Here is a 55,500-nt window from a genome sequence, read left to right as displayed (position 1 = left end):
GGGGCGGCGGCTGGGCTGTTCCAGCTCGGCGACCCGTGGCCGGGTGTCGTCGAGCGCCGCGCGGGCGGCGGCGAAGGCGCGCTGCGACTCGGCCAGCCTGATCTTCTGCCCTTCGAGCGCGGCGCGCGCCTGCCGCAGCTCCCGCTCGGTGAGGTCCTCGATGCGGGCCAGCTCGCCGAGCCGCTCGTCCTCCAGCTCGTGGAAGCGGGGCACGCTGCCGGTCTGCAGGGTGAGCGTGTCGATCTGGCCGTCGGCGGCGTGCCGCCGCCCCAGCTCGCGCTCGGCGTCGCGGCGCGCCGTCCAGTCGGGCAGGTGGTAGAGGTCTCCGTCGTACGCGACCGCGGGCGCCACGCGGATGACCTGCGCGGGCTCGTCGGGCTGCGTGGGACGGCGGCGTGACAGGCGCATCGGGCCTCCAGACGACCCTCCGGACGACACTGTCCCTCGATGCTAACCGCCCCACGCCCTCCCGGACCGTCGCTCCGTGCCGGTCAGCCGCTGGAGCGTGTCACCAGCCTGGCGGGGAGCACCACCGGGGTGGCGTGGCGGCCTTCCAGGCGGGAGAGCATCAGCCGGGCCAGGGCCATGGCCTGGTCGGAGGCGGGCGTCCGTACGGTGGTCAGCGCGGGGGTGGTGTACGCGGCCGCCTCGATGTCGCCGAAGCCCACCACCGCCAGGTCGTCCGGCACCCGCCGCCCGGCCTCGGCCGCGGCCCTGAGCACACCGATCGCCAGGTGGTCGGAGGTCGCGAGGACGGCGTCCAGGCGGCGCTCGTCGGACAGCAGCCGGGTGAGGGCCGCCGCGCCGGACTCGGCCGTGTCGCCGGCCAGCGCGACGTGCGGCAGCCGTCCGGCCCGCTGGAGCGTGTCGCGGTGCCCGGCCATGCGGTCCTGGACGGCGACCAGGTGGGTGGGGCCGCAGACGAGGCCGATGTGCCTGCGCCCCTGCCGCAGCAGGTGCTCGGTGGCCGCGGCGGCGCCCCCCGTGTTGTCGGCGTCCACGTACGGCACGAGCGAGCTGATCGCCGGCCGGCCGAGCAGGACGAGCGGCACGTCGGTGCGGGCGAGCCGCTCGGCGAGCGGGTCGGCCCCGTCCGTCGGGAGCAGCACCACCCCGTCGGACAGCCCGGCCTCGACGTGCCGGACGATGCGCCGGTGGCTCTCGGAGGTGTCGGCGAGCATGAGCGTGATCTGCTTGCCCGCCCCTTCCAGGACGCTGGTCACGTACTGGACGACGGCGGCGGTGAGCGCGTCGTCGGGGCGCGGGATGGACAGGACGAGCGCGACCGTGTCGGTGCGGCGGGTGGCGAGGCTGCGGGCGGCGGCGTTGGGCACGTAGCCCAGCTCCTTGACGGCCCGCAGGACGTTCTCGCGGACCTCGGGGCTGACCGCGGCGTCGCCGTTGACGACGCGGGACACGGTGGCCCTGGAGACCTTGGCCCGGGCGGCGACGGTCTCCAGGGTGGGCCGCTTGGGCCGGCCGTCGCCGAGCCCGTTGCGGCGCACCACGTCGCGGTACCACAGGGCGCTGTCCTTCAGGCGGCGCCGCTGGGTGGCGAAGTCGACGTGCACGATGCCGAACTTGCGCTGGTAGCCGTCGGCCCATTCGAGGCAGTCGAGCAGCGACCACAGCAGGTAGCCGCGGACCTTGGCGCCCTCGTCGAGTGCGGCGAGCAGGGCCCGCAGGTGCTCTTCGACGAAGCTGACGCGGTCGACGTCGTGGATGCCGTCGGCGGTCACGGTGTCGACGAAGTCGGCCCCGTTCTCGGTGATCATCAGCTCCTGGTCGGGGTACTCGCGGGACAGCCGGCGCAGCAGCACGGTGAGCGCGCCGGGCACGATCGGCCAGCCCATCGCGGTCACCGCGGTCGGCACGGTGCAGAACAGGACGCCGTCGCTGCCCGGGTAGACGGGGTCGGCGGGCTCGCCCGGCTGGGCGCGCACCACGCTGGGCGCGTAGTAGTTGACGCCGAGCATGTCGAGCGGCTGGGCGATGACGGCCAGGTCGCCGTCGCGGACGTGGCCGAGCCCGGCGGCGGACTCCACGACGTCCAGCAGCCGCTCGGGGTAGCGTCCGCGCAGCATCGGCTCCAGGAACTGCCCGTGCACCAGCTCGTCGATCCTGGCGACCGCGTCGGCGTCCTCCTCCGACAGCTCCCTGGCCGGGTCGGTGACCTGGCCGGGGGTCATCACGGGCGCGAAGTTGAGCACCGCGCCGACCCTGGCCGCGCCGGCCGAGCGCAGCGCCGAGGCGGCCAGCCCGTGCCCGAGCAGCATGTGGTGGGCGGCGCGGAAGGCGTCGGCGGCCGACTTCCGGCCGGGCGCGTGCACCCCGGCGCCGTAGCCGAGGAACGCGGCCACCCACGGCTCGTTCAGCGTGAACCAGGTGTGCACCCGGTCGCCCAGCCGCTCGTGCACGACCCGGGCGTAGTCGGCGAAGTGGAGCGCGGTGTCGCGCTCCGGCCAGCCGCCCCGGTCCTCCAGCGCCTGCGGCAGGTCCCAGTGGTAGAGGGTCGCGTACGGGGTGACGCCGGCCGAGAGGAGCTCGTCGACCAGCCGCTCGTAGAAGTCGAGCCCGGCCGTGTTCACCCGGCCCGAGCCCTCGGGCAGGACCCGCGGCCAGCTCACCGAGAACCGGTAGGCGGCCACGCCCAGATCCTTCATCAGCCGCACGTCGCCGGGGTAGCGGTGGTAATGGTCGCAGGCGGCCTGCGAGTCGGAGAACGCGTCCCAGATGGAGGGCCCCCGGCCGTCTTCCGCGTTCGCGCCCTCGATCTGGTACGCGGAGGTCGACACGCCCCACACGAAACGATCAGGGAACGTCCCTCTGCTCATCACTTGCCCACTCCCCGTGCCATGCCTCATCGAAGGGGCCAGTTTGCCCCGGTTCGATCGTCGCGCGCCACACGACGTTGGCGATATACAGAGCCCGTGGAACTGGATCGGCTGGACCGTGACATCATCGCCGCGCTCGTCGAGGACGCCCGGCAGACCTACGCCGAGATCGGGCAGGAAGTCGGCCTGAGCGCGTCGGCGGTCAAGCGGCGGGTCGACCGGCTGCGCGAGAGCGGCGCGATCACCGGCTTCAGCGCCATGGTCGCGCCGGCCGCGCTCGGCTGGACCACCGAGGCGTACGTCGAGCTGTTCTGCCAGGGCAAGACGAAACCGTCCGACATCGCGCTGGCCGTGGCCCGCTATCCGGAGGTGGTGGGCGCGGCCACGATCACCGGCGAGGCCGACGCGCTGCTGCACATCAGGGCGACGGACGTGCGCCATGTGGAGCGGGTGATCGAGCGCATCGCCGCGGAGCCGTTCGTGGTGCGGACGAAGAGCGCGATCGTGCTGTCGAGGCTGGTCGACAGCCCTCCCGGCACCACGTTGCCGGACGCGCGCAACGGATCACACGTCCCCGGCTGATACTCGCAACAGAACTTCACACGCGCGCAATCCCGCCCTCTTCCGCCGCGTGAGGGGCGTTCTTAGGCTGTGCTCGACCCCTGACATGGGGAAACGCCCCGACGAAGACGACGGAGTCGTGCATGCCCAGACGCTTTCTCATGTGCCCGCCGGAGCACTTCGCGGTCGAGTACGCGATCAATCCGTGGATGGATCCCGCGGCGGGCGCCGACCGCGCCGTGGCGATCCGGCAGTGGGAGGGCCTCAAAGCCGCGTACGAGAGCCTCGGGCACGAGGTGAGCCTGATCGAGCCGATCGAGGGCCTGCCCGACATGGTGTTCGCGGCCAACGGCGCGCTGGTGGTCGGCGGCCGCGTGTACGGCGCCCGGTTCGCGTTCCCGCAGCGGGCCGCCGAAGGGCCGGCCTACCTGCGCTGGTTCGCCGAGCGCGGCTACCCGACGCTGGAGCCGGAGCACGTGAACGAGGGCGAGGGCGACTTCCTCACCATGGACGAGATCGTCCTGGCCGGCACCGGCTTCCGCACCCGGGTCGCCGCGCACCACGAGGCCCAGGAGTTCCTGGGCCGTCCGGTGATCTCGTTGCGGCTGGTGGACCCGCGTTTCTACCACCTCGACACGGCGCTGTTCCCGCTCGACGGCCGCAACGTCGCCTACTACCCCGGCGCGTTCTCCGAAGGCAGCCGGGAGGTGCTGCGCCGGCTGTTCCCCGACGCGGTGCTCGCCACCGCCGACGACGCCGCCGTGCTCGGGCTCAACGCGGTCAGCGACGGCGTCAACGTGGTGATCAACGCCGAGGCGGGCGATCTCCAGCTAGAGCTGAAGCGACGTGGGTACGAGGTGGTTCCGGTCGATCTGTCGGAGTTGCGCAAGGCGGGTGGCGGCCCCAAGTGCTGCACACTCGAGATCAGGGGGGAGAACTGACATGACCACCAGCGCGGAGCTGATCGAAGTAAGCGAGCGCCGCAGCGCGCACAACTACCATCCGCTGCCCGTGGTCCTCCACGAGGCGCACGGCGCCTGGGTGACCGACGTCGAGGGCAGGCGCTATCTCGACTTCCTGTCCGGCTACTCCTCGCTCAACTTCGGCCACGGCAACGAGAAGATCCTCGCGGCGGCCCAGGAGCAGCTGAGGAACCTGACGCTGACCAGCCGGGCCTTCTACCACGACCAGTTCGCCCGGTTCTGCGCCGGGCTGGCCGACCTCACCGGCAAGGACATGATCCTGCCGATGAACACCGGCGCCGAGGCCGTGGAGACCGCGATCAAGGTCGCCCGCAAGTGGGGCTACCTGGTCAAGGGCGTCGAGCGCGACAAGGCCAACATCGTGGTGATGGAGGACAACTTCCACGGCCGCACCACCACGATCGTCAGCTTCTCCACCGACCCGGACGCCCGCGACGACTTCGGCCCCTACACCCCGGGCTTCACGATCGTGAAGTACGGGTCCGCCGACGCGATCCGCTCGGCCATCGACGACGACACGGTCGCGGTGCTCGTCGAGCCGATCCAGGGCGAGGCCGGGGTGCTGGTGCCGCCCGACGGCTACCTCACCCAGGTGCGGGAGATCTGCACCGAGCAGAACGTGCTCATGATCGCCGACGAGATCCAGTCGGGCCTGGGCCGCACCGGCAGGACCTTCGCCTGCGACCACGAGGGCGTCGTGCCCGACGTCTACGTCCTGGGCAAGGCGCTCGGCGGCGGCGTGGTGCCGGTGTCGGCGATCGCCGCGGACGAGGACGTGCTCGGCGTGATCAAGCCGGGGCAGCACGGGTCCACGTTCGGCGGCAACCCGCTCGCCTGCGCGGTCGGCAGCGCGGTCGTGGAGATCCTCCGCACCGGCGAGTTCCAGGCCAGGGCGGCCGAGCTGGGCGGGATCATGCACGCGCGGCTGCGCGAGCTGGTCGGCCACGGCGTGGTGACGGTGCGCGGGCGCGGCCTGTGGGCGGGCGTCGACATCGACCCGTCGCTCGCCACCGGCCGCCAGGTGTCGGAGGCGCTGATGGCGCGCGGCGTGCTCGCCAAGGACACACACGGGTCGACGATCCGGCTCGCGCCGCCGATCGTCATCTCGGAGGAGGACCTCCTCTGGGCGCTCGACCGGCTCGCCGAGACGGTCGGCTCCCTGCGCTGACCCGCCGAGTCCGCGCGCCCGCGGGCGCGCGGACTCGGCGGCTCACTCCAGCCGTAACGTGGCGATCTTCCGTACGTCGTCGCCCGTGGATTCGTACCAGGTGGCCTCGGGGCCCGGGAAGGTGAGCGTGGCGACCGCGTTCTGGAACCACGGCCCCTTGACGATCCGCCACCGGAAGGGCGGCCGCGGCAGCCGGGCCGAGCGGGCCAGCAGGCCGCCGATCAGCGTGGCGACGCCGAACTGGGTCAGCACGTTGGCCCAGCGCAGCAGGCGGCTGAGCGGGTTGCGGATGGGCGAGCAGACGATCTGGTAGATCGGGCCGGTGCGGGCCTTGGCGACGTAGGAGTAGTGCACGTCGCCGGAGAGGATGAGCACCGGCTTGCCCAGCGCGGCCAGCAGCTTCGACAGGTCCTCGAACGAGCGCCGGAAGGCCGCCCAGTGTTCGAGGTCGACGGCCTGGCGGAAGGACTCGGACACGCGCGCCACCGGCCGGCCCCAGGCGCCGTCGCAGAGCGCTTCGTTCCAGTTCTGCACCCCGTGCACGCCCTCGGGGAGCAGGAACGGGATGGACGAGCCGATGATCAGCCGCTCGGCGGGTTTGGCGAGCTCCTCCTCCAGCCAGGCCCACTCGCTCGGGTCGAGCATGCGGCGGTCGCCCGGGGTGAGCTGCCTGGCGCATCTGGTGTCGATCATGATGAGCCGGGCCTGGCCGAGGTCGCGGGAGTAGCTCCACCGGTTGCTGCTCGGCTCGGCGTCGGCCTGCGAGGCGAACGCGTCCAGCTCGGCCGCCCCGTCGCCGCCGCCGTCGAGCAGCTTGCGCAGCAGCGGGTCGGCGGCCCGCTCCTGCGGGGAGAGGTTGCCGAGGTGCTGGTAGACCCAGTAGGCGCCGAGCCCGGCGACCACCCGGCGGCCCCACCAGCCGGTCTCGGCCATCTGCTCGCGCCAGGTCTGCGAGGTGTTCCAGTCGTCGCGCAGGTCGTGGTCGTCGAAGATCATCGCGCTGGGCACGGTCGACAGCAGCCACCGGATGTCCGGGTCGGTCCACGCCCTGCGGTAGAGCTCCGCGTACTCCTCGAAGTCGGCGATCTCGTTCTTCGGCTCGGTGTCGCGGCGCGCGTGGATGTAGTCGAGCATCTCCGGCGAGGGGTTGTCGGCGTAGACCTGGTCGCCGAGGAGCAAAAGCAGGTCGGGCCACTCCTCGTCACCGGCCTCGGCCAGATGGCAGCCGTAGGAGCGCAGCACGTCGTACCCGTGGGTGAGGAGGTGCGCCGTGTCGTGCGGCGCGGTCGTGCGGCAGGAGCCGAACATCAGCCGCGCGGGCCCGTCGGGCGGGATGAGCCGGATCCGGCTGGGCGGACGGCCTTCCAGCGGCCACACCCGCTCACCGTCGAGAGTGACGGCATAGGAGCCGACATTCTGGGAAAGCTCCGTTATGTCGACGATCGCGTAGTGATGGTCGTGGACGGTGAAGGTTTCCGACTCGTACGAGCCGCCGCCGGCTTCGATGTGGACCGTGCACGGCTCGTCGGTCTCCACGAAAATCGAAGCGCTGGCAGAATCGACGTACCGCAGCATCGGCCCGACCACCAGTTCGGGCATCACACCCTCCACTTCGACAGTTCGGCGCACTCCGGGCCACAAGCCTGCCAGAGTGGCACCTTCCAAGCATCTGGATCAGCGGCTTGGATCGCAAGGAGATCACACATTACATATTCCCCCCGCTCTAGGATGATCCGTACAAGAACGCCCAAATGGGTTATAGGCAACGGCGCCTTACCCGGTAATGGGCGTACATAACAGGAGGAAGCTCTTCCATGAGTGTCATGGTGCCGTCAATGACGCCGGCACAGATCAGCGCGGGCCAGGAGGCCCTCGAATCCGCTCACTTCCAACTCGACAGCGCAGCCGAGCGGCTGGGGCTCGACGACGGGCTCCGCGCGATGCTCGCCACGCCCCGCCGGTCGCTGACCGTCGCGGTGCCGGTCCGGCGCGAAGACGGCAGCATGGACGTCGTCCAAGGCTTCCGGGTCCAGCACAACGTCTCGCGTGGCCCCGCCAAGGGCGGCATCCGCTTCCATCCGGCCACCGACATCCACGAGGTCACCGCGCTCGCCATGTGGATGACGTGGAAGTGCGCGCTGGTCGGCATCCCGTACGGCGGCGCCAAGGGCGGCGTGGCCGTCGACCCCGCCGGATACACCACCCGCGAGCTGGAGCGGCTCACCCGCCGCTACGTCAACGAGATCCTGCCGCTGATCGGCCCGGACAAGGACATCCCGGCCCCTGACGTCGGCACCGACGAGCAGACCATGGCCTGGATCATGGACACCTACAGCGTCAACGCCGGCTACGCGGTGCCCGGCGTCGTCACCGGCAAGCCGATGCCGCTCGGCGGCTCGCTGGGCCGGGCCGGCGCCACCTCGCGCGGCGTGCAGATCGCCGCCCTGTCCGCGCTCGGCCGCTCGCCCGAGGGCGTGACGGTGGCGGTTCAGGGCTTCGGCAAGGTGGGCGCGGGAGCCGCCCAGTACCTCGCCGACGCGGGCTGCAAGGTCGTCGCGGTCTCCGACGTGACCGGGGCGGTGTACGCGCCCGACGGCCTCGACGTCGCCGGGCTGCGAGCCTGGGTCGCCGAGTCCGGGCAGGTGCGCGGCTATCGCGACGCCGACGCGCTCGGCCTGGACGAGCTGCTGGAGCTGGACGTGGACCTGCTGGTCCCGGCCGCGCTGGAGGGCGCCATCACCGAGGCGAACGCGCCCCGGATACGCGCCCGCCTGATCGTGGAGGGCGCCAACGGGCCCACCACGCCGGAGGCCGACCGCGTCCTGGCCGCCAACGGCACCACGATCGTGCCCGACATCCTGGCCAACGCGGGCGGCGTGATCGTGTCGTACCTGGAGTGGGTGCAGAACATCCAGGCCTGCTCCTGGAGCGAGAGCCAGATCGAGCGCAAGCTCCGCGACATGATGGAGAGCGCGTACGGCGAGGTCAAGTCGGTGGCCGCCGAACGCGACCTCACCCTCCGCGAGGCGGCGCACGTCATCGGCGTCGGCCGGGTCGCCGAGGCCCACCGCATGCGCGGCCTCTACCCGTAGAGCCGGTACGCCGGGCAGGCCTGCCCTGGCCGGGTCCACGGGCAGGCCGTACCCCCGCGGGGGTGAGAAGTACCCAGGTTGGGTAAACCTTGATGTCGCTGGTCAGAGCGCTGATCGTTTCCTGCTAGAAGTAGGTGGGTGTTGAGGTTGGTGCTCTGTCTGGCCCTGCTCGATCCCTCCGGCGTCGCCGAGGTCCCGCGGCGTAACATCCCGGCGCGGGAGGTGCTCACGCCCCAAGGCGACCGGCTGGGTTACGCCCCCGTGCCGCGGCCCTATACGGGCACGCGGCGGCTGACCGGCGTCCTGGTCGGCCGCGACCGGGAGACGGGCCGCCACATCACGTGCGGCGGCACCGTGGTGCGCTCCCGCAGCCGGAGCCTGGTGCTGACGGCGGCGCACTGCCTGCGCGACCACGGCCGGGTGCTGGAGCAGCTCGCGTTCCTGCCCGGCTACGACCGGGGCCGGCCGGTCGAGGGCGTGTGGCCGGTGGAGCGCACGTGGGTGCCGTCCCGCTGGCGCGGCCGGGGGTTCGGGCCCGACCTGCTGCCGTACGACGTCGGCCTGGCCGGGGTGTCGGCCAAGCCGCGCGGCCGGCTGGAGGACCTGACCGGGCGGGGGCTGCGCCCGCTGCCGACCCGCAGGGGCACCCCGCTGCGCGGGCTGGAACTGCTCGGCTACCCGGCGGGCAAGCAGTATCCGGGCAACCGCATGTACCGCTGCGTCGGCGACGCGGTGGAGGGCAAGGAACGCGGGCCGGGCGTGCTGGTCACCCGCAACTGCCACGCGGCGGCCGGCGGCAGCGGCGGCCCCGCGCTGTACGAGGGAGGGGTGGCCGGCGTCGTCTCCTCCTCCAGCCCGCTCCGCGACGACAAGGGCTTCACCGTGCTCAGCCGGCTCGGCAGCAGGACGTTCACCCGGATGTACGAGCAGGCCGACCGGATCATGCTCCGATCGAAGTGACGATCTCCTCGCAGAGCGCGTGGGTGACCAGGGCGTCGTCGGCGGTGACCAGGCGGCCCGCGCCGACGGCGGCAAGGAACTCCGCGCAGATCGCCTCGATGCCGCGCTGACGGGCGACCGGCACCCAGTCGGGCCGCCGCCGCAGCGTCTCGCCGCCGGCGTAGTCGACCACGTCGCCGAGGTTGACCACGCGGCGTTTGACGCCGTCGCCCATCACCTCGCAGCTCTCCTCGGAGGCCCCGCTCACCCGGTTCATCACCCCGATGGCGGTGAAGCCGTCGCCGGACAGCTCCAGCACGACGTGCTCCAGCAGCCCGTCGCCGTTCACCCGGGTGCGGAAGCGGGTGCCGGTGACCTCGCCCGGCGCCAGGAACCTGAGCGTGTCGGCGACGTGGATGAAGTCGTCGAAGACCACCTGGCGCGGGGCGCCCGGCAGGCGTTCCCGGTTCTTCTCCATCAGCACCAGGTGCCTGGGCAGCTCCGCCAGGGCGGCGTAGCCCGGCGCGTGCCGGCGGTTGAAGCCCACCATCAGGGACCTGCCCCCGGCCCTGGCCAGCGCGGCCAGCCGCTCACAGTCGCCCAGGTTGTCGGCCAGCGGCTTGTCCACGTACACGTGCACCCCCGCGGACAGCAGCGTCTCCACGATCTCCGGGTGGGCGGGGGTGGCGGCGTGCACGAACGCCACGTCCACCCCGGCCTCGACCACCTCGTCCACCGTGGTGAACCGCCGGTCGACCCGGTAGGCGTCGCCGAGACGACGCAGCCTGGCCCGGTCACGGGTGCACAGGTGGAGGTCGAGCCCGGGATGGGCGGCCAGCACCGGCAAATAGGCCTTCTCCGCGATGTCGCCGAGGCCGATCAGGGCGGTCTTCACGCGTCGAGCGTAGCCTTGAACGCCTCGCCTACGGGGGTGGGAGCGACCCCGAAGGTCCGCTGGAAGGCCGACGAGTCGAGCACGTACGGCGCGACGAACTGGTAACGGACGTGCCGCAGCTCGCCGATCATGGGCTGGAAGAGCCCGGCCGCCCGCACCAGCGGCCACGGGAGCTGGACCATCCTCGGCGCGGGCCGGCCGAGCAGCCGGGCCATCTCCTCCCCCACCTGACGGAACGTCATCGGCTCCGCGGTCGGCACGTGCCAGGGCCGCCCCCACGCCCGCTCGTCGCCCCCGGCGACGATCAGCGCCCTGGCCACGTCGGGCAGGTACGTCCAGCTGTGCGGGACGTCGAGGGGCCAGACCACCTGGACGGTCCTGCCCGCCTTGAGCGCGGGCAGGAACCGGGTGCCCAGGTAGGACTGGTCGGTGGCGCCGGGGCCGAAGTAGTCGGAGCCGCGCACCTCGGTCACCCGGATCCGGCCGGCCCGGTGCGCGGCCAGCGCGTCCTCCCACATGCGGGCCCGTACCCGGAACTTGGGGTTGGCTGAGGCGAGCGGCAGGTCCTCGGTCATCGGGCCGGTGACCGGGCCGTACGGGTAGAGGTTGCCGAGGATCGTCAGCACCGCGCCGCTGGCCTCGGCCGCGGCCAGGAACGACGCGGCCATCGGCGGCCAGTCGGTGAGCCAGCGGTGGTAGCGCGGGTTGACGCAGTTGTAGAGGACGTCCGCGCCCTTCGTGATCTCGATGAGGCGGCGCCGGTCGGCGACGTCGGCCGCCACCTTGACGGCTCCTTCGGGACCGCTTCCCGACCGGGTCACCACGGTGACCTCGTGACCCCGGTCCAGGAGCTCGCGTGCCAGATGCGCACCGACCTGGCCGGAACCCACGACGACGTGCTTGCCCATGATCAGACCTGCTTCCAGACGATGCGGAGGACCGCGTTGACGACGAAGAGGGCGGCGAGCGCCCCGGCGGGAACGGCGGCGCCGGCCGCGTAGAGCGCCAGCGCGCCGCCGCCGAACCAGAGGATCTCCAGCGCGGCGCGCGCCAGGCCGGTGAGCGGGATGACGGCGTTGGCGCCGCCTCCCGCCCCGAACAGGGCCCAGGCGGCGATGAACAGCGCGGGCGCGCCGAGCCCGGCGAGGAGCTTCACGCCCCAGTGCTGGCTCAGCGTGAACCCCCAGTAGCCGGCGGAGGCGAGCACCCCGAGCTCCAGGAAGAACATCAGCGCCAGGTTGGCGCCCTTGGCGATGGGGAGCACGATGACCTCCTGAGTGACTGCCGTTCCCTTACGAGAGCAATGCTCTCTCAAGAGAGCGGCCATCGTCAAGAGCAGTGCTCTCGTTTCCGGCGTGCGCTCTGGTAACGTGCTGGGCATGACAGCGAGCCGTACCGCGCGAGAGCGGGTCAGAGCCGAGCTCACCAGGGAGATCACCGACATCGCCCGCCGCCAACTGGCCACCGAGGGCGCGGGCGGGCTGTCGCTGCGCGCGGTCGCCCGCGAGATGGGCATGGTGTCCTCGGCGATCTACCGCTACTTCCCGAGCCGCGACGACCTGCTCACCACGCTGATCATCGAGGGCTACAACGCGCTCGGCGAGGCCGTGGAGCGGGCCGACGCCGCCTGCCCGCGCGACGACTACCTCGGCCGATGGCTCGCCGCCTGCCACGGCCTGCGCGACTGGGCGCTGGCGCACCCGCACGAGTACGCGCTCCTCTACGGCTCCCCGGTGCCCGGCTACCAGGCGCCGCAGGACACGGTCCCGGCCCGGCTGCGCGACGTGACCGTGCTCGGCGCGACCCTGCGCGAGGCGCACGAGGCGGACGCCGTCGACCCGCCCCCGCTGCGGCCGCTCCCCCCCGACGCGCTCAGGGCGGACGCGGACAACCTGCGCACGATCATGGCGGGCGTCCCGGACGAGCTGATGTTCCGCGCGCTCACGTCCTGGACCGCCCTGTACGGGTGGATCAGCTTCGAGCTGTTCGGCCAGCTGAACAACGCCATCGAGGAAAGGCGCACGGCCTTCGACCACTCGATGCGCACCCTGGCCGCCCTCATGGGCCTGCGCTAGGCGACGGCGTTGTCACCGCCGCCCAGGTAGGCGGCCACCACCCGCGGGTCCTGGGCCAGCTCGCGGGCCGGGCCCGTCACGTGCACGGTGCCCAGCTCCAGCAGGTACGCCCGGTCGGCGAGCCGGAGCGCGGCCTTGGCGTTCTGCTCGACGAGCACCACCGTGCGGCCGTTGTCGCGCAGCCGCCGGATCGTGCGCATGATCAGGCTGACGAACTGCGGCGCCAGGCCGAGGCTCGGCTCGTCCAGCAGCAGGATCGACGGGTCCGACATCAGCGCCCGCCCGATGGCCACCATCTGCTGCTCGCCGCCGGACAGCGTGCCGGCGAGCTGGTCGCGCCGCTCCCTGAGCCGGGGGAACAGCTCGAACACCATCTCCCGCAGACCGTCGGCGTCGACCTCCCGGCGCCGCGCGTACGTGCCGAGCAGCAGGTTGTCGTCGACCGTCATGCTGGAGAACATCTGCCGCCCCTCGGGGACGAGCGAGAGCCCTCGCCGCACGAGCGAGTCCTGGGAGGCACGGGTGACGTCCTCGCCGCGTAGCGCGATGGTGCCGGACCTGGAGCGGTGCGCCCCGCCCAGCACGTTGAGCAGCGTGGTCTTGCCCGCGCCGTTCGGGCCGATGACCGCGACGATCTCGCCCTCGTCCACCCGCAGGTCGATGCCGTGAAGCACCTCGACCGGCCCGTAGGAGAAGCGGAGCCCGCTCACCTCAATGATCGACACGGATGGCTCCTTCCTCGTCCTCGTCCTCGTCGACGCCCAGGTAGGCGCGGATCACCTCGGGATCGGAGCGGACCTCGTCCGGCGTGCCGACCCGCAGCGTCTTGCCGAACTCCAGGACGTGCACCCGGTCGACCAGCTCCATCACCATCTCCATGTCGTGCTCGACCAGCAGCAGCGCGATGCCCTCCGCGCGCAGCTCCCTGAGCAGGGCGGCCATCCGCTGCTTCTCGGCGCGGTTGAGCCCGGCCGCGGGCTCGTCGAGCAGCAGCACGGCCGGCCGGCCCGCCAGGCCGCGGGCGATCTCCAGCACCTTCTGGTGGCCGAGCGAGAGCTGGTCGGCCTCCACGTCGGCCAGGTGGGCCAGCCCGCACCGGGCCAGCGCCGCCTCGGCCGCCTCGCGCAGTTGCCGTTCCTCACGCAGCACGCCGGGGGTGGGGATCACCGAGCGGGCGATCCCCGCGCGGCCGACCGTGTAGGTGCCGACCAGGACGGTCTCCAGCACGCTCATGCCGCCGAACACCACAGGCGTCTGGAAGGTGCGGGCCAGTCCCTTGGCGGCCACCTTGTGGGCGGGCGCCCGGGTGACGTCCTCGCCGTCGAACTCGATGCGCCCCTCGGTGGGGGTGAGCACGCCGGACAGGAGGTTGATCAGCGTGCTCTTGCCGGCGCCGTTCGGGCCGATGACGCCCAGGATCTCCGAGTCGTGCAGCACCAGGTCCACGTCGCCGACGGCGACGACGCCGCCGAACCGCTTGGTCAGGCCGGACACCTGAAGGCGGACCCGTCCGGGACTCCGAGCGGACGACGGGGCGGTGGCCGGGGCCGAGGGCTGGGCCGGGGCCGGGTCGGCGACGGACCTGGCCGGCAGAAGCCTGGCGCGCAGGCGGCCGAGTGCGCCAACGACGCCCTCCGGCATGAGCACGAGCACCAGGACGAGCAGCAGGCCGACGGTGAACTCCTCGCCGGCGCCCACCGCGCCCTCGCCGAGCACCCCGGGGATGACGCTGGTGCTGGCCTCGCGGATCAGTGTCAGCACCGCCGCGCCGACGAGCGGTCCCCACGGCGACAGCACGCCGCCGATGACCGCCACGACGAGGATCTCGACGGAGTGCATGACGCCGAACGGCGCCGGGTTGACGTACATCATGGTGTGCGCGTACAGGCTGCCGGCGACGCTGCCGAAGACGGCGCTCAGCACGAACGCCTTGGTCTTGGCGCGGGCGGCGTCGACGCCGTGGGCGGAGGCGACGGTCTCGTTGATGCGCAGCGCCCGCAGGGCGCGGCCCTCGCGGCTGGACTTCATCCGCACCGCGAACCAGAGCCCCAGCGCCAGCACGACCAGCACCAGGTAGACCTGCGCACGCTGGTCGTCGAAGGAGAGCCCGAACACCGAGAACGGCGGGATGCCGCCGAAGCCCGACGAGCCGCCGAGCTCCTCGGAGTTGGTGAGCAGCAGGTAGAGGATCTCGCCGAGGGCGAGGGTGGCCATCGCCAGGAAGTGCCCGCGCAGCCGCAGGATCGGCCGGCCGATGGCGTACACGAGCAGGGCGGCCACCGCCGCCGCCACCACCATGGACACCAGCGGCGGCCAGCCGAGCCGCACGGTGCCGATGGCCGAGCCGTACGCGCCGATCGCGGCGAAGGCGGCCTGGGCCAGCGAGAACTGCCCGGCGTAGCCGACCAGGAGCACCAGGCCGAGCGCGAGCACGGCGTCGATGCCGAAGTTGACGATCAGGCCCTGGGTGTAGGTGTCGTCGACGGCCAGGGGGCCCAGCGCGATGACGAGGATCGCGGCGGCCACGCCCATGGCCGTGCGGTGCTTACGGAGTGAGTTCACGGCAGATTCCTTGTCATCGCTAGACCCGCGTCGACACCCGGAGCCGGGTCAGTCCCGCCGGCCGGAAGATCAGCAGGGCGAGGAGCAGGGTCAGGCCCGCGAGCGTGGTGTAGAGCGACCCGGCGAAGATGGTCGTCGCGGCCTCGATCAGCCCGAGGATGACGCCGCCGACGACGGTCAGCCCGATGCGGTCCAGGCCGCCGAGGATCGCCGCCACGAAACCCTTGAGGCTGAGCGCGAGCCCGCCGAGCACGGTGATGACCGACAGCGGCGTCTGCGCGATCGCCACGGTGCCCGCGGCCGCGCCGGCGAGACCGAACGACAGCGCGGCCATCAGGGCGACGTTGATGCCGACCACGCCCGCGGCGAACGGGTTGACGGCGCAGGCGGTCACCGCCCGGCCGAGCATGCTCTTGTCGAAGAACACCGTCAGCAGGATGACGATCACCACGGTCAGCGCCACGACCCACAGGGCCTGGCGGGCGATGGTGGCGCCGCCGACGTTGATCGCCGGCCCCGCGGTGAAGGGCGCCAGCTGGTACGCGCCGCTGCCGAAGATGATCTGCAGCAGGGAACGCACCCCGATCGCCACCCCGAGGGTCGCGATGACCTGGACGAGGAGCGCCTTCTTGCGCAGCGGCCGGACCGCCAGCGTGTAGACGACCATCGACGCCGCCGCCGCGACGAGGATGCCGAGGGGGACGGCCAGCCACAGCGGCACGAGCTTGGCCAGCACCACGGCGGCGAAGGCGCCGACCAGGGCCAGGTCGCCCATGGCGAAGTTGATCACGCCGGTGATCCGGTGGATCACCACGAAACCGATCCCGATCGCGCCGTAGATCGACCCGTTGGTGACCCCGGTGAATATCACCTGGAGGAGGTCCTGCGAGTTCATGTTCCTGCCTCTGAGCGGAGGCGGGCGGCCGGGAGGGGGACCGGCCGCCCGGGTTTGTCATTCCTGGTCGAGGACGACCTCGCCGGTCTCGGTCAGGCCTCCCGCGTAGCGGAAGGCGCCGTCCTTGACCTGCAGCAGTGCCAGCCCCTCGCTTCCGAGGCCGGAGTGGTCGGTCGGTGAGTAGCGGTAGATCCCGTTCACGGCGGCGGTGCCGCCGAGCTGGTTCTCCAGCGCGTCGCGGATGGCCGTGCGGGCCGCGTCGAGGTCCGACAGGTCCGGATCCGCCTTCTTGATGGCCTCGGTGAACATCGTGATCGCGTCCCAGCCGTTGCCCGCGAACTGGGTCGGCTCGGCCCCGTACGCCGCGACGAAGTCCTTGACCGCTTGGTACTGCGGGTCGTCCTCGGCGATGCTGTCGGCCACCAGCGCCTTGGTCCCCACCACGTAGCGGCCTTCGACGGCGTCCTGGCCGACCTTGATGAAGTCCGGCGAGGCGGAGCCCGGCTCGTAGATGAACTCGGCGTCGAAGCCGATCTGCTTGGCGTTCTGCCCGATGACCGCGCTGCCGGGGACGACGCCGTAGACGATGACGCTGTCGGGGGCCGCGCCCTTCAGCCTGGTGAGCTGGGGGACGAAGTCGGTGGCGTCAGGGTCGTGCAGCTCGCTGCCCGCGACGGTCAGCCCGTACTCCTTGGCCAGCTCCGGCACGGCCTTGGACTGCTGCTGCCCGTAGGCGTTGTTCGGCGCCAGCACGGAGACGGACTTCGCGCCGAGGCCCTTGGCGAACGACAGCATGGCCCTGGTGGAGCGGGTGATGTCCGGGAAGTTCTTGAACATCCACTTGGCCTCCTCGATCGGCTCGACGATCGCCGTGCCGGAGGCCATGCCGATCGCCGGGATCTTGAGGCTGGCGGTGATCGGCTTGATCGCGATGCTCGCGCTGGTGCCGCTGGGCCCGATGACGGCCAGCGCGCCCTCGCTGTGCAGCTTGCGCACACCGCTCACGGCGTCGGACTCGCTGCTGCGGCCGTCGACCACGGTCAGCTTGAGCTGGCGGCCGTTGATGCCGCCCTCGGCGTTCACCTTCTTGGCGAAGGCCTCGGTCGCCGTCTTCTCGGCCTCGCCCAGCGCCGCGTACGAGCCGGTCAGGTCGACCAGCACGCCCAGATGGTAGGGCTCGGACGCGGCGTCGCCCGAGGACTGTCCATTGCCGCCGCAGGCGGCGAGGAGCAGCGGCACCAGGGCGGCGGCGGCCAGCCGCCACCGCCGGGGGCGCGGCCGGCCCTCAGACGCTGAATCGAACTTCACCAGATTCTCCCTTCCGGGCGGTCGCCAGAGGCGCTCTACACGAACGAACGACCGTTCGCTCAACGTACCATGTGATTTCTGATTGCTTAAAGGCCCTTTTTCGCTGGGCCGGAATCGTTACCGGCGGGAGACCTGCCGGCCGGTCAGGAGTCCGCGACGCACCGGTTCACGCAGGTCCCGAGCCCGTCGACCCGCGTGGTGAGGACCGACCCCGGCACCAGCCGCAGCCCCGACGCCGCCCCCACCCCGCCCGGCGTGCCGGTGAGCAGCACGTCACCGGGCTCCCAGGCGGTGAACCGGCTGACGTAGGCCAGCGCGGCGGCCGCGTCGAAGACCAGGTCGGAGGTGCGGCCGCGCTGGCGGACCACGCCGTCGACCTCGCACGTGACCTCCAGGTCGCGGGCGTGGTCCACCTCGTCCGGCGTCACCAGCTCGGGCCCCAGCGGCGTGCTGGCGTCGAACGCCTTGCCCGGCAGCCACTGGCTGGTCCGCCACTGCCAGTCGCGCATCGAGACGTCGTTGGCGACGGTGTAGCCGGCGATCGCCGCCAGCGCCTCGCCCGGATCGGCCCGCCGCAGCGGGCGGCCGACCACGACCGCCAGTTCCGCCTCCCAGTCGACCTGGTCGCTGTCGGAAGGGATGGCGAGGTCGTCGCGGGCGCCGGTGAGCGTGCTGGCGAACTTGGTGAACAGCGTGGGGTGCTCGGGCGCCTCGCGGCCCATCTCCTCGATGTGCGAGCGGTAGTTCAGCCCCACGCAGACGACTCTGGCCGGGCCTGTCACCAGCGGCGCCCAGTCCGCCTCGCCCACGGGCACCTGGCCCACCTCGGCCGCGCGCGCCGGATCGGGGCGGCGCAGCAGCGCCCCCACGTCCGGCGCGTCCAGCAGGACGTACACGTCACCCTCGCGACGGGCCGCGCGGGTGCCGTCAGGCGTGCGCAGCGTGGCCCAGCGCATCAGAACAGCTCCATCGACCGCAACCGGGTCTTCATGATCTTGCCGCTGTCGTTGACCGGCATGTCACGCGCCGGCACGAAGGCGATCCGCTTGGGGATCTTGTAGCCCGCCAGGCGCGCTCGGCAGTAGTCCCTCAGCTCGTCGGCGCCCAGCTCGGCGCCTTCCTTGAGCGCCACCACGGCGCACACCTCTTCGTCCCACTCCGTGCTCGGCAGGCCGATGACGGCCGCCTCGCTGATCCCCGGATGCGTGTAGAGGACCCGCTCGACCTCGGCCGAGTAGACGTTCTCGCCACCGGTCTTGATCATGTCCTTGGCGCGGTCGTGGTAGTAGAAGTAGCCGTTCTCGTCCTGCGAGGCCAGGTCCCCGGTGCGCAGCCAGCCTTCCGCGTTGAGCACCTGCGCGGTCTCCGCGGGCCTGCCGAAGTAGCCGTCCATGATGTTGGGGGCGCGCACGGTGATCTCGCCGACGGTCCCCGGCGGCACCTCGTCGTCACTGTCCAGGGCACGCAGGCGCACCTCGGTGAGCAGGAACTCGCGGCCGATCGAGCCGTCGACGTCCTCCCTGAACATGTCCTCCGGGCGCAGCCGGGTGACGATCGGCCCGCCCTCGGTCAGGCCGTACTGGTAGTAGACGCGCACGTGCGGCAGCGCGTCGCGGACGGCGGTCTTGTCGGGCATCTTGAAGATCGCGCCGCCCACGTACATGCGCCGGTAGCCGGACCAGTCGTAGTCGGTGAAGACGCCCGCGGCGAGCAGCCTGCGCACCATGTTGGGCACCAGGAAGCCGTTGGTCACGCCCTCGCGCTGCACCACCTCGCCCACCTGGCGCTCGTCGAAACGGCGCATCAGCACCGACGTGGCGCCCAGCATCAGGTGCGGCACGAACCAGCACAGCAGCGACGCGGCGTGGAACATCGGCGCGATGAGGAGCGTGACGTCCGAGTGCTCCATGTCGGTGTCGATGATCTCGTTCAGCCCGTTGCCGACGGCGCTGCGCTCGGACAGCACCACGCCCTTGGGGAAGCCGGTGGTGCCGCCGGTGAACATGATGACGTTGGTGGCGTCCATGTCGCCGGTCAGCTCGGGTTCGACCGGCTCACCCAGGTAGGCCTCGTAGTCGGGGCCCTCCACCACCACGCGGCGCAGGTGACGAGGCTCGCCGGTCTCCTGCGCCGCCTTCACCGAGGCGACCCACTCCTGGTCGACCAGGACCACCTCGGCCCGGGAGTCGTTCAGCCCGAACACCAGCTCAGGCGTGGCCCAGCGCCAGTTGTACATGACCGGCACCGCCCCGGCGCACAGCACGCCCAGGTACGCCTCGACGACGAAGATGGAGTTGCCCGCCAGGATGCCCACGGTGTCGCCGCGCCGGACACCGTCGGCGCGCAGTCCGGCCGCGACCGCGTAGGCCCGGTCGGCCAGCTCGGCGTAGGTGACACGCGAGTTCTCGTCCACCACGGCCGTGCGCTCGGGGTAGCGGCGCCGGTTCAGCCGGAGAAAATCAGCGGTAGTGCGCATGTTCCTGCCTCTCGATCACTCGATGACCACGAGCGTGTCGCCGGGCGAGACGCCGGCTCCCACCGTCACGCGGACCTCGGTGACCCGGCCCGCCTTGCCCGCGGTGACCGGGTTCTCCATCTTCATAGCTTCCAGGACACATACCACGTCCTCCGCGGCCACCTCCGAGCCGACCTGGGCCGACACCGCGGCGATCGTGCCCTGCATGGGAGCGCGGACGACACCGTCCGAGGAACCCGACATCCCGGCGGCGCGGCGCGGACCCGACCCGGACGGCGGGGGCGCGGCCTGCGGCGGGGCGGCGGCCGCCGACGCCTGCTCGGCGACGTAGGGAACCCAGTACTCGCGCCCGGCGACCACGACGACGGACCGGTCGTCCCCCGCCGGCCGAGGCGCGGCCTCGGCGGGCGAGGTCTCCGGGGCCAGGGCCGGCTTCAGCTCGGCGTCGGTCTCCAGCCAGGTGGTGTGGTGGCGGTCCCCGGTGAACACCGGATGCCGCAGGACGGCCTGGTGGGCGGGCTTGGTCGTGGCCACGCCGGAAACGCGCAGCTCCTCCAGCACCCGCTGTGCCCTGGCGATGGCGGCGGGCCTGTCCTGCGCGTGCACGATCAGCTTGCCGAGCAGCCCGTCGTAGTACTCGCTGACCGTGTCGCCGGCCTCGTACCCGCTGTCGAACCTGACGCCGAAGCCGAGCGGCGGGCGCACCTCGGTGAGCGTGCCGGGCGTCGGCCGGAACAGCCCGCCGGCCGGGTCCTCGGCGTTGATCCGCATCTCCAGCGCGTGACCGCGCACGGTCACGTCCTCCTGGCGGACCGAAAGCGGCAGCCCCGCAGCCACCCGCAGCTGCTCGGCGACCAGGTCGACGCCGGTGACCAGCTCGGTGACCGGGTGCTCCACCTGGAGCCTGGTGTTCATCTCCAGGAAGTAGAACGCGTCGTCCTCGACCAGGAACTCGACCGTGCCCGCGCCCACGTAGCCGACGGACGCGGCCAGCGCCACGGCGGCCTCGTCCATCGCCTGCCGGGTGCCGTCGGAGATCACCGTGCAGGGCGCCTCCTCGATCAGCTTCTGGTGCCGGCGCTGCACGGTGCAGTCGCGGTTGCCGAGGGAGACCACGGCGCCGTGGGTGTCGGCGACGATCTGCACCTCGACGTGGCGGGGGCGCTCCAGGTACCGCTCCAGGTAGACCTCCGGCTGCCCGAAGTAGGCCTGGGCCTCGCGCTGGGCCGCCGCGACCGCGTCGTCCGCCTCCGCGCCGTCGCGCACGATGCGCATCCCGCGCCCGCCGCCGCCGTAGGAGGCCTTGACCGTGATCGGGTAGCCGTGGCGCTCGCCGAAGGCCCGCACCTCGGCTCCCGAGGTGACCGGGCCGTCGCTGCCGGGCACCAGCGGCACCCCGGCCCGCTCGGCCGCCTGCCGCGCCGTGACCTTGCTGCCCATGACGGCGATGGCGTCGGCGGGCGGGCCGATGAACGTCTTACCGGCCCTGGTGACCGCCTCGGCGAGCGCCGTGCTCTCCGACAGGAAGCCGTAGCCGGGGTGCACGGCGTCCGCCTGGCTCTCGGCCAGCGCCTTCATGATCATTTCCACGTTCAGGTACGTGTCGGCCGGCGAGGTGCCGGGCAGCGCGTACGCCTCGTCGGCGAGGCGGACGTGCAGCGCGCCCGCGTCCGCGTCCGAGTGCACCGCGACCGAGGCGATGCCGAGGTCACGGCAGGCGCGGACGACCCGGACGGCGATCTCACCCCGGTTGGCGACGAGCACCTTGCGGAAGTGGGAGGGGGAACTCACGTCGTGTACTCCGAAGGGGGAAGGTCGACGTCGTCGAGGTTGACGACGAGGTTGTCGGGAGTGCGTGCGGTCATCCAGACGAGTTCGGCGTCGGCGCTGCGGTTGCACTCGATGTGCGGCATCCACGGCGGCACGTGCACGAAATCGCCTTCCTCCAGGTCGTAGTAGTCGCGGTACCCCTCGCCGAAGTAGATCCGGGCCCTGCCCTTGAACACGTAGCCCGCGGTCTCGGCCTCGGCGTGGTGGTGCGGCACGGACCGGTAGGCGGGCTCGTTGCTGACCTTGCCCAGCCATATCGCCGAAGCCCCCACCCCGCGGTGGACACCCGCCACCCGGATGGCGCCGGCGCTCTGGCCGGTGTCCGCGGTGATCTCGGCGGCGAGGATGCGGGTCGGGCTGAGATCGAAGCGAAGCCGATCCACGGGCATGTCCTCCTTTGACAAACGAGCGATCGTTCGTATTCTTGGCTCATGCGAACTCCCATGTCAAGACACCCCCGGACGGAGCCGCGATGAAGCCCTACAAGTCCCTGCTGTTCGTGCCAGGCCATCGCGGCGACTGGGCGGACAAGGCGGTCCGCGCCGGCGCCGACGCGGTCATCCTCGACCTGGAGGACGCCGTCCCCGAGCAGAGCAAGGCCGAGGCCCGGGTGACCGTGGCGGAGTCGGTCGACCGGCTGCGCGCCGAGCACCCCGAGGTGGGCGTGGTCGTGCGCCCCAACGGGCTCGGCACGCCGCACGTGGGCAAGGACCTGGCCGCCGTGGTGCGGGCCGGGGTCGACGCGCTGCTGCTGCCCATGATCCGCACGGCCGAGGACGTGATCCGCTTCGACGCGCTGGTCGGCCACTTCGAGTCCGAGCGAGGGCTGGAGCCTGGCTCCGTCGAGCTGGTGCCCACGCTGGAGACCGCCCAGTCGGTGGGCAACTGCGAGCAGCTGGCCGCGGCCACTCCGCGCGTCGCGTCCCTGCTGGTCGCCGCGGCCAAGGGCGCCGACATCGCACGGGAGATCGGCTTCGAGTGGACGCTGGAGGGCCTGGAGACGCTTTACCTGCGCAGCCGCGCCCTGGTGGCCTGCCGCGCCGCCGGCATCTCCCACCCGATCTGCGGGATCTGGCAGGACGTGCACGACCTCGACGGGCTCGCCACGTTCACCGCGCAGAACCGGCGGCTCGGCTTCCGCGGGCAGGTGCTGCTGCACCCGTCGCACGTCGCGACGATCAATGCCACGTACGGGCCGACCGAGGCGGAGCTGGACCGCTACCGCCGGATGGTGGCCGCCTTCGAGGCGGCCGAGGCCGACGGGCGCGCGGCGGTCGACTTCGAGGGCGAGCACATCGACATCGCCCACGTGCGGACCGCCCGCGAGCTGCTGGAACTCGCGGGCGCATGAGCGGCCCGCTGCACGGCGTGCGGGTCGTCGAGCTGGGCGGGCAGGGGCCGGTGCCCTTCTGCGCGATGACGCTGGCCGACCTCGGCGCGGAGGTCGTCACCCTGCGCCGCCCCGGCCCCGCCGCCCCCACCAACCCGCACAACCCGGTCATCGACAGGGGCCGGCGGTTCCTCGCGGTGGACCTCAAGTCGCCCGACGGCGTGGCCGTGGCCAAGCGGCTGGCGGGCCGCGCCGACGCGGTCCTCGAAGGCTTCCGGCCCGGCGTGCTCGAACGCCTCGGCCTCGGCCCCGCCGACTGCCTCGCGGTCAACCCCCGGCTGGTGTACGGACGGATGACCGGCTGGGGCCAGGACGGGCCGCTGGCTCAGACGGCCGGGCACGACATCAACTACATCGCTCTCACCGGGGCGCTGCACGGGATCGGCACCGCCGGCGGGCCCCCGGTGCCGCCGATCAACCTCGTCGGCGACTACGCGGGGGGCGCGCTCTATCTCGCGCTGGGCGTCACCTCGGCGCTGCTGTCCGCCCGCGCCACCGGCCGCGGCCAGGTGGTCGACGCGGCGATCGTCGACGGCGTGGCCGCGCTCATGAGCATCGTGTACGGGCTCACGGCCGCCGGGCGGTGGACCGGGGAGCGCGGCGCCAACCTGCTCGACGGGGGCGCGCCCTTCTACCGGGTCTACCGGTGCGCCGACGGCGGGCACGTCGCGGTGGGCGCGCTGGAGGAGCCGTTCTACCTGGACCTGCTGGACGGGCTCGGGCTGGCCGGGCGCGCCGACCTGGTGGACGGCCGGCTGGAGCGATCCCGCTGGCCGGCCATCGCCGAGGCGCTCTCGGCGGCGTTCGGCGAGCACCCGCGGGCGCACTGGGAAGCGGTGTTCGGCGGGCGCGACGCCTGCGTCACCCCCGTCCTGTCCGCGCAGGAGGCCACCCGCCACGAGCACCTGGCGGCGCGCGGCACCTACGTGGACGGCCACGCCGCGCCGGCGCCGCGCTTCAGCGGCACCCCGGCGACCTCGGCCCCGCACGCCGAGCCGGCGCGGTCCGACGTGCGCGCCCTCCTCGCCGAGCACGACCTCTCCCCCACGGAGATCGACCGCCTCCTGGCAAGCGGCGCGGTCGGCCCGGCGTCCTGGTGACCGAAACCCGGACAGCGCCGCCACCGCACCGGCAGGCACCCGGTTCCGTGCCCGGGCCTCGGGCCGTGCGGCCGCCGTACCGACGGACGTCCGGTTCCGGCCCCGAGCCCCGGGTCGCGCGGTCGCCGTGCCGGCGGACGCCCGGTTCCGGGCCGGCGTGCTCGTGCACGCCGGCCCGCTGTCTCCCGTTGTCCTCCGGCGCCGCGTCAGCGGGCGCCCTTGCGGAAGTCCCAGGTGCTCGTGTGCTCCGGCTCGACGCGTATCCAGGCGTGACGGCCCTTCCTCCGCACGTGCCGCTGCTCGGGGTACTTCTCCGTGAACAGCCGCTCCGCCTCGGCGAGGTCCGGCGTCACGACGCCGTCCCACGGCACCGGGCCCACGACGCGGGCGGTCCCCCGGATCTCCACCCCGCGCAGCTCTCCGTACGCGTCCCCGGCGTCCACCACGACGGCCACCCGGGGCCGCGCCGTCAGGTCGGTGAACCGGCGGCTGCTCACCAGCGAGCACAACCAGAGCGCCGCGCCGTCCCAGGCGAACCAGAGCGGGCTCACGTGCGGATGCCCGTCAGGCCCTGCGGTGGCCACCCGGCAGACCCGCTCGCCGGCGAGGAAGGCGTCCACCTCCGCGGCCGTCATGGCGAGCCGCGAGCCGTGCCGGAGCGCGGCCCGCGGCTGGGAGTCCGCACTCACCGGCGGGCCCTCGATCCGGACAGCCGCCACGCCGCGGGGAGCAGCGCGGCCGCCAGCGCGATCTTGACGGCGTCGCCCGCGAGGAAGGGGAGCACGCCCATCTGGATCGCCTGCCAGAGGTCCAGCCGGAGCAGGGCGGCCAGCCAGGCGCTGCCGCAGAGGAGGATGACGGCGTTCGCCAGCGCCATCGCGGCCATGGCCCGGCCCGGCGCGCGGTCCCAGCCGCGCTCGGCGAGCGCTCCGGCGACCACCGCCGCGACCACGAATCCGAGGACGTATCCGAAGCTCATGCCGGACCAGCCGGACGCGGCCCCGGTGAACCAGGGCACGCCCGCGATCCCCGCGGCCCCGTACAGGGCGGTCGCGGCGACACCGCGCCGCAGGCCGAGCGCGGCGGCCACGAGCAGGACGCCCAGCGTCTGCCCGGTCAGCGGGACGGGCGTGCCGGGCAGGGGCACGGCCACCTGGGCGAGCAGCCCGATGAGGGCGGCGCCGGAGACGGTCAGCACGACGGCCCCGGTCCTGGAGGAGGTCACCAGGTCGCCGAGCACGGGCCGGCGAGGTGAGAGGGCGAAGGGCACTGAAGACATGTGTAGACTCCTAACGATCGTTCGTTAGTGTAGCTGATGACCGAGAGGACCCCGCTGTGACCCGCACCACCTGCAGCTTCGGCATCCATCTGCCGCCCGGCGAGCACGACACCGACGGCCTCGGCCTGCGCGGCATGGCCGCCCTGGTCGACCGGCGGGGATTCGAGAGCCTGTGGGTCAGCGACCACACCGTCCTGATCGAGGAGCCCCGCTCGCGCTACCCGTTCAGCGAGTCGGGCGAGTTCTACCTCCAGGCCGACTCCGACTGGTACGACTGGGTGGTGGCGCTCTCCTTCCTCGCCGCGGCCACGACCACGACCAGGCTCGGCGTGGCCGTGGCGGTGATCCCCCACCGCCATCCGATCCTGCTGGCCAAGCAGCTGGCCACTCTCGACCGGCTCAGCGGCGGCCGGGTCAGCCTGGGCGCCGGGGCGGGCTGGCTGACCGAGGAGTTCGACGCGCTCGGCGTCCCGTTCGCCGCTCGCGGCAAGCGGATGGACGCGACCATCGATCTCATGCGCGCCACGTGGACGGGCGCGCCCCCGCCCGGGGAGTACGGGCCGTTCACCGTGCCGCCGGGCGTGCGCACCCACCCGACGCCGGTCCAGGAACGGGTGCCGATCCTCGTCGGCGGCGAGTCGCCGGCCGCGCTGCGCCGGGCCGCCTCACGCGGCGACGGCTGGTTCGGCACGATCGCGGGCGGCCGGATGGAGCCGGGGCATCTGCGCGAGGTGGTCGCCACCCTGCGCGCCGAGGCGGCCGCGGCGGGCAAGGACCCGCACGGGCTCGACGTCACGCTGCGGGTCGCCGCCCGCGCGGGCGACGTCTTCACCCCGGCCTTCGAGGAGTACCTGCGCGACCTCGTCAAGTCCGGCGCCACCCGACTCACCTTCGACCTGGGCTGGCGCTCCGCGAGCCGGTCCGACGAAATCCTGCACCGGCTGCGCGAGCTGAGCGATGCGTTCTAGGCCACCGGCCGCAGTATGGTCCTTGTCGGCCACATGATCGATGACAGGCATCCGCCCCTGAGGGAGAGGAACGACAACCATGGCCGAGACCACCCGAGGATCACGTGACGGCACCGTCCCCACCGCGGTGGCCATCCGCAGCGCGGCCGTGGAGCTCTTCCATCGGCAGGGCTTCGAGGCCACCTCGCAGCGGCAGCTCGCCGACGCGGTGGGGCTCCAGGTCGCCAGCCTCTACAACCACATCAAGAGCAAGGAGCAGCTCCTCGCGACCATCATGACCGAGGTCATGGAGCAGTTGCTCAGCATCACCGAGCGCCGGGTCGAGGCCGCCGCGACCCCCGAGGAGCGGCTGCTGGCCTTCATGAGCGAGGGCATCAGGTTCCATGCCGAGCACCGCCTGGAGGCGCTGGTCGGCAACACCGAGCTGCGCTCGCTGTCGGAGGACAACCGGGCCAGGGTGGTCGAGCTGCGCGACCGCTACGAGCGCCTGCTGGAGTCGATCCTGCGCGAGTGCGCCGCCGGGGGCACCGTCTCGGTTCCCGACGTCAAGATGGCCACCTACGCCGGGGTCGCCATCTGCGTGCACGTCGCCTCGTGGTACCGCGAGAACGGGCGTCTGCCCCTGGACGAGGTCATCAGCGGGCTGCTGGCCGCCTACGCGCCCACCGCGGCGCTGGAGAGGAAGAAATGATCAAAGTCGTCGCCGTCATCCGCCGCAAGCCCGGCCTGAGCCGGGAGGAGTTCCTGCGCTTCTGGCAGGAGGAGCATCCGGCGCTCGTGCTGGCCCTGCCCGGCCTGCGCGGCTACCGGCAGAACCCGGCGGTCGAGCACCGCAAGCAGTGGCCCTGGGACGGCTCCGCCGAGCTCTGGTTCGACGACGTGCGCGCGGTGAAGGCCGCCTTCGACAGCCCGGAGGCCGGGCCGCTGCGCGCGCACGAGGAGCACTTCATCGAGGCGCTGGAGTGGTTCCTGGCCTCGGAGACCGAGGTGCTCCCGCCGTCACCGGCCGCTTGACGAACGATCGTTCGTAGGTAATCCTGGGTCGAGCAGCTTCCTGACGTGCGCGGACTCGGATCCCGCACCTGCCACAGCCCGCATCGCGTCTGATGGGACGAACACCTATGACTTCCACCGTTCCCCTCGATCCCCCGCCGCAGGCGGACATCCACGAGGAGCTCCAGGCCCGCCTGCGGGCAGCCCGGCTCGGCGGCAGCGAGAAGAACCGCCACAAGCACGAGGCCGCCGGCAAGCTGCTCGTCCGCGACCGGCTCCGGCTCCTCCTCGACGACATCGAGGACTTCGAGGACGGCCTGCTGGCCCGGCACGCCGACGGGCTGCCCGGCGACGGCGTGGTGACCTGCATCGGCAGCGTCGACGGCCGCCGGGTGTGCGTCATCGCCAACGACTACACGGTCAAGGCCGGCACCTGGGGCAAGCGCACCTTCGAGAAGATCACCCGGATGCAGCTCCTGGCCGACGAGCTCGGGCTGCCCCTGGTCTACCTCGTCGACGCGGCGGGAGCCCGCATCGACGAGCAGTTCGAGAGCTACGCCGGCCGCCACGCCTGGGGCAACATCTTCTACAACCAGGTGCAGATCTCCGGCCGGGTGCCGCAGATCTGCGCGCTGTTCGGCCCCTCCCCCGCGGGATCCGCCTACGTGCCCGCCCTGTGCGACGTGATCATCATGGTGCGCGGCACCGCCACCGCCTACATCGGCTCGCCCCGCGTCGCCGAGATGGTCACCGGCGAATCGGTGACCCTGGAGGAGATGGGCGGCGCCGACCTGCACAGCCGCGTCTCCGGGCTGAGCGACCTGCTCGCCGAGACCGAGGAGGAGGCCATCGCGGCCATCCGCCTCTACCTGTCCTACCTGCCCTCCAGCTGGGAGGCCGAGCCGCCCAGGGCCGCGGGCCGCGAGCCCCGGCCGACCGAGTCGCTGCGCTCCATCGTCCCGGAGAACCAGGCCGTCCCGTACGACGTGCGCGAGCTGATCGACGCCGTCGTCGACTGCGACTCCTTCTTCGAGCACAAGGAGCTGTTCGCGCCCGAGCTGGTGACCGGGTTCGCCCGCCTGGACGGGGCGCCCGTCGGCATCGTGGCCAACCAGTCGGCGGTCAAGGCGGGCGTGCTGTTCAGCGACTCCTCCGACAAGGCGGCCCGGTTCGTCTGGATGTGCAACGCGTACAACGTGCCGCTGCTCTTCCTCATCGACGTGCCCGGATACATGCTCGGCACGGTGGCCGAGAAGGAGGGCATCATCCGGCACGGCGCGAAGATGCTGTTCGCCGTCGCCGAGAGCCGGGTGCCGCGGGTCGCGGTCATCGTACGGAAGGCGTACGGAGGCGGCTACCTGGGCATGTCGGGCAGCCCGATGAACCCCGACGCGGTGCTCGCGCTGCCCACCGCCAAGCCCGCCCTGCTCGGACCCGAGGCAGCGATCGCCGGCATCCACTTCAACCGGGTGATGGCGATCGAGGACGAGAAGGAGCGGCAGAAGCTCGTCACCGAGCTGCGCTCGGAGTACGAAGAGCAGATCGACGTCTTCCAGATCGCCAACGAGAACGCCGTGGAGGCCGTCGTCAGCTACGAGGACCTGCGGCGCGAGCTGATCCACCGGTTCGACGTCTACCGGCGCAAGCGCAAGACGCCGCCCGCCCGCCGCAACGGCGTCTACCCCGTCTGAGCCACCCGGAGCAACCGCATGAGACCTCTCACCGACGCCGCCGGCAGGCAGGCGGACCCCATCAGCGACACCCCTGAGCGCGCCGAACTGCGGGCCGAGCTGCGCAGGCTCATCGCCGCGACCAGCCCGGCCGCCGAGGTGCTCCGCCTGGACGAGCAGGAACGGTTCGACGACAAGCTGCACGAGGCGCTGCGCCGGCTCGGCGTGCACGCGGTCGGCGGGCACCCCGACCACGGCGGGATCGGCGACATCCGCGACCAGACCGCCGTCATCGAGGAGCTGGCCGCCGGCCCCACCTCCATGGCGGTGCACATGGTCGTGCAGTACATGATCACGCACATCCTCGGCACCAACGGCTCCCCCGAGCAGCGGGAGGAGTGGCTGGACCGGCTGCACACCGGGGCGGCCAAGGTGTCCTTCGCGCTCTCGGAGCCCGCGGGCGGCACCGACATCGCCCGCGTCATGCGCACCACCGCCCGCCGCGAGGGCGACCACTGGCTGCTGTCGGGCCAGAAGACGTGGATCTCCGGCGCCCTCGGCGCCGACGCCCTCGTCGTGCTGGCCCGCACCTCCCCGGCCGAGGGCTCGTCCGTCGACGGCGTGACCATGTTCCTGGTCCCGGCGGGCTCCCCCGGCCTCCAGGTCCGCGAGCTGCCCACCGTCGCCGTGCACGGGCTCGACACCTGCGAGGTGTTCTTCGACGACGTGGCGGTGCCCGAGAGCGCGGTCGTCGGGGCCGTCGGCGCCGGCTTCCGCCAGGTGGTGGCGACGCTGAACCGCGAGCGCATCAACGCCGCCGCGGGCGCGATCGGCGCGGCGAGCGGGGCGCTGGACGCCGCCGTCGAGTACGCGCGAGGCAGGGCCGCGTTCGGCTCCACCCTGGGCTCCTTCCAGGCCGTGCAGCATCGGCTGGTCGACGGGGCGCTGGCCATCGAGTCGGCGCGCTCGCTGCTGGCCCGCGCGGCGGCCGTCGAGGCGGCGGGCGGACGGGCCGACCTGCTGTCGTCCATGGCCAAGATCGCCGCGTCGGAGGCGGCGGTCAAGGTGACCCAGGACGGCATGGAGATCCTGGGCGGCGCCGGGTTCAGCCGCGAGTTCCCGATGCAGCGCTGGTTCAGGGACGTGCGGCTGTGGGTGTTCGCGCCGCTGGCCAACGACATGGTCCGCAACTACCTGGGCGAGCGGCTGCTGGAGCTGCCCCGCTCGTTCTGACCGCGAACGCGTGCGGGCCGGTCCCCTCGGACCGGCCCGCACGCGTTCTCAGCGCCGGGTCACGGTGCCTCGGCGGACATCAGCAGGATGCTGGTGAACGTCATCACGTCCTCCTCGCGCTGGTTGACGACGCGGTACGAGAGCGTCACCACGAACTGTCCCTCGCGCTTGGCGGGACGCGCCTCCGTCACCTCGACCACCGCCCTGATCGTGTCGCCGATCAGCACCGGGGCGAGCGCGCGCAGGTCGTTCAGCCCGAGCCAGGCGGTCGTCCGATCGCCGTCGATGACCTGGCTCCGCGTGCTCAGCCCGAGCGCCATGGCGAGCGTGAGCGGCCCGTGCGCGATCCGCTCGCCGAACCGGCTGCGCGCGGCGTACTCCCGATCGGTGTGGATCGGCAGCCAGTCGCCGGTGAGCGAGGCCCAGGAGACCACGTGCGACTCGGTGATGGTGATCGCCGTGGTGCTGATCTTCTGACCGGTCTCGGGATATCCGGTGAGCGCGCTGCTCATGATGCCTCCTGTAGGTAGCGGACGACGCCGCCCTGTTCTGTCCGCCCGCAGCGGCCGTCGGCCGCGAGCACGTCGAGATGCGCCGCGGTCTCGCAGACCGCGAGCATCCGGTTGACCGGGTCGAGGTCGCGCAGCCGGCGCTCGCGCCTGGTCCATCCCAGCCCGCCCGCGACCTCGTACGCGGTGCGCGGCCGCCCGTCCAGCAGGGCCGCGCAGGCGTCCAGGCGCTGCTCGTGGTGGGCCAGCAGCTCGGTCGCCCGCGCGTGGGCGCTGGAGCGCACCGGCCCGTGCGCCGGGAGCATGAGCCGGTCGGGCAGGTCGAGCACGGCCCCCAGCGAGTCCATGAAGTCACGCAGCGGCAGCGCCCCCGTCCTGCTCTCGTACCCGATCGACGGGGTGATCTGCGGCAGCACGTGGTCGCCGGTGAAGAGCATGCCGTGCCCGGCGTCGTCGAACACGACATGGCCGCGGGTGTGCCCCGGGGTGTGCAGTGCCCGCAGCCCGGTGCGGCCGGCCTGGAACAGGCGGCCGTGGGTGATCCACTCGTCCGGCGGCTCCCACTTGGCCGGGTCCGAGCCCGTGCCGTAGCCGATGGCGTCCAGCGCGCTCACGACCTCCTCGCCGCCGTGGCGGCGGAGCTGGGCGAGCTGCGTGGCGCCCTCCATCTCGTCGCCGGAACCGAGCGCCTCCAGCGAGGGCCGCTCGTGCTCGCCCAGGCGCAGCCCGCAGCCGCTCTCGCCGCGCAGGGTCACGCCCTGCGAGTAGTGGTCGACGTGCACGTGCGTCACCAGGATCTCGGACACGTCGTCCACGCCGTACGAGAGAGCCTCCAGCGCGTCGCCGAGCACGGCCCGGGACTCGGGCATGGCCCAGCCGGCGTCGACGAGGGTGAGCCCGTGCTCGCCTTCCAGCACGTACACGTTGACCGCGCGCAGCCCGTCCTCCGGGATCGGCAGCGGGACCCGGTGCACGCCCGGCGCCACCTGGTAGACGCCGGGCTCCTCCCAGGAGTGGCGGTCCGGGTCGTCGACCCGCTCGGCGCGTCTCATGGCACCCGCCCCACCGGCGTGCAGTCGTGCTTCAGCGCCAACACCTCCGAACAATCGATCGTTCGTCTCACAATAGCGGCCCCTTCCGCGCGGGAACACAGACCGTGACGCTATACTAGCGATCGTTCGTTCGTAGTTCTAGACAGAGGAGGCCGCAGTGGGCCTGTGGTTCGAGGAACTCACCCCCGGACTGGTCATCGAGCACCAGATCAGGAGAACCGTCACCGAATCGGACAACGTCCTGTTCAGCACGCTGACCATGAACCCGCAGCCCCTGCACCTGGACGAGGAGTTCGCCAAGGACTCGGAGTTCGGCACCCGGGTGGTGAACGGCCTGTTCACGCTCTCGCTGGTCATCGGGCTCAGCGTGACCGACATCTCGCTGGGCACCACGGTGGCCAACCTCGGCTACGAGGTGGTCGAGATGCCGGCCCCGGTCTTCCACGGCGACACGATCCGCGTGGTGTCGACCATCCTGGACGCCCGGGAGTCGAAGTCACGCCCCACGCAGGGCATCGTCAAGCTGGAGCACCGGGGCCTTAACCAGCGCGACGAGCTGGTCAGCCGGGTGGTGCGCAGCGCCCTGTTCCACAGGCGGCCGGCCGCCTAGCTCCGGGTCAGCAGCGGTACCAGGACCTCGTCCACGATGTCGACGACGAGCCGGTCGGGGATGGGCGGCCCCTGGAAGAGGAAGTGCTGCCTGAGCAGGGCCTGGCCGGTGTCGAGGCGGAGCGGCGTGACCGCGTCCCCGGAGATCTCGCCGCGCTCGACGGCGCGGCGGGCGATCTCGGCCATCATCTTGCGGCCCGCGCCCTGCGAGTTCTCCTTGAAGGTGCGGGCGCTGGCCTCGTCGCGCAGCGCCTCGGAGAGCAGCCCGCGCATGGCCTCGCCCGCCGGGCCGGACAGGATGTCGGCCGTGCCGCGCAGCACGGTCAGCAGGTCGTCGCGCAGGCTGCCGGTGTCGGGGACGTCGGACAGGGCCGGCAGCGAGTGGTAGACCGAGTCCATGACCAGCGCGACACGGGTGGGCCAGCGGCGGTAGAGCGAGGCCTTGCTCGCCCTGGCCCGCTCGGCGACGCGTTCCATGGTGAGCTTGGCGTAGCCGCTCTCGGCCAGCTCGTCGAGCGTCGCCCGGTAGATGGCGGCGGCGAGCTCCTCGCCCCGGCGCCGGGGCAGCTTGCGGTGGTCGGTGACCATCTCAGCCATGTTACCGAGCCTCCACCACCACACCGGAGTCGCCGTCGACCGTGACCTGCCGCCCGTCGGCCAGCAGGGAGGTGCCCTCGCCGGTGCCCATGACCGCGGGGATGCCGTACTCCCTGGCCACGATCGCGGCGTGGGAGGTGATGCCGCCGGTGTCGACGACCACCGCGGCGGCCCGCTGGAACAGCGGCGTCCACGACGGGTTGGTGTAGGGGCAGACCAGCACGTCACCGGGTTCGAGCCTGCCGAACTCCGACGGGTCGCGCACCACCTTGACCGGCCCGGTGGCGGTGCCCGCGCTCGCGGGGGTGCCCGCCACGAGCGCGTCACCGGCGTCGCGGGCCGGGAAGACGGCCCGGGGGTCGATGAGCCGCACCCCGGCGAGCTCCTCACGCCGGGCGGCCCGGGCGGTCGCGCTCGCGCGCAGCCGCCGGCCGTGCTCGTCGCCGAGAGCGGCCACGTCCTCGATCGCCTCCAGCTCCTCCAGCCTGAGGTGGAAGACGTCCTCGGGGGCGTCGAGCACGCCCGCGTCGCGCAGCCTGCGGCCGATCTCGACGATGGACCTGCGCAGCGCGGGCAGCGGCATCGTGAAGGAGAAGTGGCTGTCCTCACGGAAGGCGATCCCCGCGCGGGCGGCGTGCACCTTGCGGACCATCTTGTCCCGCTTGCGGGCGCCGCGCAGCCGCGGGTGGGCGAGCAGCCGGTCCATCGCGTCGTCGCCGGGCTCGGACCGGGGCGGTTCCGCCGCCAGCACCCTGATCAGGTCGAGCACGGTCTCGGGTCCGTCGGCCCAGGTCGGCGGGGTGACCAGGAGCGGGCTGGCGCCTTCCCGGTGGCCGTACTCGGCCAGGAACTCCCGGAGCGCCGCCTGGAAAGCCTCGGGCATCGGGTCCCGGGCGAGCGCGCCGGTGTTCCTGGCCTCCTCGGCGAGCTCCTCCAGGGCCCGGTTGGCGTCGCTGGTGCGGGTGCGGGCGCCGGCGATCAACGCGCCGAACAGGTCCGTACGTCCGAGCAGCTTGAGCGCGGCGCGCAGCCGCAGCAGCGACAGCCCGCTGCGCGGCAGGTAGTCCGTGCGCAGGCCGGCCACGGGCCGCACGGCGGCCAGCACCCTGCGCGGCGTCCTGACCAGCTCCGGCCAGGGCAGCGCGGCCAGGTCGAGCTTCGTCAGCTCGCGCACGTCGTCGAGGTAGCGCTGGAAGCGCGGGTCGCCGCTCCACCGGGCGGGATCGTACCGGCGGGCCTTGGCGAAGATCAGTAACGGCGCGACGAGCAGCTTGGCCGAGGGGTGCGGGCGGGGCGGCACCAGCCGGTAGGCGACGCCGTCCTGCTCCTCGATGAAGTGGTCGAACGCCCCCCGCAGGCCGAAGTTGCGGGTCACCTGCGCCATGAGCCCGGCGGGCCCGTACGGCACCCAGGTGGACATGTCGATCGGATAGGGGCGTACCGGCAAGTACTCCATCAGGACGGTGCCGAGCCTGCGGCGGATCGGGCCGAGCTTGCCGAGCGGGGGCGGCGGCAGCGCGGTCATCGGCCGGGCCTGCACGAGGCTGACCTCGCCGCCCGCGTACGTCCACTCGATGTCCTGGGGGCGGCCGAAGTGACGGGCGACCGCGGTGCCGAGCCCGGCCAGCTCGCGCACCACGCCGCCGGGCAGCCGCTCGGCGGGCGCGCCGTCGCCGGTCTCGTGGCTGACGCCGCCGCCCGCCAGGGCGCGGACGACCACCTCACGGCGGCCGGGCGCGAACTCGGCGATCTCGCCCCGCGGCGTGAGCACGTAGTGGTCGGGGGTGACGAGGCCGGACACGACCGCCTCGCCGAGCCCGGTGCCGGCGTCGACGACGAGCCGCCCGCGGTCGCCGGTGACGGGGTCGGCGGTGAACATCACGCCCGCCGCCTCAGCCGCCACCATGCGCTGCACGACGACCGCGATGCGCACCTCGGCGTGGTCGAGGCCGAGCCGGTCGCGGTAGGCGACGGCGCGCTCGGACCAGAGCGAGCCCCAGCAGCGCCGGACCGCGTCGATCAGCCCGTCCTCGCCGACGACGTTGAGGTAGGTGTCCTGCTGCCCCGCGAACGCGGCGCCCGGCAGGTCCTCGGCGGTGGCGCTGGAGCGCACCGCCACCGGCCCGCCGCCGAGCTCCCGGTACGCGGTCAGGATCGCCCCGCGCAGGGCCTCCGGGATCTCCAGCTTCTCGAAGTACGCGCGCGTGGCGTGACCGGCGGCGACCAGGTCGTAGGCGGCGGTGGTGACCACGAATCCGGCGGGGACGGGGAAGCCGCCGGCGATCAGCTCCCCGAGGTTGGCTCCCTTCCCGCCCGCGAGGGCGAGGTCGCCGCGGCGGAACGAGCTCAGGGGAACGACGAGTGTCATGAGGTCTCCTGTGCGTGAGCGGTGGTGCGGAGAGGTCGCGCGGGCAGCGCCAGCGCGAGCAGGAAGGCCACGCCGAGCAGCGGCGACATGGCCGCGAACACCGGCGGCACCGCCTCGGCGAAGGCGGCGCGCGCGGCGGTGTCCAGGGGGGCGCCGGCTCCGGGCATGCCGCCGGCGAAGCGCCAGGTGATGAGCGCGCCGACCAGGGCGACGCCGGCGGAGGCGCCGATCTGGCGCAGGAACGTCACCGACGAGGTGGCCGTGCCCAGATCGGCGTACGCGACGGCGTTCTGCGCGGCCAGCACCATCACCTGCATGACGAGCCCGACGCCGAGCCCGATCAGCGCCAGCACGCCGGCCAGCGCGGCCGCGTCGCCGGCGGCGAGCGGCAGCACGGCCAGCCCGGCCGCGGCGAGCGCGGTGCCCGCGACGGGGTAACGCTTGTAGCGGCCGGTCCTGGTGATGAGCCTGCCGGAGACGACGGTGGTGGTCAGCACACCGGCCATGAGCGCGGTGACCAGCAGCCCGGCCCCGGTCGCCGAGGCGCCGTGGGCGATCTGCAGGTAGGCGGGGATGTACGTGAGGGTGCCGAAGAGCGCGAACCCGATGAGCAGGCTGATCAGCACCGGGACCGCGAACGCCCGGTCCCTGAACAGCCGGAGCGGCAGGATCGGGTCGGTCGCGTAGCGGGCGGTGACCAGCCAGGCCGGCACGGCGAGCGCGGCCAGGGCGAGGAACACCGGGTTCCTCGTCTGGCCGAGCATGACCACGCCGACGACGGCCAGACCGAGCGTGACCGCTCCTGCGATGTCGACGGGCGCGCGCGACTCCGGCCTGGGCAGCTTGAGCGTGGCGGTGAGCACGACGAAGGCGAGCAGCCCCAGCGGCGGGTAGATGGCGAAGATCCACCGCCAGCCGGCGCTGTCGATGAGGAACCCGCCGATCAGCGGCCCGCCGACGGCGGCCACTACATAGGCGGCCCCGATCAGCCCGAGGTAACGGCCGCGCTCGCGCGGGCTGACCACCTCGCCGATGACGGCCTGCGCGCCGATCATCAGCCCGCCGCCGCCGACGCCCTGCACCGCGCGGAACGCGATGAACTGCGGCATGCTCGCGGCCGTGGCGCACAGGACCGCGCCCACCACGAAGATCACGATGGCGACCTGCATGAGCGGCTTGCGGCCGAACCGGTCGCCGAGCTTGCCGTACACCGGCATCACGACGGTCGCGGCCACCAGGTAGGCGGTGATCACGGCGGGCATCTGTTCGAGCCCGCCGAGGTCGCCGGCCACGGACGGCAGCGCGGGCGTCATGATCGTCTGATCGAGCGCGCCGAGCAGCATGCAGAGCATCAGCCCGGTCAGGACGACGACCATCCCGCCACCTCCTTAGAGAACGAGTCGTTCTCTAAGGAGAGTAAGTGTCATTGCTAAGGAACGCAACGTTCACTATTCAGCCGTCGCCTATCTCGGTGGTCAGCCTCGGCGGAGAAGTTCCCCCAGCCCCGTCGCCGGATGTCCCGCCACGCGCGCCACGTCCCCGGTCACCCGCTCCAGCTCACCGGCGGCGATCGCCGTGTACGTCGACACCCAGGCATCCACCTGCCACCGGGGCGCCCCGTACGAGGCGCGCGACGCGTACGCCTCCTCGACCGTCTCGGCGTGGTATCCGGTCTCACGCCCGGTCACCTCTGTCAGGATCTCCGCCGCCTCGGCCAGCGTGAGCGCCTCCGGCCCGGTCAGCTCGTACGTGCCTCCTTCATGCGCGGCCGGGTCGCCCAGCACGGCCGCCGCCACATCGGCCACGTCGTCCCTGGCCACCGCCGCCACCCGGCCCTCCCCCGCCGGCCCGCGGATCACCCCGTCCTCCCCGGCCATGTCGGGCAGGAAGTCCGCGTACAGATTGTCGCGCAGGAACGTGAACGCCATCCCCGAGGCGCGGATCCGCTCCTCGGTGGCCCAGTGGTCGCGCGCCAGCGTGAAGGTGGCGTCCGGTCCCGGGTTGGCGAACGACGTGTACACGAGGTGCCGGACGCCCGCTTCGGCCGCGGCGTCCACAAAGGCGAAGTGCCGCTCCAGCCGGTCGGCGGACTCCGACGCCGACACCATCAGGACGACGTCGACGCCCCGCAACGCCCCGCGCACCTTCTCGCGGTCCCCGAACTCCGCCTCCGCGACCTCCGCCCCGGGCAGCCTCGGCGCCCGGCTCGCGTCCCGTACGACCAGCAACTGCTCCGACCCGGCCCCGGCCAGCCGCCGCGCCACCCCGCCACCGATATGCCCGGTCGCCCCGGTCACCGCGATCCTCATGCCATCAGGGTGTCACGGCGCGGCCCTCGGACCCGGGAGCGCGCGTCTGCCGGGATGAGGCACCAGACCGTACGACCCAGCCCGCGTCCATGCTCACCGATCCCCCAGTCCTGGGAGATCTCGCGGATGATCAGCAGCCCTCGGCCGTCCTCCGCCTCGGGCTCCTGACGTACGTACGGCCCGGAGAACGCCGAACCGGGGTCACGCACCTCCACGCGGACCAGCCCTCCCGCGTCCGTGACGGTGAGGCCGATGAAGTCGCCCGGCCGTGCGTCCGAGTGCCGCAGGGCGTTCGTCACGAGCTCGGACACCGCGAGCACGACATCGTCGATGGCAGGATGATCACCTCCCAGCCAGCCGCGGACGTGCGCGCGGGCGTACGAGACGGACTCCCGAAGGCACATCAACCGAATCGAACCGACCACTCTGGGCCCCGCTGTTTTCATTCCCTCATCCATTCGGAGAACTCGGCCCTGATCGACCTTCCGACCATCCCAAATACCGACTACGATCAGTAGTCAATTGACTTCGATGCGCCATCAACCGTTTCAATGAAAGGGCTGTTGACACGCGGCGGCAACCCCCCGGGAGGTCAGGTGCCCAAGGAAAGTGAGCTGTGCCCCGCCGATTCGCCGACCGCGCTCTTCGGTTTCGAGCTGCGGCGACACCGCAAAACCCGAGGCTGGTCGCAGATCCGGCTGTCGAAGGCGGTGTCCTACTCCGTCGGGACGATCAGCATGATCGAGACGGCCAGACGGTCGCCGACCGAGGATTTCGCCCGCCGCTGCGACGAAGCCCTGGAGGCGGAAGGGGCGTTGATGCGGCTCTGGCCCATGGTCAGCCACGCGTCGGCTCCTCCCTGGTTCCGGCCCTGGCTGGATGTGGAGGCCACGGCCGAGGCGATCCGCACCTGGGCGCCGCTGGTCGTCCCGGGCCTGCTCCAAACCGAGGACTACGCCAGGGCCGTGCTGAGCGGGGATGTCGGCACGGCGTCCGAACAGGTCGAGGAGCGGGTGATCGCACGGATGGAACGTCAGAGCATCCTCCGACGCCCCAAGCCTCCGTTGCTGTGGGCCGTGATCGACGAGGCGGTCCTCCATCGCCCGATCGGCAGCCCCTCCGTGATGGCGGCCCAGCTCACCCGCCTCCTCGAAGCAGGCCGAACGCCTCGGTCCACCATTCAGATCCTCCCTCTCGATGCTTGCTCCACGACCGGGCTTGGCGGCGGGTTCTCCATCGCACAAGCAAGCGGAGTCTTCGACACGGCGTATGTCGAATCCGCTGGGGTCATGAGCCGCGTAACGGATCGACCCGATGATGTCAGCGTCCTAATATACAGATATGAGGGGATTCGCTCCGAAGCGCTACCCCAGCGTGAGTCACTGAAAGTGATAAAGGAGACGCTGCAGCGATGGACGACCTGAACCGAGCCACATGGCGCAAGTCCAGCCGATCGGGACCCGATGGAGGTGACTGCGTCGAGGTCGCCGAACTCTCCGGCGGGCGCCGGGGGGTCCGCGACAGCAAGAACCCCACCGGACCAGCCCTCATCTTCACCCCCGGCGAGTGGGCCGCATTCATCAGTGGCGTGAAGGACGGCGAGTTCGACTAGACACGATCCTGATTTCCTGATCACCCTGGCCTTTTCAGTTGTTTTCAACGATCACGGCCAGGGTTTCATTGTTTTCAGGATGTTGATCTCGGTCGATTCTTGCTGCGCGACGTCTCTTCACCGTGACGCGGCAGCCACCGTTTTACCTAGCAAAGCCGTACATTCTCTGGCAGATCTCGCGCACACTCGTACTTTCACCGTTGTTTCGCTTGTTCTGCTGATGTGTTGTTGATTACCGTCTGAACGACATGGGGGACGCTGCCTCCTGATCTGGTTCTGGTGGAGCGAGCCGTACGGGGGGATCATCGTGGCTGACCTCGATCGCGACGCGATGCGGGCCGCGGCGGAGCGGATCCAGCGGCTGTCGGACGAGCACTGGTGGGCGCTCACCCACTCCTGCCGTCTGATGGAGTGCGACGCGTGGGTGGGGCCTGCGGGCACCCGGTTCGACGCCCAGGTACGCGCCGACCAGCGGGAACTGCAGGCGATGCTCGCGCAGGCCGTGCGCAGCGCCAACCAGAAGCTGGCCTCGATCCCGGTCACGCCATGAGCGGGTTCAGCGGGGTCAAGCGGGCCGAGTTCGACCTGATGGCGGGCAAGCACACCGAGGCCGCCGGGCGGCTGGAGGCCCTGGCGCAGGCGCTCCACCGCGAGCTTCAGGGCGCCGGGCTCGACACCGCACCGGCGGCGCGGCTGCGTGAGCTGGCCCGACGGGTCACCACGCAGGCCGACGACCTGCGACGGCGGCAGAACCTCGCCCACGAGTTGCAGCGGCAGAGGGTGTCTCTGGGCAGGAGCACTCCCGCCGGAAGCTTCGTGGAGATGCCCGACCGTTTGGATGACGCCAAGGCCCTGCTCGACGGGACTCTCGCCGGGCGGGCGGCTTCGAAGGTGGCCGACGGGGACGACAAGGCGCTGGCGGACCTGGAGAAGTACGCGTCACGTACGGGGGATTCGGAGTTCGTGAAGGCGTTCCTCGGCGCGATCGGCGCCCGGGGTGTGACGCGAATGTCCGGCTCGCTCGCGACGATGCTGCGCGACGCCGTGACCCGTGGGGACTCCGATCGCAAGAATCGGCTCTCCACCTCGGGGCGGAACGTCCTCACCACGCTGAGCTCCATCCTGGCCAAGGGGACCAACCGGAAGAACTCCTCCTACCAGGGTGACGGCTTCCTGGCGGACCTGGTGAAGGAAGGGCGGGCCCAGCACGGGGCGGACGGCGGGAAGTACCTGGGTTACCAGGCTCTGGCGCTCATCTGGCGTGCGCACGACGGGGAGCCGCCGTACTCGAAAGAGTTCATGGAGGTCGTCGGGCGGGATGTGATCGTCTACGAGCGCGAGCAGCGTGAGGACGCATGGGCGGCGAGCAAGGATGCGCTGGGTCGTGCCTTCGGCGGTGCGCAGGTACCCATCGTCGACCTCGCCGGCTCGCTCGGCCTCGGGGCTCTGTTGAGGTGGGGAGTATCTGCGAAGGATCCGATCACCGAGAAACCCTCGTCGATGGTGGAGAGCCTGTTCCATGCGGCGAAGTCCAGCCGGGAGGCATCGCATGCTCTGCTGGATCACACTCCGCCGGGGTGGGATGAATCGGTGCTGGAGTATCTGCTTACTACCCGGTGGGGTGCTTCCCAGTACCTGGACGACTACGAGCCGATCAACGGCATGCTGATCACGGCGACGACTGGGCAGGACGAGACCAGCAAGAAACAGGCCTCCGAGATGATCAGAGTCCTTTCCCACGAGGTGCGTGACGCATTCGGGAAGGATGCCTACGGCAACCTGAAGATCAGGGACAGAGAAGCTTTCGATCGATACCTCCCACTGAACTACCCGTTGGCACGCGCAATCGCTGCCAACGTGGACGAAATTTCGAACCTGGTCTTGAACCATGCGGACTTTTATGGGGTCGCGGCCAAGGACATGGCCCACGCACTGGTGGTGGCGACGTCCGACGACAAGGGATTCGAGGTATTGGCGAGAGCACAGACAGAACACATGCGGGCAGCCCTCGCCACGGCCGTGCCTCCGATCGGGCTCAACGCCTCCAACGCCGAACGATTCGGGTTCACGAAGGCCGAGGTCAAACGCTTCGACATGAATGAGAATGGGCGGGTTGACCGGGACGACATCCTGCACTTCCTTGGAGACCGCGCCAAGGCGGAGGCACGTTCTTTCGGTTTCATCATGGAGATCCGTCGACAGGCGCTGATCGCCCAAGGGTTGGATGACAACAAGGCAGACGAAGCACTGACGTCCATGGTGCGTGACGCGATAGGCCTGATCCCAGTTCCGGGAGCCAAGCACGTTGGCACCCTGGCCGCGGGAGCGTTCGGCGAGATAGCCAGCAAGGGGTACGAGATGCTCGCTGGACTTACATACGACGAACTTGCCCGACACGTAGCCAAGCAGGCGTCCGAGCAAGTTCCCAGTCTAGACAAAGCGCATCAGACACTAGCGGAAAACCGACTAGCGGTGGACAGGCTAGCGGAGCAGATGCTTGCTACGGCCTCACTCAGCAAGGGCATGCTCGATGGGCAGGATCTGGAGAACGTTACATTTACTGTCGGCATTCCGCCGAGACTCAAACCTTTCACTGAAATGAACTCACAAGAATATAGCAGCTTCCTGAAATGGAGCCGCAAAGCCGGAGGCATCGAGAGCCTGTATACCGGCTTCCGGGACACCTTTCGTACAACTAGCGATGTGAATGACTATCTCAACCTCAAGATTCCATCTGAGTCCGAAGGTGGCCAATGAGGATTGTTCTTCTTCCTGCTGCCCTGGCAACCCTCGCAGTGCTTGCTGCGGCATGCACGCCCAGAGCCGACAATGCCTCTGAACCGCCTCCGATTTCCCAGCCTGTCGTTGATTCCACTCCATACCTCTGCATGCTCATCCCGGAGCGCGCATTTCGCCTCGTCAGCGCTGTCACCGAACCTCACCCCGAAAGAACTGATGGCAATCAGCGGAACGGTAGCTGCCGGGCTCCTGATGCGGCTCCACAGGCTCTAGAGGTTTGGTGGATGCAGGAGCATGGAATGCCCCACGGACATCTGAACTTCCTTATGAGGGATAGACGAAAGGTCTACACGAGGCATGGTGGGGTTGCGCTCCCTGCCGATCTCGGTGACGGCATGGCCGCATACCTGCCCAACCCTGCAGTGGATGACCAGCCGTACCAGGCGAGCGCGAAGTTCCGCTGCGGTGCCATGGACCGTTTGATCGACATCTCGCTACCTAAGATCGCCAAAGGCCGAGACGCCATGAAAGACCTGACCGACCTGATGCGCATCGCCCAAAACCGCTACGCGGAAATACACAACTGCGAACTCAACACCAGATAAAACACCTCGACCGCACCCCCATGGTCAGCAGAGGCGCGGTCGAGAAAGGGCATCGAGCCTTGTGGGCGGTATGCCGGGCACCGGAACCCCGCAGATCATGCAGGGCGGTGCAGGTAGACGGTCAGCGGGAGGCGCGGTTGACCGCGGAGATGATGGCCTTGAGGGAGGCGGTGGTGGTGTTGGCGTCGATGCCGACCCCCCACAGCACCGCGCCGTTGACCTCGCACTCCATGTAGGAGGCCGCCTTGGCGTCGGTGCCGGCGCTCAGCGCGTGCTCGACGTAGTCCAGGACGCGTACCTTGATGCCGGCGGCTCCGATGGCGTCGATGAAGGCGGAGATGGGGCCGTTGCCGACGCCTTCGATCTCGCGGATCTCGCCGTCGACGCGGACGTCGGCGTTGAGGCGGACCTTCTCGTCGACGGTCGAGTCGTGGCGGTGGGCCATCAGGCCGAGCCGGCCCCAGCGGTTGCCGGGCGTCGGCAGGTATTCGTCCTGGAAGATGGCGAACATGTCAGCCGGGGTGATCTCGCCGCCCTCGGCGTCGGTGCGGGCCTGCACGACCTTGGAGAACTCGATCTGCAGCCGCCGGGGCAGGTCGAGCTGGTGGTCGGCCTTCATGATGTAGGCGACGCCGCCCTTGCCCGACTGGCTGTTGACCCGGATGACGGCCTCGTAGGTGCGGCCGATGTCCTTGGGGTCGATGGGCAGGTAGGGAACGGCCCAGGTGTGGGAGTCGACGGGGACGCCCGCGGCCTCGGCGTCGGCCTCCAGGTGTTCGAAGCCCTTCTTGATGGCGTCCTGGTGGGAGCCGGAGAAGGCGGTGTAGACCAGCTCGCCGCCCCACGGGTGGCGGGGGTGGACGGGCAGCTGGTTGCAGTATTCGACGACGCGGCGGATCTCGTCGATGTCGCTGAAGTCGATCTCCGGGTCGACGCCCTGGGAGAACAGGTTCATGCCCAGCGTGACCAGGCAGACGTTGCCGGTGCGCTCGCCGTTGCCGAACAGGCAGCCTTCGATGCGGTCGGCGCCGGCCATGTAGCCCAGCTCGGCGGCGGCCACGGCGCTGCCGCGGTCGTTGTGCGGGTGGAGCGACAGGATGATCGAGTCGCGGTGCTTCAGGTTGCGGTGCATCCACTCGATCTGGTCGGCGTACACGTTGGGGCCGGCCATCTCGACCGTCGCCGGCAGGTTGATGATCACCTTGCGGTCGGGGGTGGGCTGCCACACCTCGTTGACCGCGTCGCACACCTCGACGGCGTACTCCAGCTCGGTGCCGGTGAACGACTCCGGCGAGTACTGATAGTAGACGTCGACGTCGCTCGCCTCGGCCAGCTTCCTGACCAGCTTGGCGCCCTCGACGGCGATGGCGGTGACGCCTTCCCTGTCCATGCCGAACACCACCCGCCGCTGCAGCGTGGAGGTGGAGTTGTAGAGGTGGACGATGGCCTGCTTGGCGCCCCGCAGCGACTCGAAGGTGCGCTCGATCAGCTCGGGCCTGGCCTGGGTCAGCACCTGGATCACCACGTCGCCGGGGATCCGGTCCTCTTCGATGATCTGCCGTACGAAGTCGAAGTCGGTCTGGGAGGCGGCCGGGAAGCCGACCTCGATCTCCTTGTAGCCCAGCCGGACCAGCAGCTCGAACATCTGGAGCTTGCGGTGGGAGTCCATCGGGTCGATCAGCGCCTGGTTGCCGTCACGCAGGTCGACGGCGCACCAGCGCGGGGCCTTGGTGATGACCTGGTCGGGCCAGGTGCGGTCGGTCAGCCGGATCGGCTCGAAGGGTTGGTAGCGCTGGAACGGCATGCGGCTGGGCTGCTGAGCTGTCATCGAAGTGCTCCTGGGTGTCGGTCGAAGGAAAGCGGCCGACGCGCATGACTGGCTCCGCGGCGAGGGAGCCGGCCTTTAGAGGCCCTCGCCGCGGCAGCTAAGAAGGAGCCCGCGCAGCATGCGAATCACGCTACCAGACGTCTCGGCGTGGACCGGTCGAAATCTCACATGCTGAGAGCGTCGGGGACGAGCACGCTCAGGCAGGTGACGCAGCCCTCCAGTTTCTCGAACTCCGAGATGTCGACCGCGACCACGGCGAGACCGCGCTTCTCCAGCAGTTCGGCGGTGCGCGGCGCGGAGGCCGCCATCAGGACCGTGTCCCCGTCCAGCGGCACGACGTGCGCGCCCGCCTCCTCCGGCGGCACCAGCAGGCCGGGCAGGCGGGCGTGCGCGGGGTCGCCGATGAGGGTGCCGTCGGGCAGCGCGGTGACGGCGGACTTGAGGTGGAGCACGCCGGACAGCTCGACCGGCACCACCTGCCTTTCGGGCAGCAGCGCGGCGAGCTGGGCGATGCCGTGGTCGTCGGTGCGGGCCGACCTGCCGACGTACACGGTGTCGCCGGTCTGCAGGACGTCGCCGCCGTCGAGCGTGCCCGGCCGCGTGATCCGTACCGTGTTCAGCCCGAGGCCCCGTACGGCCTGCTCGACGGAGTCCACCTCGGGACGCCGCTCCGGCGCGCCCGGCCTGGTCAGTACGGCGAGCCGGCCGGACACCACGACCGCGTCCTCCACGAACGGGGCGTCGGGCAGGTCGTCGGCGGGCGGGGCGTGCTCCGGGCGCCAGCCGGCGGCGGCGAGGGCGGTGACGTAGGCGGCGTGCTGCTCGGCGGCGAGTTCGCGGTCGACGGGCTCGCGCGGGATGTTCGTGACGATGCCCTCGGCGATGCGGGGGCCGGGCTTCCTTACCAGGGCGAGACCAGCCATAGGGCGTGTTCTATCACGTGGGAGTTAGAGTCCCCCTATGCGGGACGACGAGATTCTGGACCGGATCAAGGCGCTGGTCGACGAGGAGCACGGCCTGCGCACCAGGCTGATGGCGGGCGAGCTGGCCACGGACGAGGAGAACGCCCGGGTCAACGAGCTGGAGGCGGCGCTCGACCAGTGCTGGGACCTGCTGCGGCAGCGGCGCGCCCGGCGCGGCGCGGGCGACGACCCCGACGGCGCGTCGAGCCGTCCGGCGAGCCAGGTGGAGAACTACCGTCAGTAAAACCGTTCGCGTGGGCGGACGAGGTGCGCTTGTCTGGTGCCGTGCTGATCCAGCGGATCGAGTCGGGTGACCGGGCCACCGGGCTCTACGAGACGTACGTGGCGAGCATGGCGGGGATTCCCGGGCCTCTGTGGTCGCGGACCCGGTTCGGCGCTTACCTGCTGGAGGGGTCGCCGGGGTCGCGGGCCGAGGCGTGGGCCGTGGTCGAGGACGGCCGGGTCGTCGCGGGCTACGCGCTGGGCCTCCCTCGATACGACAACACCCACCTCGCCACCCTGTTCACGCTGGCGGTCCACCCCGAGCGGCAGCGCCGGGGGCTGGGCACCGCGCTGCTGGACCACGCCGCCGGCCGGGCGCGGGCCGGCGGCCGCGATCTGCTGATCGGCGGCGCCACGCTCGTCGGCGGCCCGGGGTCCGCCTTCGCCGCCGCCCGCGGCTGCTCGGTGGCCGTCACGCAGGCGCGCAGCGTGCTCGACCTGGGAGAAGCCGGTTGGGACGGGCTCGCCCGCATGATGCCCGAGTCCGGCGGCTACCTGCTGGAGCGCTGGACGGGCCCGGCCGGCGACGACCTGCTGCCCGCGCTGGCGGCGGTGCTCGACGGCATGAACGACGCGCCGCGCGACGCGGGCGTGGAGGCCAAGCGGCTGCCGGTCGACCGGATACGCGCCACCGAGGAGCGGATGCGGCGGGACGGCGAAGACTGTTACAGCATGCTCGCCCGGCGCGCCTCCGACGGCGCGCCCGCCGGGATCACCCGCATTTACCTGGACGCCGGCCGCGCGAGCCGCTGGGGTCACCAGGGCGACACGACGGTGCTCAAGGAGCACCGCGGCCACCGGCTCGGCCTGCTGCTCAAGCTGTCCAACCTGTTCTGGCTGCGCGAGAGCGAGCCGCGGATCGACCGGATCGTCACCTGGAACGCCACCACGAACCGGCACATGCTGGCGATCAACGAGGCCATGGGCTTCGAGGTGCTCGACGAGTGGTACGAGTGGCGGCTTCCGCTATGACCGGGTCTGTCCGCGGGCGCGGCAGAATGGGTGATGTGACGGAACGGACGGCGCTTCTTCGCATCGCCCCGGAGCTGCTGCTGTTCCTGCCCGCGAGCCGGCGGGAGCCGCAGCGGCCCATCGTCACCGACGGGTCGTCGACGCTGGGTCACCACGTGGAGTCCGCCGGCGTCCCGCTGACCGAGGTGGGGCCGATGACGGCCGGCGGGCGCGCGGTGACGCCGGCGTACGTGCCGCGGCCGGGAGACGTGCTGGAGGTCGCGGCCGTGCCGCGGCCGCAGGCGCTGCCGGAGGAGCGGTTCCTGCTGGACGTGCACCTGGGGACGCTGGCCAGGCGGTTGCGGCTGCTCGGGCTCGACACCGCCTACCACAACGACATGGACGACCCGTCGCTGGTGGCGCAGGCGAACGCGGAGCGGCGGGTGCTGCTCACCCAGGACCGCGGGCTGCTGCGCCGCCGGGCGCTGTGGCTGGGCGCGTACGTGCGCGGGTCCCGTCCTGACGACCAGCTGCGTGACCTGCTGGAACGGTTCGCGCCGCCGCTGCGGCCGTGGACGCGGTGCACGGCCTGCAACGGTGAGCTGGTGGCGGTGTCCAAGGGCGAGGTGGCGCCGCTGCTGGAGGCGGGCACGCAGCGCAACTACGACGCGTACGGGCGGTGCCGCGAGTGCGGCCAGGTCTACTGGCACGGCGCCCACGGCGGGCGGCTGGACGAGATCGTCGAGTCGGCCCGCCGGTGGGCGGCGGGGTGACGGTCACACCGCGAGGAGCCGGTGGACGTCCTCGCCGTGCAGGTCCCCGGCGTCGCCGGTGCGCACGACCTGGCCGGCGTCGAGGATGACGAACCGGTCGGCCAGCCGGACCGCTATGTCGAGATACTGCTCGACGAGGAGCACGGCGAGCCCGGAGGCGTGCAGGCGTTCGATGGCCTCTTCGATCTCCAGGATGATCGACGGCTGGATGCCCTCGGTGGGCTCGTCGAGGATGAGCAGCCGGGGCCGGGTGACGAGCACGCGGGCGATGGCGAGCTGCTGCTGCTGGCCGCCGGACAGGTGCCCGGCCCGGCGTTTGAGCAGCGGCTTGAGCCCGGGGAAGAGGTCGAGCGCCGAGTCGACGGACTCCTTGCCGGTCCTGGCCGCCTCCATGGTCACCAGCAGGTTGCCCAGCACGGACAGCTGGGGGAAGCACTGGTGGCCCTGCGGAACGTACCCCATGCCGAGCCGGGCCCGCTCGTGGGTGGGCAGCCGGGTGACGTCGCGGCCGTCGAAGGTGACGGCGCCGGACGTCGCGGGCAGCACGCCCATGATGGTGTTGAGCAGCGTCGTCTTGCCGACGCCGTTGCGTCCCATGACGCAGACGAGCTGCCCGGGGCCGACGTCGAGCGAGACGCCGAACAGCACCCGGGCCCTGCCGTAGCCGGATTCGAGCTCACTTGCCGACAGCATCGCTGGGCCTCCTCCCCAGGTAGACCTCCTGCACCCGCGGGTCGGCGCTGACCTGCTCCACCGACCCCTCGACGAGCACCCTGCCCTCGTGCAGCACCGTCACGGCCGAGGCGTGCCGGCGCAGGAACTCCATGTCGTGCTCCACCACGATCACCGTGTGGTCGTCGGCGATCTCGGTGAGCAACTGCCCCGTACGGTCCCGTTCATCCTTGGACATGCCGGCGACGGGCTCGTCCAGGAGGAGCAGGCGGGGCCGCTGTGCCAGCAGCATGCCTATCTCCAGCCACTGGCGCTGGCCGTGGGAGAGAACGCCGGCTGAACGGCCGGCGAGCGGTTCGAGTCCGGTCCTGGCCAGCGCCTCCGCGACGGCGTCCGACACGCCTCGCCGCCGCCCGGCCAGCGACCACAGCGGTTTCCTGAAGCAGGCGGCCAGGTCGAGGTTCTCCAAGACGGTGAGCTCCTCGAAGACGACCGAGGTCTGGAAGGTGCGGCCGACGCCGAGCCGGACGATCTGGTGCTCCTTCCGGCCGACCAGGTCGTACCCGCCGAACCTGACCCGCCCGGCTGCGGGCCTCGTCAGGCCGGTGATCACGTCGATGAGCGTGGTCTTGCCGGCGCCGTTGGGGCCGATGAGGAAGCGCAGCTCACCGTCGGCGACGGTGAGGTCCACGCCGTCGAGGGCGTGGAAGCCGTCGAAGACCACCCGCACGTCACGCAGTTCGAGCACGGCGCAACCTCCCCAGAATGCCGGCGATGCCCTTCGGCGCCAGCGTCATGACCAGGATGAACAGCGCGCCCTGGAGGTAGAGCCAGCCGTTGGCGAACTGCTCGCTGAACGTGGTCTGGGCGTAGCCCATGACGACCGCGCCGAGCACCGCCCCGGCCAGCACCTGCCGGCCGCCGACGGCGACCGCGACGACCAGTTCCAGGGACGGGACGACGCCGAGCAGGGCGGGCGAGATGATGCCGACGACCGGGACGAACAGGGCTCCGGCGAGCCCGGCCAGCCCGGCGGAGACGGCGAAGGTGACGGTCTTGATCAGGGCGGGGTCGTACCCGAGGAAGCGCACCCGGTCCTCGCCGTCGCGGACGGCGACCAGCAGCCTGCCGAACCTGCTGTTCACGAGCTGCCGGGTGGCCAGGTAGAGCACCCCGAGCACGCCCGCGACCACCAGGTACAGCATCCGCTGGGTGGAGTCGTCGGCCAGGTCGGCGCCGAACAGCTCGAAGAAGTTCGTCATGCCGTTGGTGCCGCCGGTCAGCCCTTGCTGCCCGACGAGCAGGATGACCATGGCGGCGGCGAGCGCCTGGGTGAGGATCGCGAAGTACGCGCCCCGTACCCGCTGCCTGAAGACCAGCGTGCCGAGCACGACCGCGAGCAGCACCGGCCCGGCCACCGCCATGGTCAGCGCGAACACCGGATTGGCGAACGGCGCCCAGAGCGCGGGCAGCTCCTCCACGCCGCTCCACACCATGAAGTCGGGCAGGCCGCCGCCGCTCTCGCTGAGCTTGAGGTACATGGCCATCGCGTAGCCGCCGAGGCCGAAGAAGACGCCCTGGCCGAGGGTGAGCATGCCGCCCTGCCCCCAGGCCAGCCCGATGCCGAGCGCCACGATCGCGTAGCAGAGGTACTTGGCGAGCAGGCTCAGCCGGAACGGCTCCAGCAGCAGCGGGGCGGCGACCAGGGCGATCACCGCGATGGCGGCGAACGGCAGGTTCCTCTTGATCATGTCAGCGCCCTCGATCTCAGGGCGACCAGCCCTTGCGGCCGCACCTGCAGGAAGCCGATGACGGCCGCGAACACGAGCACCTTGGCCAGGCTCGCGTCGGACCAGAACTCGGCGTACGAGTTGAGCAGCCCCAGCCCGACGGCGGCGAGCACGGCCCCGCGCAGCTGCCCGAGCCCGCCCGCGACCACCACCAGGAAGGCGTCGACGATGTAGTAGGTGCCGAGCGCGGGCCCGACGGGGCCGATGAGGGTGAGCGCCACCCCGGCCAGCCCGGCCAGCCCGGAGCCGATGAAGAAGGTCAGCATGTCCACCCGGCCGGGGTCGATGCCGCTGGTGGCGGCCAGCCGCCGGTTCTGCACGACCGCCTGCGTGCGCCGTCCCAGTTTGGTACGGGTGAGGTACAGCCAGATGCCGGCCACGCCCGCGACGGCGAGCGCCATGATGAACAGGCGGTTGTACGGGAGGATGCCGATGCCGCCGGACAGCCACGACGGCGCGGGCACCTGCACGTTCGGCGCGCCGAACAGGTCGCGGGCGAGCTGTTGCAGCACCAGGCTGACGCCCCAGGTGAGCAGCAGCGTGTCGAGCGGCCTGCCGTAGAAGTGGCGGATGGCGCCGCGCTCCAGCGCCAGGCCCATGAGCCCGGCGACCACGAACGCCGCGGGCAGCGCGAGCAGCAGGTCCTGGAGCAGGAAGGCGGTGTACGCGCCCGCCATGATGAACTCGCCGTGCGCCATGTTGATCACGCCCATCTGGCCGAACGTGACCGTCAGCCCGAGCGCCACCAGGAGCAGCACGGCCGCGATGGACAGCCCGATGGGGAGCTGGTTGACGACGGCCGTCATCACTCCTCCGCCAGCCCGCCGGCCCAGGAGTACCCCTTGAGGTACGGGTCGGGCTTGATCGGCTCGCCGGAGTCCCACACCTGCTCGATCAGGCCGTCGGGGCGGATGACGCCGATGCGGGCGGTCTTGTACAGGTGCTGGTTCTCGCCGTCGATGGTGACCAGGCCCTCGGGGCGTTCCAGGGCGATCCCGCCGGCCGCCTTCTTGACGGCCTCGACCTCGGTCGTGCCCGCCTTCTTGACCGCCTCGGCCCACAGGTGGACGGCGTTGTAGCCGGCCTGCATCGGGTCGCTGGTGACCTTGTCCTCGCCGTACGCGGCCTTGAACGCCTTGACGAACGCCTGGTTGGCCGGGGTGTCGGTGGTCTGGTAGTAGTTCCAGGCGACCGGGTGGCCGGCGATGTTGTCCACGCCGATGCCCTTGACCTCCTCCTCGGCGACGCTCACCGACAGCACCGGCATCGCCTCGGCGCTCACGCCGGCGCTCTTGAGCTGCTTGAAGAAGGCGACGTTGGAGTCTCCGTTGAGCGTGTTGAAGACGGCGTCCGGCCCGGCCTGGACCACCTTGTTGACGAGGGTGGAGTACTCGGTGTGGCCCAGCGGGGTGTACTCCTCGCCGAGCACCTGCATCCCGTTCGCGGCCGCGTACGCTTTGATGATCTTGTTGGCGGTGCGCGGGAAGACGTAGTCGCTGCCGACGAGGAAGATCTTCTTCTTGCCCTGCTCCTTCAGGTAGTCGAGGCCGGGGATGATCTGCTGGTTGGTGGTGGCGCCGGTGTAGAAGATGTTCGGGGAGCTCTCCAGGCCTTCGTACTGCACCGGATACCAGAGCAGCGACTTGTAACGTTCGAAGACCGGCAGCATGGCCTTGCGGCTGGCCGACGTCCAGCCGCCGAACACGGTGGCCACCTTGTCCTGCCTGATCAGCTTGGTCGCCTTCTCGGCGAAGGTCGGCCAGTCGGACGCGCCGTCCTCGACGACCGGGACCAGCTTCTTGCCGAGGACTCCGCCCGCCTGGTTGATCTCCTCGATGGCGAGCAGTTCGGCGTCCCGTACGGTGACCTCGCTGATGGCCATGGTGCCGCTGAGCGAGTGGAGGACGCCGACCTTGATCTCGTCCTGGGCGTCGGCGGAGGAGCCGGACCCGGACGGCGGCGACCCGCAGGCCGCGAGGGTGGTGAGGAGAAGCGCGGAGACGAGGGCGCGGGGGGTTCGCACCAGCAGTTCCTTCCTGCCGACCTGCCATTGGAAGAAAGGTGACTCCCTCGCGTGTCACGGATAGATCCCGCGTGTTAATTGCCGATTGCCACGCCCTCACCGGAACGCGGGTGTTCGTCATCTGGGCCGCTCGGCAACGGAAACCGGTACGACATGCCCCGGCAACACCCGGGAAACGGCCGGTTCCTATGGTCCGGGCCATGCGGCTAACCCCACACGAGCAGGAACGCCTGCTCATCCACGTCGCCGCCGGGGTGGCGCGTGACCGCCAGGCTCGCGGCCTGCGGCTCAACCACCCGGAGGCCACCGCGGTCATCGCGTCGTTCCTGATGGAAGGGGCCAGGGACGGCCGGACGGTGGCCGAGCTGATGGAGTCGGGGCGCTCGGTGCTGCGCCGGGACGAGGTCATGGAGGGCGTACCGGAGATGCTCGACAGCGTGCAGATCGAGGCCACCTTCCCCGACGGCACCAAGCTCGTCACCGTGCACAGGCCGATCCCGTGATCCCGGGCGAGTACGCGCACCCCGAGGGCGCCATCCCGCTGAACCCGGGCCGGGCGCGGGTGACGGTGCGGGTCGTGAACACCGCGGATCGGCCCGTACAGGTCGGCTCCCACTACCATTTCGCGGCTGTGAACCCGGGGCTGGACTTCGACCGGGAGGCCGCGTGGGGGATGCGGCTGGACGTGCCCGCGGGCACCGCGGTCAGGTTCGAGCCGGGCGTGGCGCGCGACGTCACGCTGGTCCCGCTGGCCGGCCGCCGGATCGTGCCGGGGCTGCGGCCCGAGCGGGCGGGGGCGCTCGATGGCTGAGCTCTCCCGCGCCCGCTACGCCGCGCTCTACGGCCCGACCACCGGCGACCGCGTGCGGCTGGCCGACACCGACCTGTTCATCGAGGTCACCGAGGACCGCTCGATGGGCCCGGCGGGGGCGGGCGACGAGGCCGTGTTCGGCGGCGGCAAGGTCATCCGCGAGTCGATGGGCCAGTCCAGGGCCACCCGCGCCGAGGGCGCCGCCGACCTGGTCATCACCGGCGCGGTGATCCTCGACCACTGGGGCGTGGTCAAGGCCGACGTCGGCGTCGTCGGCGGCCGCATCACGGCCATCGGCAAGGCCGGCAACCCCGACACCATGGACGGCGTCGACATCGTCATCGGCCCGTCCACCGAGATCCTGGCCGGCAACGGCAAGATCCTCACCGCGGGCGCGGTCGACTCCCACGTGCACCTCATCTGCCCGCAGATCCTGGACGAGGCCATCGGCTCGGGCGTCACCACCGTGATCGGCGGCGGCACCGGCCCCGTCGAGGGCACCAAGGCCACCACCGTCACCCCGACCTGGTATCTGGAGCGGATGCTGGAGTCGCTCGACTCCTATCCGCTCAACTTCGCGCTGCTCGGCAAGGGCAACACGGTCAGCTCGGAAGGGCTGCTGGAGCAGCTCAAGGCCGGCGCGTCCGGCTTCAAGCTGCACGAGGACTGGGGCACCACGCCCGCCGCCATCGACGCGTGCCTCACCGTGGCCGACGCGACGGGCGTGCAGGTGACGATCCACACCGACACGCTGAACGAGGCCGGCTTCGTCGAGTCGACGCTGGCGGCGATCGGCGGCCGGGCGATCCACGCCTACCACACCGAGGGCGCGGGCGGCGGGCACGCGCCCGACATCATCCGCGTCGCCTCCCACGGCAACGTGCTGCCGTCGTCGACCAACCCGACCCGGCCGCACACCGTCAACACCCTGGACGAGCACCTCGACATGCTCATGGTGTGCCACCACCTCAACCCGGCCATCCCGGAGGACCTGGCGTTCGCCGAGTCGAGGATCAGGCCCACCACGATGGCGGCCGAGGACATCTTGCACGACCTCGGCGCGATCTCCATCATCGGCTCCGACTCGCAGGCCATGGGCCGCATCGGCGAGACCGTGATCCGCACCTGGCAGACGGCGCACGTGATGAAGGCCCGCCGGGGCAAGCTCGGCGACGGCCCCGCCGACAACCTGCGGGCCCGCCGTTACGTCGCCAAGTACACGATCTGCCCGGCGGTGGCGCACGGGCTGGACGCCGAGCTGGGCTCGGTGGAGCCGGGCAAGCTGGCCGACCTGGTGCTGTGGGACCCGGCGTTCTTCGCGGTCAAGCCGACGCTGGTGCTCAAGGGCGGGGTGGTCGCCTGGGCCCAGATGGGCGACGCGAACGCCTCGATCCCGACGCCGCAGCCGGTGCTGCCACGGCCCATGTTCGGCGCCGTCCCGGTGACGGCCGCCGCCACGTCGCTGCACTTCGTGGCGCCGCTCGCGCTGGAGACCGGACTCGCCGACCGGCTCGCGACGCGCCGCCGGCTCGTCCCCGTGGCCGACGTACGCCGGCGGGGCAAGGACGCGATGCCGCTCAACGACGCCCTGCCGCGCATCGACGTGGCGCCGGACACGTTCGAGGTACGCATCGACGGCGAACCCGTCGAGCCCGCTCCCGCCCCGGCCCTGCCGCTGGCCCAGCGCTACTTCCTGTTCTGATGCACCCGGCGATCCTCCTCCTCACCGACTCCCGCCTCCCGGCCGGCGGCCACGCCCACTCCGGCGGGGTCGAGCAGGCGGTCGCCCTGGGGCTGGTCCACGACCTCCCGTCCCTGTCGTCGTTCCTCCGGGGCCGCCTCCACACCGCCGGCGCCCTCGCCGCCACCCTCGCCACCGCCGCCTGCACCTTCGCCGCCTCCCCCGTACGCGGTGATTTTCGCCCAGACGTACCACGCCCGCCAGACGGATCCCCTCCTGCGGGATGCCCCTCGCACCCGGGAGACCTTGTCCGCGGAGAGGCCGGCCCTCACCCCACGGTCAGCGGCCCCAGCCCTGTGCGGGGCGAAGTCCCATCGGGCGGCTCCCCTTGTTCGGGGGACGGCACCGTACGGAAGGGCCCGTCGCGGGGATCCCCTTGCTCGGCGAGCGGCACCGTACGGGGAGATGGGGTTTCGCCGGTCGGTGGGGTGCGCTTCTCCTGGGAGTTGCTGGACGCAGAGGCCGATGCGCGGACGGCGTCGCCCGCGCAGCGGGAGGCCGCGCGGTTGCAGGGGAGGCTGCTGCTGCGGGTGGCGCGGCGACTGTGGCCGTCACCGGTGCTCGACGAGCTGGCCCAGGAGGTCCCGAGCCCGCACCACCCGATCGCTCTCGGCGCGGCGGCGCACGCGGCGGGAGCCACACCCGGGGACGCCGCACTGGCGGCGGCCTATCACGCGATCACCGGCCCGGCCACGGCGGCGGTGCGCCTGCTCGGCCTCGACCCGGTGGCCGTGCACGGCATCCTCGCCGACCTCACACCCGACCTGACCGCCCTCGCCGAACCAGCCAGAACCAAGTTCCCCCAGCCGAACGCGACCACCCATCCCAAGCCGCCTGGGACGAAGACTCCCGAACCGACCGACACCGGGCTCCTCCGGCCGCACGACATCACCCAGCCCGAACCAGGTGCGACAGAGATAGCCGAACCTGCGGGTTCGAGGCTCCCCCAGCCGCAGGAGACCACCCAGCCCAAACCGGGCGCGATGGAGACTCCCGAACCGGCCGATGCCAAGCTC

The 55,500-nt window shown here is 71.5% G+C and carries 57 protein-coding genes (2 of these 57 cut by a window edge); 26 read left to right on the top strand and 31 right to left on the bottom strand.

Translation table 11 applies throughout. The features are described 5' to 3' along the window. Positions 1-408: the 5' end (the start) of a hypothetical protein gene (locus ABD999_RS26710; RefSeq protein WP_271280171.1), read on the bottom strand. It extends 771 nt beyond the left edge of the window; only the first 408 of its 1,179 coding nucleotides appear in the window; the start codon lies at positions 406-408; its stop codon lies off the left edge, out of view. Positions 409-491: 83 nt separating this feature from the next. After that, positions 492-2,834 (bottom strand): GH1 family beta-glucosidase, encoded by a 2,343-nt coding sequence (locus ABD999_RS26705; protein WP_333485751.1) that lies wholly within the window; start codon positions 2,832-2,834, stop codon positions 492-494. 96 nt (positions 2,835-2,930) lie between these two features. Here ABD999_RS26705 and ABD999_RS26700 point away from each other — a divergent pair, with 96 nt between their 5' ends. The 3 genes from ABD999_RS26700 (at position 2,931) to rocD (ending at position 5,546) form a co-directional block, all read left to right on the top strand. Next, a complete protein-coding gene (locus tag ABD999_RS26700) occupies positions 2,931-3,416 on the top strand; it encodes an Lrp/AsnC family transcriptional regulator (RefSeq protein WP_148033390.1) in 486 nt (161 codons plus the stop codon). A gap of 80 nt (positions 3,417-3,496) precedes the next feature. Further along, positions 3,497-4,336 (top strand): dimethylargininase, encoded by an 840-nt coding sequence (gene ddaH, locus ABD999_RS26695; RefSeq protein WP_378525169.1) that lies wholly within the window; start codon positions 3,497-3,499, stop codon positions 4,334-4,336. A 1-nt stretch (position 4,337) separates the two neighbouring features. Next, positions 4,338-5,546, top strand: coding sequence for an ornithine--oxo-acid transaminase (gene rocD, locus ABD999_RS26690; RefSeq protein WP_271280172.1), 1,209 nt, complete (start codon positions 4,338-4,340; stop codon positions 5,544-5,546). A gap of 42 nt (positions 5,547-5,588) precedes the next feature. On the opposite strand, the gene ABD999_RS26685 is transcribed toward rocD, so the two are convergent. Continuing rightward, a complete protein-coding gene (locus tag ABD999_RS26685; RefSeq protein ID WP_345482936.1) occupies positions 5,589-7,145 on the bottom strand; it encodes an alkaline phosphatase D family protein in 1,557 nt (518 codons plus the stop codon). A gap of 236 nt (positions 7,146-7,381) precedes the next feature. Between ABD999_RS26685 and ABD999_RS26680 the strand changes: the two genes are divergently transcribed. Then, on the top strand, positions 7,382-8,638 hold the full coding sequence (locus ABD999_RS26680; protein ID WP_271276962.1) for a Glu/Leu/Phe/Val family dehydrogenase: 1,257 nt from the start codon (positions 7,382-7,384) through the stop codon (positions 8,636-8,638). 138 nt (positions 8,639-8,776) lie between these two features. Further along, positions 8,777-9,598 carry a trypsin-like serine peptidase gene (locus tag ABD999_RS26675; protein WP_271276961.1) on the top strand — a complete coding sequence of 274 codons (822 nt, stop codon included), beginning with the start codon at positions 8,777-8,779 and terminating at the stop codon, positions 9,596-9,598. Here the strand turns inward: ABD999_RS26675 and ABD999_RS26670 are convergent. Genes ABD999_RS26670 through ABD999_RS26660 form a run of 3 tightly spaced genes read right to left on the bottom strand, consistent with a single transcriptional unit; the run spans position 9,579 to position 11,736 of the window. Next, entirely contained in the window at positions 9,579-10,472 is an 894-nt protein-coding gene (locus tag ABD999_RS26670; RefSeq protein ID WP_148033396.1) for a Gfo/Idh/MocA family protein, read from the bottom strand. The genes ABD999_RS26675 and ABD999_RS26670 overlap by 20 nt on opposite strands. Then, on the bottom strand, positions 10,469-11,380 hold the full coding sequence (locus tag ABD999_RS26665; RefSeq protein ID WP_148033397.1) for an NAD-dependent epimerase/dehydratase family protein: 912 nt from the start codon (positions 11,378-11,380) through the stop codon (positions 10,469-10,471). Before ABD999_RS26665 ends, ABD999_RS26670 begins: the two co-directional genes overlap by 4 nt. Positions 11,381-11,382: 2 nt before the next feature. Further along, positions 11,383-11,736, bottom strand: coding sequence for a YrdB family protein (locus ABD999_RS26660; RefSeq protein ID WP_271276960.1), 354 nt, complete (start codon positions 11,734-11,736; stop codon positions 11,383-11,385). A gap of 115 nt (positions 11,737-11,851) precedes the next feature. Between ABD999_RS26660 and ABD999_RS26655 the strand changes: the two genes are divergently transcribed. Next, positions 11,852-12,547 carry a TetR/AcrR family transcriptional regulator gene (locus ABD999_RS26655; RefSeq protein WP_271276959.1) on the top strand — a complete coding sequence of 232 codons (696 nt, stop codon included), beginning with the start codon at positions 11,852-11,854 and terminating at the stop codon, positions 12,545-12,547. On the opposite strand, the gene ABD999_RS26650 is transcribed toward ABD999_RS26655, so the two are convergent. The 8 genes from ABD999_RS26650 to ABD999_RS26615 form a co-directional block, all read right to left on the bottom strand. Then, positions 12,544-13,272: an ABC transporter ATP-binding protein gene (locus ABD999_RS26650; protein WP_148033400.1), complete on the bottom strand. Its 729-nt coding sequence runs from the start codon at positions 13,270-13,272 to the stop codon at positions 12,544-12,546. The genes ABD999_RS26655 and ABD999_RS26650 overlap by 4 nt on opposite strands. Continuing rightward, complete coding sequence (locus tag ABD999_RS26645; protein WP_271276958.1) at positions 13,259-15,109, bottom strand: branched-chain amino acid ABC transporter ATP-binding protein/permease; 1,851 nt, start codon at positions 15,107-15,109, stop codon at positions 13,259-13,261. The genes ABD999_RS26650 and ABD999_RS26645 overlap by 14 nt, the downstream gene beginning before the upstream one ends. A 19-nt stretch (positions 15,110-15,128) precedes the next feature. Continuing rightward, positions 15,129-16,004: a branched-chain amino acid ABC transporter permease gene (locus tag ABD999_RS26640; RefSeq protein ID WP_271276957.1), complete on the bottom strand. Its 876-nt coding sequence runs from the start codon at positions 16,002-16,004 to the stop codon at positions 15,129-15,131. A gap of 57 nt (positions 16,005-16,061) precedes the next feature. Then, positions 16,062-17,312 (bottom strand): ABC transporter substrate-binding protein, encoded by a 1,251-nt coding sequence (locus ABD999_RS26635; protein WP_187281308.1) that lies wholly within the window; start codon positions 17,310-17,312, stop codon positions 16,062-16,064. A 143-nt stretch (positions 17,313-17,455) separates the two neighbouring features. Further along, complete coding sequence (locus ABD999_RS26630) at positions 17,456-18,268, bottom strand: fumarylacetoacetate hydrolase family protein (RefSeq protein ID WP_271276956.1); 813 nt, start codon at positions 18,266-18,268, stop codon at positions 17,456-17,458. Further along, entirely contained in the window at positions 18,268-19,788 is a 1,521-nt protein-coding gene (locus ABD999_RS26625; RefSeq protein WP_148033405.1) for a class I adenylate-forming enzyme family protein, read from the bottom strand. Before ABD999_RS26625 ends, ABD999_RS26630 begins: the two co-directional genes overlap by 1 nt. A gap of 15 nt (positions 19,789-19,803) precedes the next feature. Next, on the bottom strand, positions 19,804-21,579 hold the full coding sequence (locus ABD999_RS26620) for an acetyl/propionyl/methylcrotonyl-CoA carboxylase subunit alpha (RefSeq protein WP_271276955.1): 1,776 nt from the start codon (positions 21,577-21,579) through the stop codon (positions 19,804-19,806). After that, positions 21,576-22,001, bottom strand: a complete 426-nt coding sequence (locus ABD999_RS26615) for a cupin domain-containing protein (RefSeq protein ID WP_271276954.1) — start codon at positions 21,999-22,001, stop codon at positions 21,576-21,578. Before ABD999_RS26615 ends, ABD999_RS26620 begins: the two co-directional genes overlap by 4 nt. An 89-nt stretch (positions 22,002-22,090) precedes the next feature. Here ABD999_RS26615 and ABD999_RS26610 point away from each other — a divergent pair, with 89 nt between their 5' ends. Both ABD999_RS26610 and ABD999_RS26605 read left to right on the top strand, forming a co-directional pair. Next, positions 22,091-22,969, top strand: a complete 879-nt coding sequence (locus tag ABD999_RS26610) for an HpcH/HpaI aldolase/citrate lyase family protein (RefSeq protein ID WP_271276953.1) — start codon at positions 22,091-22,093, stop codon at positions 22,967-22,969. Beyond that, positions 22,966-24,108, top strand: a complete 1,143-nt coding sequence (locus ABD999_RS26605) for a CaiB/BaiF CoA transferase family protein (protein WP_271276952.1) — start codon at positions 22,966-22,968, stop codon at positions 24,106-24,108. Before ABD999_RS26610 ends, ABD999_RS26605 begins: the two co-directional genes overlap by 4 nt. Before the next feature lie 206 nt (positions 24,109-24,314). Here the strand turns inward: ABD999_RS26605 and ABD999_RS26600 are convergent, their stop codons facing one another. Further along, a complete protein-coding gene (locus ABD999_RS26600; protein WP_345482935.1) occupies positions 24,315-24,797 on the bottom strand; it encodes a pyridoxamine 5'-phosphate oxidase family protein in 483 nt (160 codons plus the stop codon). After that, positions 24,794-25,387 carry a biotin transporter BioY gene (locus ABD999_RS26595; protein WP_271277763.1) on the bottom strand — a complete coding sequence of 198 codons (594 nt, stop codon included), beginning with the start codon at positions 25,385-25,387 and terminating at the stop codon, positions 24,794-24,796. Before ABD999_RS26595 ends, ABD999_RS26600 begins: the two co-directional genes overlap by 4 nt. Positions 25,388-25,443: 56 nt before the next feature. On the opposite strand from ABD999_RS26595, the gene ABD999_RS26590 reads away from it, so the two are divergent. The 5 genes from ABD999_RS26590 (at position 25,444) to ABD999_RS26570 (ending at position 30,251) form a co-directional block, all read left to right on the top strand. Then, entirely contained in the window at positions 25,444-26,355 is a 912-nt protein-coding gene (locus ABD999_RS26590) for an LLM class F420-dependent oxidoreductase (protein ID WP_271277764.1), read from the top strand. 79 nt (positions 26,356-26,434) lie between these two features. Then, positions 26,435-27,046 carry a TetR/AcrR family transcriptional regulator gene (locus ABD999_RS26585; protein ID WP_148033412.1) on the top strand — a complete coding sequence of 204 codons (612 nt, stop codon included), beginning with the start codon at positions 26,435-26,437 and terminating at the stop codon, positions 27,044-27,046. Then, complete coding sequence (locus ABD999_RS26580; protein WP_271277765.1) at positions 27,043-27,369, top strand: EthD family reductase; 327 nt, start codon at positions 27,043-27,045, stop codon at positions 27,367-27,369. The genes ABD999_RS26585 and ABD999_RS26580 overlap by 4 nt, the downstream gene beginning before the upstream one ends. A 107-nt stretch (positions 27,370-27,476) precedes the next feature. Continuing rightward, positions 27,477-29,039, top strand: coding sequence for an acyl-CoA carboxylase subunit beta (locus tag ABD999_RS26575; RefSeq protein WP_148033414.1), 1,563 nt, complete (start codon positions 27,477-27,479; stop codon positions 29,037-29,039). A gap of 18 nt (positions 29,040-29,057) precedes the next feature. Continuing rightward, positions 29,058-30,251 (top strand): acyl-CoA dehydrogenase family protein, encoded by a 1,194-nt coding sequence (locus tag ABD999_RS26570; protein ID WP_271277766.1) that lies wholly within the window; start codon positions 29,058-29,060, stop codon positions 30,249-30,251. Between the two features lie 59 nt (positions 30,252-30,310). On the opposite strand, the gene ABD999_RS26565 is transcribed toward ABD999_RS26570, so the two are convergent. Together ABD999_RS26565 and ABD999_RS26560 are read right to left on the bottom strand one after the other, a co-directional pair. Next, positions 30,311-30,763 carry a MaoC/PaaZ C-terminal domain-containing protein gene (locus ABD999_RS26565; RefSeq protein WP_271277767.1) on the bottom strand — a complete coding sequence of 151 codons (453 nt, stop codon included), beginning with the start codon at positions 30,761-30,763 and terminating at the stop codon, positions 30,311-30,313. After that, positions 30,760-31,812 carry an MBL fold metallo-hydrolase gene (locus ABD999_RS26560; protein ID WP_271277768.1) on the bottom strand — a complete coding sequence of 351 codons (1,053 nt, stop codon included), beginning with the start codon at positions 31,810-31,812 and terminating at the stop codon, positions 30,760-30,762. The genes ABD999_RS26565 and ABD999_RS26560 overlap by 4 nt, the downstream gene beginning before the upstream one ends. 157 nt (positions 31,813-31,969) lie before the next feature. On the opposite strand from ABD999_RS26560, the gene ABD999_RS26555 reads away from it, so the two are divergent. Continuing rightward, complete coding sequence (locus ABD999_RS26555) at positions 31,970-32,422, top strand: MaoC family dehydratase (RefSeq protein ID WP_222709060.1); 453 nt, start codon at positions 31,970-31,972, stop codon at positions 32,420-32,422. Here the strand turns inward: ABD999_RS26555 and ABD999_RS26550 are convergent. The 5 genes from ABD999_RS26550 to ABD999_RS26530 all read right to left on the bottom strand — a co-directional run bounded on the left by ABD999_RS26550 (position 32,419) and on the right by ABD999_RS26530 (position 38,099). Next, on the bottom strand, positions 32,419-33,018 hold the full coding sequence (locus tag ABD999_RS26550) for a TetR/AcrR family transcriptional regulator (protein ID WP_222709061.1): 600 nt from the start codon (positions 33,016-33,018) through the stop codon (positions 32,419-32,421). The two genes, ABD999_RS26555 and ABD999_RS26550, sit on opposite strands and share 4 nt — an antisense overlap. Position 33,019: 1 nt before the next feature. Then, the gene (locus tag ABD999_RS26545) at positions 33,020-35,386 is read right to left on the bottom strand and encodes a PEP/pyruvate-binding domain-containing protein (RefSeq protein WP_271277769.1); all 2,367 of its coding nucleotides are present in this window, start codon (positions 35,384-35,386) and stop codon (positions 33,020-33,022) included. Beyond that, the gene (locus ABD999_RS26540) at positions 35,383-36,762 is read right to left on the bottom strand and encodes an MFS transporter (protein WP_271277770.1); all 1,380 of its coding nucleotides are present in this window, start codon (positions 36,760-36,762) and stop codon (positions 35,383-35,385) included. Before ABD999_RS26540 ends, ABD999_RS26545 begins: the two co-directional genes overlap by 4 nt. Positions 36,763-36,861: 99 nt before the next feature. Next, positions 36,862-37,695 (bottom strand): SDR family oxidoreductase, encoded by an 834-nt coding sequence (locus ABD999_RS26535; protein WP_271277771.1) that lies wholly within the window; start codon positions 37,693-37,695, stop codon positions 36,862-36,864. Beyond that, on the bottom strand, positions 37,692-38,099 hold the full coding sequence (locus tag ABD999_RS26530) for an ATP-binding protein (RefSeq protein ID WP_271277772.1): 408 nt from the start codon (positions 38,097-38,099) through the stop codon (positions 37,692-37,694). Before ABD999_RS26530 ends, ABD999_RS26535 begins: the two co-directional genes overlap by 4 nt. Positions 38,100-38,291: 192 nt before the next feature. On the opposite strand from ABD999_RS26530, the gene ABD999_RS26525 reads away from it, so the two are divergent. The 5 genes from ABD999_RS26525 to ABD999_RS26505 all read left to right on the top strand — a co-directional run bounded on the left by ABD999_RS26525 (position 38,292) and on the right by ABD999_RS26505 (position 42,651). Further along, positions 38,292-39,119 carry a helix-turn-helix domain-containing protein gene (locus ABD999_RS26525; RefSeq protein ID WP_271277773.1) on the top strand — a complete coding sequence of 276 codons (828 nt, stop codon included), beginning with the start codon at positions 38,292-38,294 and terminating at the stop codon, positions 39,117-39,119. Beyond that, complete coding sequence (locus tag ABD999_RS26520) at positions 39,107-39,307, top strand: DUF397 domain-containing protein (RefSeq protein WP_271277774.1); 201 nt, start codon at positions 39,107-39,109, stop codon at positions 39,305-39,307. Before ABD999_RS26525 ends, ABD999_RS26520 begins: the two co-directional genes overlap by 13 nt. 307 nt (positions 39,308-39,614) lie before the next feature. Beyond that, positions 39,615-39,857 (top strand): hypothetical protein, encoded by a 243-nt coding sequence (locus ABD999_RS26515; protein ID WP_148033424.1) that lies wholly within the window; start codon positions 39,615-39,617, stop codon positions 39,855-39,857. Then, on the top strand, positions 39,854-42,064 hold the full coding sequence (locus tag ABD999_RS26510) for a hypothetical protein (RefSeq protein WP_271277775.1): 2,211 nt from the start codon (positions 39,854-39,856) through the stop codon (positions 42,062-42,064). Before ABD999_RS26515 ends, ABD999_RS26510 begins: the two co-directional genes overlap by 4 nt. A 377-nt stretch (positions 42,065-42,441) precedes the next feature. Beyond that, positions 42,442-42,651 carry a hypothetical protein gene (locus ABD999_RS26505; RefSeq protein ID WP_271277776.1) on the top strand — a complete coding sequence of 70 codons (210 nt, stop codon included), beginning with the start codon at positions 42,442-42,444 and terminating at the stop codon, positions 42,649-42,651. A gap of 121 nt (positions 42,652-42,772) precedes the next feature. Here the strand turns inward: ABD999_RS26505 and leuA are convergent, their stop codons facing one another. Next, positions 42,773-44,479, bottom strand: coding sequence for a 2-isopropylmalate synthase (leuA, locus tag ABD999_RS26500; RefSeq protein WP_148033427.1), 1,707 nt, complete (start codon positions 44,477-44,479; stop codon positions 42,773-42,775). 164 nt (positions 44,480-44,643) lie between these two features. Next, positions 44,644-45,402 carry a dimethylargininase gene (ddaH, locus tag ABD999_RS26495; RefSeq protein WP_271277777.1) on the bottom strand — a complete coding sequence of 253 codons (759 nt, stop codon included), beginning with the start codon at positions 45,400-45,402 and terminating at the stop codon, positions 44,644-44,646. 37 nt (positions 45,403-45,439) lie between these two features. Here ddaH (ABD999_RS26495) and ABD999_RS26490 point away from each other — a divergent pair, with 37 nt between their 5' ends. The 3 genes from ABD999_RS26490 to ABD999_RS26480 are packed head-to-tail and all read left to right on the top strand — an operon-like array spanning position 45,440 to position 47,447. Then, on the top strand, positions 45,440-45,685 hold the full coding sequence (locus ABD999_RS26490) for a DUF2630 family protein (protein WP_271277778.1): 246 nt from the start codon (positions 45,440-45,442) through the stop codon (positions 45,683-45,685). 29 nt (positions 45,686-45,714) lie between these two features. Next, on the top strand, positions 45,715-46,695 hold the full coding sequence (locus ABD999_RS26485; protein ID WP_271277779.1) for a GNAT family N-acetyltransferase: 981 nt from the start codon (positions 45,715-45,717) through the stop codon (positions 46,693-46,695). Positions 46,696-46,730: 35 nt separating this feature from the next. Further along, positions 46,731-47,447, top strand: a complete 717-nt coding sequence (locus ABD999_RS26480) for a Mut7-C RNAse domain-containing protein (RefSeq protein WP_271277780.1) — start codon at positions 46,731-46,733, stop codon at positions 47,445-47,447. Positions 47,448-47,450: 3 nt separating this feature from the next. Here ABD999_RS26480 and urtE read toward each other — a convergent pair whose 3' ends face one another. The 5 genes from urtE to urtA are packed head-to-tail and all read right to left on the bottom strand — an operon-like array spanning position 47,451 to position 51,932. After that, positions 47,451-48,140, bottom strand: a complete 690-nt coding sequence (gene urtE / locus ABD999_RS26475) for an urea ABC transporter ATP-binding subunit UrtE (RefSeq protein ID WP_271277781.1) — start codon at positions 48,138-48,140, stop codon at positions 47,451-47,453. Continuing rightward, the gene (gene urtD, locus ABD999_RS26470; RefSeq protein ID WP_148033433.1) at positions 48,124-48,867 is read right to left on the bottom strand and encodes an urea ABC transporter ATP-binding protein UrtD; all 744 of its coding nucleotides are present in this window, start codon (positions 48,865-48,867) and stop codon (positions 48,124-48,126) included. The genes urtE and urtD overlap by 17 nt, the downstream gene beginning before the upstream one ends. Continuing rightward, entirely contained in the window at positions 48,851-49,870 is a 1,020-nt protein-coding gene (urtC, locus tag ABD999_RS26465; RefSeq protein WP_271277782.1) for an urea ABC transporter permease subunit UrtC, read from the bottom strand. Before urtC ends, urtD begins: the two co-directional genes overlap by 17 nt. Then, positions 49,867-50,715 carry an urea ABC transporter permease subunit UrtB gene (gene urtB / locus ABD999_RS26460; RefSeq protein WP_148033435.1) on the bottom strand — a complete coding sequence of 283 codons (849 nt, stop codon included), beginning with the start codon at positions 50,713-50,715 and terminating at the stop codon, positions 49,867-49,869. Before urtB ends, urtC begins: the two co-directional genes overlap by 4 nt. After that, a complete protein-coding gene (gene urtA / locus ABD999_RS26455; RefSeq protein ID WP_219549205.1) occupies positions 50,715-51,932 on the bottom strand; it encodes an urea ABC transporter substrate-binding protein in 1,218 nt (405 codons plus the stop codon). Before urtA ends, urtB begins: the two co-directional genes overlap by 1 nt. Before the next feature lie 200 nt (positions 51,933-52,132). On the opposite strand from urtA, the gene ABD999_RS26450 reads away from it, so the two are divergent. From ABD999_RS26450 to ABD999_RS26440, 3 genes are read left to right on the top strand one after another with little or no spacing between them, the layout of a single operon-like run. Beyond that, positions 52,133-52,435, top strand: a complete 303-nt coding sequence (locus ABD999_RS26450; protein ID WP_148033436.1) for an urease subunit gamma — start codon at positions 52,133-52,135, stop codon at positions 52,433-52,435. After that, positions 52,432-52,743, top strand: coding sequence for an urease subunit beta (locus ABD999_RS26445; protein ID WP_148033437.1), 312 nt, complete (start codon positions 52,432-52,434; stop codon positions 52,741-52,743). The genes ABD999_RS26450 and ABD999_RS26445 overlap by 4 nt, the downstream gene beginning before the upstream one ends. Continuing rightward, positions 52,736-54,445 (top strand): urease subunit alpha, encoded by a 1,710-nt coding sequence (locus tag ABD999_RS26440; protein WP_271277783.1) that lies wholly within the window; start codon positions 52,736-52,738, stop codon positions 54,443-54,445. The genes ABD999_RS26445 and ABD999_RS26440 overlap by 8 nt, the downstream gene beginning before the upstream one ends. Here the strand turns inward: ABD999_RS26440 and ABD999_RS26435 are convergent. Further along, on the bottom strand, positions 54,430-54,720 hold the full coding sequence (locus ABD999_RS26435; protein ID WP_271277784.1) for a hypothetical protein: 291 nt from the start codon (positions 54,718-54,720) through the stop codon (positions 54,430-54,432). The two genes, ABD999_RS26440 and ABD999_RS26435, sit on opposite strands and share 16 nt — an antisense overlap. Before the next feature lie 210 nt (positions 54,721-54,930). Between ABD999_RS26435 and ABD999_RS26430 the strand changes: the two genes are divergently transcribed. Next, positions 54,931-55,500, top strand: the 5' portion of a protein-coding gene (locus ABD999_RS26430) for an urease accessory UreF family protein (protein ID WP_271277785.1). The gene runs 480 nt beyond the window's last position; 570 of the gene's 1,050 nt are visible here — the first part of the coding sequence; the start codon lies at positions 54,931-54,933; the stop codon falls past the right edge of the window.

The organism is Nonomuraea ferruginea, from assembly GCF_039540635.1.
GTDB classification, from domain to species: Bacteria; Actinomycetota; Actinomycetes; order Streptosporangiales; family Streptosporangiaceae; genus Nonomuraea; species Nonomuraea ferruginea.
The sequence above is the reverse complement of the archived record's forward strand: the minus strand, read 5'-3'. Positions and strand labels throughout refer to the sequence as shown.

Bases quoted from the DNA above. Each gene is read 5' to 3' on its own strand.
- ABD999_RS26705 (WP_333485751.1), bottom strand. From the start codon at position 2,834: ATGAGCAGAGGGACGTTCCCTGATCGTTTCGTGTGGGGCGTGTCGACC.
- rocD (WP_271280172.1), top strand. From the start codon at position 4,338: ATGACCACCAGCGCGGAGCTGATCGAAGTAAGCGAGCGCCGCAGCGCG.
- ABD999_RS26685 (WP_345482936.1), bottom strand. From the start codon at position 7,145: ATGCCCGAACTGGTGGTCGGGCCGATGCTGCGGTACGTCGATTCTGCC.
- ABD999_RS26680 (WP_271276962.1), top strand. From the start codon at position 7,382: ATGACGCCGGCACAGATCAGCGCGGGCCAGGAGGCCCTCGAATCCGCT.
- ABD999_RS26665 (WP_148033397.1), bottom strand. From the start codon at position 11,380: ATGGGCAAGCACGTCGTCGTGGGTTCCGGCCAGGTCGGTGCGCATCTG.
- ABD999_RS26655 (WP_271276959.1), top strand. From the start codon at position 11,852: ATGACAGCGAGCCGTACCGCGCGAGAGCGGGTCAGAGCCGAGCTCACC.
- ABD999_RS26640 (WP_271276957.1), bottom strand. From the start codon at position 16,004: ATGAACTCGCAGGACCTCCTCCAGGTGATATTCACCGGGGTCACCAAC.
- ABD999_RS26630 (WP_271276956.1), bottom strand. From the start codon at position 18,268: ATGCGCTGGGCCACGCTGCGCACGCCTGACGGCACCCGCGCGGCCCGT.
- ABD999_RS26625 (WP_148033405.1), bottom strand. From the start codon at position 19,788: ATGCGCACTACCGCTGATTTTCTCCGGCTGAACCGGCGCCGCTACCCC.
- ABD999_RS26610 (WP_271276953.1), top strand. From the start codon at position 22,091: ATGAAGCCCTACAAGTCCCTGCTGTTCGTGCCAGGCCATCGCGGCGAC.
- ABD999_RS26605 (WP_271276952.1), top strand. From the start codon at position 22,966: ATGAGCGGCCCGCTGCACGGCGTGCGGGTCGTCGAGCTGGGCGGGCAG.
- ABD999_RS26595 (WP_271277763.1), bottom strand. From the start codon at position 25,387: ATGTCTTCAGTGCCCTTCGCCCTCTCACCTCGCCGGCCCGTGCTCGGC.
- ABD999_RS26585 (WP_148033412.1), top strand. From the start codon at position 26,435: ATGGCCGAGACCACCCGAGGATCACGTGACGGCACCGTCCCCACCGCG.
- ABD999_RS26580 (WP_271277765.1), top strand. From the start codon at position 27,043: ATGATCAAAGTCGTCGCCGTCATCCGCCGCAAGCCCGGCCTGAGCCGG.
- ABD999_RS26575 (WP_148033414.1), top strand. From the start codon at position 27,477: ATGACTTCCACCGTTCCCCTCGATCCCCCGCCGCAGGCGGACATCCAC.
- ABD999_RS26570 (WP_271277766.1), top strand. From the start codon at position 29,058: ATGAGACCTCTCACCGACGCCGCCGGCAGGCAGGCGGACCCCATCAGC.
- ABD999_RS26565 (WP_271277767.1), bottom strand. From the start codon at position 30,763: ATGAGCAGCGCGCTCACCGGATATCCCGAGACCGGTCAGAAGATCAGC.
- ABD999_RS26560 (WP_271277768.1), bottom strand. From the start codon at position 31,812: ATGAGACGCGCCGAGCGGGTCGACGACCCGGACCGCCACTCCTGGGAG.
- ABD999_RS26550 (WP_222709061.1), bottom strand. From the start codon at position 33,018: ATGGCTGAGATGGTCACCGACCACCGCAAGCTGCCCCGGCGCCGGGGC.
- ABD999_RS26545 (WP_271277769.1), bottom strand. From the start codon at position 35,386: ATGACACTCGTCGTTCCCCTGAGCTCGTTCCGCCGCGGCGACCTCGCC.
- ABD999_RS26540 (WP_271277770.1), bottom strand. From the start codon at position 36,762: ATGGTCGTCGTCCTGACCGGGCTGATGCTCTGCATGCTGCTCGGCGCG.
- ABD999_RS26535 (WP_271277771.1), bottom strand. From the start codon at position 37,695: ATGAGGATCGCGGTGACCGGGGCGACCGGGCATATCGGTGGCGGGGTG.
- ABD999_RS26530 (WP_271277772.1), bottom strand. From the start codon at position 38,099: ATGTGCCTTCGGGAGTCCGTCTCGTACGCCCGCGCGCACGTCCGCGGC.
- ABD999_RS26520 (WP_271277774.1), top strand. From the start codon at position 39,107: ATGGACGACCTGAACCGAGCCACATGGCGCAAGTCCAGCCGATCGGGA.
- ABD999_RS26510 (WP_271277775.1), top strand. From the start codon at position 39,854: ATGAGCGGGTTCAGCGGGGTCAAGCGGGCCGAGTTCGACCTGATGGCG.
- ABD999_RS26505 (WP_271277776.1), top strand. From the start codon at position 42,442: ATGGCCGCATACCTGCCCAACCCTGCAGTGGATGACCAGCCGTACCAG.
- leuA (WP_148033427.1), bottom strand. From the start codon at position 44,479: ATGACAGCTCAGCAGCCCAGCCGCATGCCGTTCCAGCGCTACCAACCC.
- ddaH (WP_271277777.1), bottom strand. From the start codon at position 45,402: ATGGCTGGTCTCGCCCTGGTAAGGAAGCCCGGCCCCCGCATCGCCGAG.
- ABD999_RS26490 (WP_271277778.1), top strand. From the start codon at position 45,440: ATGCGGGACGACGAGATTCTGGACCGGATCAAGGCGCTGGTCGACGAG.
- urtE (WP_271277781.1), bottom strand. From the start codon at position 48,140: ATGCTGTCGGCAAGTGAGCTCGAATCCGGCTACGGCAGGGCCCGGGTG.
- urtC (WP_271277782.1), bottom strand. From the start codon at position 49,870: ATGATCAAGAGGAACCTGCCGTTCGCCGCCATCGCGGTGATCGCCCTG.
- urtB (WP_148033435.1), bottom strand. From the start codon at position 50,715: ATGACGGCCGTCGTCAACCAGCTCCCCATCGGGCTGTCCATCGCGGCC.
- ABD999_RS26450 (WP_148033436.1), top strand. From the start codon at position 52,133: ATGCGGCTAACCCCACACGAGCAGGAACGCCTGCTCATCCACGTCGCC.
- ABD999_RS26440 (WP_271277783.1), top strand. From the start codon at position 52,736: ATGGCTGAGCTCTCCCGCGCCCGCTACGCCGCGCTCTACGGCCCGACC.